Below are 55,808 nucleotides of genomic sequence, written 5' to 3'. Positions count from 1 at the left end.
CCGCCGCTCAGCGCGCGCACCGGGGTCTCCGCCCGCTCCGCGAGGCCGAGCGTCTCCAGCACCCGGTCGACGGTGTCGAGCACGGTTCTGGCCGCCGTGCCCGGAGCCATCCGCAGCCCCGCCGCGTACACCAGGGTGCGGCGCAGCGGCAGTTCGCGGTGGATGATGTCCTCCTGCGGGACGAACCCGAAGTCCGGCCCGGGCGGCCCGGGAGGCGCCCCGTCGTGCAGCACGTCGCCGCCGCTCGGCGCGCTCAGCCCCGCCAGCGTCTGCAACAGCACGGTCTTGCCCGCACCGCTGCTCCCGGCGATCACCGTGAGCTGCCCGGGATCGACATCGACGGATACGCCGTTCAGTATCCGCCCACCCCCGCGGACCTCCCGGCTCACCCGACGCGCCCGGAGGCGCAGGCCGTTGACGCAGGGGGCGGGGGCCTCGACGGAGGGGTGCGGGCGCGGGTGCGGTGTCGACATGAGGGCAGCATGTCAGGCGGGCCCGGAATAGGATCCCCAACTTGGCCGAGTGCGGGCCGACTTCGACGGACGCGCGGGGCGTCGCCCACGAGGTCGCCTGCCGGGTGACCTTCTCGCAGGGCGGGCCCTTCGCCGTCGAACTGTGGGTCGCCCCGCTCGCCGTCCGGTACCTCGGCTCCACGGTCCTGCAGGCGTCGGGCCGGCACCGAGGCCGGCGGTGCTGGACGGTGACGGCCGGCCGGGCGTGTGCCTCGCGTGAGCGGGACCTTCCCGATCGGTCACCGGCCTGGTTCGGCCCGCATCGCCTGTGTGCCCACGACGGCCAGCAGCGCGAGCTTCTCGGCGGTGCCCGTCCCGGCGCGGGGGGTGAACCAGAGCAACCGCTGACGGCGGTCCTCGCTGAAGAGGCTGAGGCAGTTGAGGTCGAGCAGGCCGACGCTGGGGTGGACGATGCGCTTGCGCTCGTCTCTGCGGACCTCGACGTCCTGGTCGGCCCAGAGCGCCTGGAACTCCGGCGACCGCCGCAGCAGCTCGTCCACCAGTTCGGTCGCCTCGGCGTCGCCTGCGCTGCGTCGCCCGACCGCCGCGCGCAGGTCGGCGACGAACGAGCGTGACTGCGGGGCGAGGTCCTCCTGGGGGTAGATCTGCCGCGAGGCCGGGTCGGTGAACCATCGGTGGATGAAGCTCGCCGCGCGGCCCCGGTGCGCGGACAGGTCGCCGAGCATCGCGATCGCGAGCGGGTTCTGGACCAGAACGGTGTGCAGGTCGGTGCTCACCATCGCCGGGGTCCCGTCGATGCGTCCCAGCAGGTCGAGCATCGCCGGGTGGACGTGTGACGCCGTCCCGTCCTGGTGCGGGACCGGGCGGTTCGCCAAGCGGTACAGATGGTCGCGTTCGTCGCGGCTGAGGCGCAGGGCGCGGGCGAGCGCGGCGAGCATCTGGTCGGAGGGCTGCGAGCCGGCACCGCGCTCGAGCTCGGTGTAGTACTCCACCGAGGCGCCGGCCAGCACGGCGACCTCGTCGCGACGCAGACCGGGGACGCGGCGCCGCGGGCCGGGTGCGAGCCCGACCTCCTCGGGGCGGATCCGCTCGCGTCGCGAGCGCAGGAAGCCACCGAGTTCGGAGTACCTCGTGTTCGGCATGGGCACAGCCTCCCTGGGCGGCGCCGTTGATGCCAGGGGATGCCGTCCCCACCTTGGGAAGCAACTGCCGCGGACCCGCGCCGCGGCACAGAGTCGAGGCCATGAACACCTCACTCACCGACACACTCACCGGCTCCGGCTCTCCGTCGGCCGCTGGAAAGACGGTCCTGATCACCGGAGGCACGAGCGGGATCGGCGCCGCGACCGCCCGGCTCCTGCTCGGGCGTGGCCACCGGGTCGCCGTCACCGGGCGCGACCCCGGTCGGCTCAAGGCCTTCCTCGACGAGGCCGGCCACGCGGACCGCCTCCTGGGCCTGGTGGCAGATGCCTCCGACTGGGACGCCACGAACACGGCGGTCACCAGCGCGGTGGAGCGCTTCGGGTCGCTCGACGCGGCCGTCGCGAACGCGGGCGGCGCGTCTGCGGACCACTTCGGGGCGGGCGGTGCCGACGTCATGGACGGCGGCGATCCTCAGCTGTGGGCACCGATGGTGCTCGCCAACGTGCTCGGCCCGGCTCTGCTGGCCAAGGCGGCCCTGCCCCACCTCGAGCGGTCCCGCGGCCGGCTGGTGCTCATCGGCAGCGTGGCCGGGATCAAGAACAGCCCGGGCAACCTCTACTCCGCCACGAAGTGGGCAGTGGTCGGCTTCGCCGAGAACCTCCGCCTGCACGCCACGGCCCGGGGCATCGGGGTCACGGTCGTGAACCCGGGCCTGATCGACACCGCGTTCTGGCACGGTCAGGTTCCGCCCATCGCGATGAGCCCGGATTCGGTGGCCGAGGCGATCGGCTTCGCGCTCGACCAGCCGGCCGGCGTCGACCTCAACACGATGACGGTCCGTCCGGTCGGCCAGCCCGTCTGACCCCAGGTCCACGAGCACGGCCCCGGCAGGTCCCCGGCCGATCTGCGCCGTCTGGAGCCCCGGGCGTCGGTATCGGCGGACCGGGGGTGCGGCCTACCGGGAGGGGCTTGGCGCGGAGCTGTCCACCGGCCGGGCTCGGATCCTGAGGAGCAGCGCCGGGCCGGCGCCGAGGGCGAGCAGTCCGGCGGCCAGCAGGAGCCACGGGTTGAGCAGGCCCTCGGTGCAACTGCTGCCGCCGGCCGAGGTGGTGCAGTAGGTGCCGGGGCCGTGCCGGTTGAGGTAGGCGAGCAGGAACAGCGGCAGGCTCGCCCCCGACAGCAGGCCGGGCAGGCCCAGGCGGGTGTCCCGGCGCGTGGCCAGCGCGAGGGTGCCGGCGACGGGGATCGGCAGGATGAAGATCCCGATCGACAGCACGGTGACGAGGGCCAGCAAGTAGCAGGCTCCCGTCAGAAACCATCCGGTGAAGAGCAGCCAGGCGCGTCTGGTGCCGGTCATGCCGTCTTCTCTCGTTCGAAGATGTCCGGGAGGGAGGCGCTTTTCCCAGTGTTTGAGCGGTCGCTCAAAAAATAGGAGTCACCGCCGGCCCCGGGCAAGAGACCAAAACCAGCCAGTGATCGACACCCGTCGAGCCGTCGCGCCGTCGAGCTGTCGAGCCATCGCGCCGGCGATCCGTCGAGCCGTCGATCCGGCGGCTCCGTCCGGGCGCAGGGGTGTCTCTGCCAGACTCGTCGTGGGCCGACTGCGGGGGAGGCGTGGATGGGGTCGACACGGCCGTCGATGCAGGAGCTGATCGGGCGGCGCCGGAGGGCCGGGTTCGTCGGGCGGGCCGAGGAGCGGGCCGCGTTCCGGCGCAACCTCTCGCTGCCGCCCGAGGACGAGCGGCACCGGTTCCTGTTCCACGTGCACGGCGACGCGGGCGTCGGGAAGACCCGGCTGGTACGGGAGCTGGAGCAGATCGCCCGGGAGGCCGGGGCGCTGACCGCGTACGTCGACGAGGGGGTGGCCGGCGTGGCCGAGGCGCTTGCGGTGATGGCCCGGCAGTTCGCGGCCCAGGGGCGGCGGTTCAAGGAGCTGGAGCGGCTGCTCGCCGCGCACCGGGAGCGCCTGCACGAGGCGGAGACCGCCCTGGCGACGGTCGGGCCGGAGGAGCGGGAGGGACCGTCGGCGGGGAGCCTCGCGGTGGCGCGGGCGGCCCAGGTGGGACTGGGGATGGTGCCGGTGGCCGGTGCCTTCGCCGCCGCCCTGGACACCGACCGTCTGGCCCAGGGTGCCGACCGGCTCCGGGCCCGCTTCCGCAGCCAGGAGGACGCCCAGCTGGTGCTGTCACCCGAGCGGGTCCTCACCCCCGTCCTGCTGACGGAACTGGCCGCCGCGGCCGACGGCGTGCCCTGGATCGTCCTGCTCCTCGACACCTATGAGCGCACCGGCCCGTTCCTCGACCCCTGGCTGCACGACGTGATGACCACCGACCGCCATGGCGCGCTGCCCGCCAACGTCGTCGTGGTCACCTCCGGCCAGCACCCGTTCGACACGGCCCGCTGGGGCAGCTTCGCGGACTTCAGGACGGACCTGCCGCTCGGGCCGTTCACGGAGGAGGAGGCCCGCGGGCTGCTCGCCGACAAGGGGGTGCGGGACGAACCGGTGGTCGCCGAGGTGCTGCGGCTGACCGGCGGCCTTCCGGTGCTGGTCTCCACCCTGGCCGAGTCCGGGCCCGTCGGCACCGGGAACGTCGGCGACCCGAGCGCCACGGCCGTCGACCGGTTCCTGAAGTGGGAGCGGGACCCGGTGCGCAGGGCGGCGGCGCTGGCGGGCGCGCTGCCCCGGCGGCTCGACGAGGACGTCTTCCGCTCCGCCGTGGACTGCCCGGAGGAGCAGGCGGACGCGCTCTTCGCCTGGCTGCGGGGCATGCCGTTCGTCAGCGAGCGCGGCGGGCTGCTGCAGTACCACGACGTCGTACGGGCGCCGATGCTCCGGCTCCAGCGACTGCGCTCGCCCCAGGGCTGGACCGAGCGGCACACCCGGCTCGCCGAGGCGTACGGCAGGCGGCGCAGCGAGGCCGGGACCGGCCTGCGGCCCGACGAACTGTGGGCGGACGCCGGGTGGCGGGACCTGCGGCTCGGCGAGTCGTACCACCTGCTGTGCGCGCGGCCCCGCGCCGCGCTCGCCGGGGCCCTGGCCGATGTGGTCACCGCCTGCGGCTACGGCGACGACGCCGTACGGCCCTGGGTGCGGCTGCTGGCCGAGGCGGGCGAGGACTCGGCCGCCGCGGCCGTACGGGCCTGGGGCGACGATCTCTCCGGGGCGCTCGCCGGCGGCGGGCTCGCCGGACTGCTCGGGCTGCTGCTCGGCCGCGCCCGGGGCGACGAGCCGTGGCGGGCCACGGCCTGGGCGCTGCGGGCCGACGCGCTCGCCCGCGACGGCGAGCCCGAGCGGGCCCTTGAGGAGTACGAGCACGCGCTCGCCCTGGACCCCGCCCTGGTCCGGGCCCACCGCGGCCGGGCCGTCACCCGGGGCGGGACCGGCGACTACGAGGGCGCGCTCGCCGACCTCGACCGGGTGCTCGAACTGGAGCCGGACAACCCGTGGAACGTCATCCTGCGCGGCGAGCACCACCGGCTGGCCCGCCACCACGACGAAGCGGTCGCCGACCTGACCGAGGGCATCCGGCGCGACCCCACCAGCGAGTTCGCCTGGGCCTCCCGCGGTGCCGCCCACGAACGTCACGGCGACCTCGACACGGCCCTCGCCGACTTCGAGCACGCGCTGGGACTCAAGCCGGACTACGCCTGGGCCCTCGCCCGCCGCTCCCGCGTCTGGCGCGGCCTGGGCGACCCGGCCCGCCGCCTCGCCGACCTGGACCGCGCCCTCGCCCTGCAGCCCGACTGGGCGTGGGGCCGCTGCGAACGCGGCGACGCGCTGCGCGTCGCCGGCCGCGACGAGGAGGCCGTGGCCGACTACGACCGCGCCCTCGAACTCGACCCCGGGTACGCGTACGCCTACGCCAGCCGAGGCGTCTCCCTGTCCAACCTGGGCCGCCACGAAGAGGGCCTCGCCGACCTGGACCGGGCCCTCGCCCTGCAACCCGACTACCCCTGGGCCCTGGAACACCGGGCCGCGATCCGGCAGCGCATCACCCTGTGAACGCGGTCAAGCGCGCCGCCGTCCCGGTCATCGGCCGATGCCGTGTGCAAGGAGACTCTCGGCGGTCTCGGCGATGGTGTCCTCGATCGGACGGGCCCGCCATCCCAGGAGCCGCTCGGCCTTGGCGCTCGTGGCGTCGAGATCGCGGCCGAGCTGGTGCCTGAGCAGTCGCAGTTCCGGGTTCACGACACTCAGCGCGCGGGTGAGCCGGACGGGCAGTTCGCGGGTCGGGGCCTTCGCTGCGCGCTCACCCAGGCGGTCACGCAGGATGCGGGCTATCTCGACGACGCGCAGGCTGTGCCCGGCGACGGCGAGGAAGCGCTCGCCGGCGGCCGCCGGATCGGTCATCGCGCGCACGTGCAGGTCGGCGACGTCGCGCACATCCACGTAGCCCATTCCGAAGGGCGGGCACGCCGGCATCCGTCCTTCGAGCATTCTGCGCACCAGACGCAGGGACGGCGGGTCGTCCGGGCCGAGCAGGGGGCCGAAGACGCCCACGGGATGCACCGCCGTCATCTCCAGACCGTCACCTTCCTCTTCGACGAACTGCCAGGCGGCACGCTCGGCCAGCGTCTTGGAGCGCTGGTAGGGCGGGATGTCGCTGTCGAGGTCGGTCCAGTCCTCCTCGGTGAACGGGGTCGAGCGAGGAGGGTGCCCGATCCCGATGGCGCCGAAGGCACTGGTGAGGACGACCCGGCGGACTTTGGCGTCACGGGCGGCGCGCAGCACTCGTACGACGCCCTCCCGTGCCGGGACGACCAGGTCGTCGTCGTTCGCCGGGGTGTGACGCAGGGTCGGGGAGGCGACGTGCAGGACGTAGTCGCAGCCGGCGACGGCGTCGTCCCAGTCCTCGGGGTGTTCGAGGTCGGCGCGTACGACCGTGAGGCGGTCGTCGTCGAACGGACCGGCCGCGTGGAGCCAGGAGCGCAGTGCCGGTTCACGCCGCAGGTCGCGGACCGTGGTGCGTACGGTGTGCCCGGCTTCGAGCAGGGTCAGGACGCACCAGCTGCCGATGAATCCTGTTCCTCCGGTGACCAGTACCTGTGACATCTGGGTCTCCTCAGCGCGCGATGTGCGCATCGAAAGGGGGCAGCTGGCGCGTCGCGTGGCGACGTGGGGCGGAAGCGGCCAGGCCGCTTCCGAGGAGGGCGTGGCCGATCATGATCGGGTAGATCACGGCACGTTCGAACATGCCGACGTTCCACATCCAGCCGGTGAGGACGTCGGCCATGAAGAGCGGGAACGCGATCAGTCCGAAGGTGCCGAGTACGACGCTCGCGACCGACCGGCCCCTGCCGAGACCTGCGCGGGCTCCGTTGGCTCCGACGACGATCGCCATGGTGTTGCCGGCGAGCATGACGGTCTGCGCGCCGAGGGTGTGGAACGCGATGAGGCCGTTGTGGACGTTGGCGTTGGAGCCCTGGACGGTGCCGACGAGTGCGACTCCGATGCCGGCGAGGACGGCGAGGGCCAGGACGACGACCGGGCGGGTGCCCCTGCGCGGGTCGAACACGAGGAACGAGCCGACGATCAGGAGGACGCCGTAGAGGACCCAGCCGGTGTCCATGACGGCTCCGAGGGGGGAGTTCGCGACCTGCCCGAACGCGGTCTGGGCCGGACCGGTCAGGCCGAGGTGGCTGACCCAGTTGTAGAGGGGTGAGTACGGCGGGTCCTGCCAGGCGGCGGCGGTGACGAACTCGGCGAGCCAGGACACGAGCGGGCCGAGCAGGATGAGGAGGCCTCCGGCGTGGGCGGCGGCGCCGGATCGGACGATGGGCGTCGTGGCCTTCGTGGCCTTCGTGCCCTTCGTAGCCTTCAAGCGTTTCGTGGCCTTCATGGCCTTCATGACAGGGCCATTCCGGGGACGCGCCGGCGGATGGCCTCCATCTCGGCTTCGTCCGAGACACCCTGCCAGTCGTACCGCGGCGTGTACGGAGCCTCCAGGGCGCGCACCTCGTCGTCGGTGAGCCCGACGTCCAGGGAGGCCACGGCCTCGTCGATCTGCCGGATCGAGCCGGCGCCGACCAGCGGTGCGGTGACGACCGGCTGACGTCGCAGCCAGGCGAGTGCGACCTGCGCACGGGTGACGCCGCGCGCGTCCGCGACCTGCCCGACCGCGTCGACGATCGCCTTGTTGGACGCCTCCTGCTCGGGCGAGTAGAGGAGGTCCGCGTACGCTCCGTCCGTCTCCGCGCGCGCTGTGGCGCGGGCGTCGTCCCACCCGCGGGCCAGGCGTCCGCGCGCCAGGGGCGACCAGATGACCGTGCCGACACCCTCGTCCAGGCACAGCGGGATCATTTCGCGCTCCTCCTCGCGGGCGAGGAGGTTGTAGTGGTTCTGCATCGACACGAAGCGCGCCCAGCCGTTCTGCTTCTGCAGGTGCAGGGCCTTGGCGAACTCCCATGCGTGCATGGACGAGGCGCCGAGGTAGCGGACCTTGCCGGCCTTCACGAGGTCGTTGAGCGCTTCGAGCGTCTCCTCCCAGGGGGTGGAGCGGTCGTTGCGGTGGATCTGGTAGAGGTCGATGTAGTCGGTTCCCAGGCGGCGCAGGGAGTGGTCGACCTCCGTCATGATCGCCTTGCGGGACAGTCCCCGCCCGTTCGGCCCGAGGCGCATCGGGTGGCGCAGCTTCGTGGCGATGACCACGGCGTCGCGGTCGGCGTAGTCCTTCAGCGCGCGGCCGAGGATCTCCTCGCTGGAACCGTTGGAGTACATGTTCGCGGTGTCGAAGAAGTTGATCCCCGCCTCCACCGCGTGCCGGACGAGCGGCCTGGCCTCCTGCTCGCCCTTCGACCAGACGGGGTGTCCGCGGTCGGGCTCGCCGTAGGTCATCGCGCCGATCGCGATCGGTGACACGTCCAGGCCTGTGGTGCCGAGCTTGATGTAGTGCATGACGCCCCTCTAAAGTAAGTGGAGAGCTCTCCGAATAACGTAGTGGAGAGTTCTCCACTTAGCAAGGTGAGGTCCCGTGGTCCGTTCAGACGCTCGCGAGAACCGGGCACGCATCCTCGCGGCCGCCCGCGAGGCGTTCGGCGAGGACGGCAACGCCTCGATGAACCAGGTGGCCCAGCGCGCCGGGGTCGGGGCGGGCACGCTGTACCGCAACTTCCCCACCCGCGAGGCCCTGGTGCTGGCCGTCTACCAGGACGAGGTGGCACGCATCACCGGCACCGTGCCGGACCTGCTGGCCGAGATGCCGCCCCTGGAAGCACTGCGCCACTGGACGACCGACCTGGTCGAGGCCATGCGCAAGAAGCACGGCCTGGGTGACGCCCTCAGCGCCGGGGCGCACCAGGCGATCGCCGAGGAGAGCTACGGCCCCGTCATCGCCGCCCTCACCCAGCTCCTGGACGCCGGCAAGAAGGACGGCACCGTCCGCCAGGACGCCGACCCCGGCGATTTCCTCCAACTCACCGGAGCGCTCTGGCGCGCCGCGTCCACCCCTGAAGACCGGGCCCCCCGCATGCTCGGGCTCATCCTCGACGGCCTGAGCACGCACCGGTAGACACGTGAGCGCGCTGACGCGGCGCGACGGACCGCCGTTTTGCCGGACCGGCAACAGAAGTGGCAGACCGGGACCCCGCCGGGCGACGGTGGGCCCGTGGCCGACAACGACATCGCAGCAGAATCACCCGCGTCCGGCATCCCCGGGCCTGCCGACGGATACCTCGGGGACCCCGCGGTGCGGGCGGAATGGGACAACCGGTACTCCGAACGACAGCAGTTGTGGAGCGGCCGGCCCAACGGTGCGCTCGTGACCGAGGTCGCCGGACTCACCCCCGGCCGGGTCCTCGACGTGGGCTGCGGCGAGGGCGCGGACGCCATCTGGCTCGCGCGGCACGGCTGGGACGTGACCGCGCTGGAGGTCTCCGGGGTGGCACTGGAGCGGGCGGCAGGACACGCGCGGGACGCCGGCCTCGCCATCGACTGGGTGCACGCCACGCTGGCCGACGCGATGCTCCCGCCGGCCTCCTACGACCTGGTGTCAGCGCAGTACCCGGCCCTGCTGCGCACCCCCGACGCTGCGGCGGAGCGAGCGCTGCTCGCCGCCGTCGCGCCCGGCGGCGTCCTGCTGGTCGTGCACCACGCCGGGATGGAGACCCGGCAGGCGCACGACAGCGACTTCGACCCGGCGGACTACGTGTGGCCCTCGACGGTCGTCGGCCTCCTCGACGACGACTGGGAGGTGCAGGTGCACGAACAGCGCCCCCGCGAGGCCCCCGACGGCGGCGCCGGCGCCCACCACACGGACGACCTGGTCCTGCGCGTACGCCGACTGCGCTGAGGGAGGGCCGGCTCACCACGGCCGGTCCGTGAGCCGCGAGAGGTCGCGACAGGCAGCGGTCACGGTGTCACCTCCGGCTCGGGCCGCGGCGATGCGGTCATGCCGCTCCCGCACCGCGGGCTCGTGGCTGCACCGGCAGGTGAACACCGCCTGCCCGGCGAACCCGCCCCTGAACGGCTCAGGAGGCGGACCCGATCTCCCCGGCGAAGACGATGACCTGGTCGATGAGGCTCCGGCGCAGGTGCACGACGTCCGTTCCGGCCAGGTGGGGGCCGCCGTCCGGGGTGGTGAAGACCCACCGGTACCGGGCCCACTCGTCGGGCATGTCCACCGCCGAGCAGCGCACCATCGTCCCGGTCCCCGCCGGATGGCGCCGGATGTCCAGCACGAACCGCTCGACCGCCTCGATCCCCTCACTGCGGCCGAGCGGCCCCCAGAAGACCACGTCCGAGGTCAGGGCCTGGGAGAGCAGGGCGGTCACATAACTGTCGTCCGAGGCGTTGAAGGCGGAGATGAACGTGTCGATCGCGGACTGTGCGGTCTCTTCCTGCATGCACCAGTCATACCAGCCGCTCCGCGGACGGCGCTCAACGCCGGGCGAACGCCAGGAAGTCGACCCACGAGGCGTCGGTGAAGGTGAGCCGTGCGCCGTCCTTGTCCTTGGAATCGCGGACGTGGACGGTGGTGGCGGTTGCGGGGGATATGGCGACCTCGACGCACTCGGGGCCGTCGTTGCTGCTGTAGCTGCTCTTGAACCACTCAAGGGCGGTCATGCCTTTTCTCCCAGCGCTTTGTCGATGAAGGCCAGCGACTCCCGAGGCGTGAGAGCCTGCGCTCGGATCATTCCATAGCGCATTTCCAGGATCTGTACCTCTCTGGGATCGCTGATCATGCGGCTGTGCAACTGGGCCTCCGAGTGACCGAGTGTCTTGCCGTCTCGGAGCTTCACCAGCTGGAGCGAGCCGCCCATACCCGCGTGGTCCTCGCGGTCCGTGGGCATCACCTGAATGGTCACGTGCCTCAACTTGCCGACCTCCAATAGGTGATCGAGCTGTTGCCGCAGCACCAGTCTCCCCCCGATGGGCCGTCGCAGCGTCACCTCTTCAAGGACGAAGGTGAGTTCCGGCAGGGGTGCACGTTCGAAGACGCTCTGCCGTGCCATGCGAGCGGCGACCTGGCGCTCGATCTCGTCCTCCGGGTAAGCAGGCCGACGCATGGCGAACAACGACCGCGCGTACTCCGGTGTCTGGAGCAGGCCGTGCATGTTGTGGTTGGCGTAGGCCCCCAGTTCGACCGCCTCACCCTCCAACTTCGCCAGATCCCGAACCTTCTTCGGATACCGAGCCCGCTCCACGTCCTCCTTCATGAACGCGAGCTTCCCGCCCGCCCCCAGCACCTCGTCGGCCTTCTCCAGGAAGTCCGGCTTGGGGATGCGCCGGCCCCGCTCCACGGCCGACACCATCTCCTCGCTGTAGCCGATGGCGGCGCCGAGTTCGGCCTGCCGCAGCCCGGCGGCCTCCCGCCACGCCTTGATCTGCCGCCCGACCGCCCTGAGTACGGCCTCGGCCTCCTCGTCCTCCACACCCGCCCCTTCCGACGTACGACCCGTACGACCCCGCTCGGCACCCGGACAGTGACGCTCTGTGCCGGGAACATTGCTGTTCAGGGTAGGGACGGGCGACCACGCTGGGTGACATGACCCAGAAATCCGTCCCGCAAATCACCGTTCCGGCGCGCCACTTCGCGGTTCAGTTGTCCGCTACCCGAAGAGGTGCTCGACTCGCGAGACTGTTCACGGAACGCCAACTCGACGAGTGGGGACTGCCGTTCGCGGAGTCGGCCACGCAGGTCGTGGCCGAGCTGGCGTCGAACGCGGTGCTGCACGGGCGCGTGGCGGGACGGGACTTCCGGCTGGGGCTACGGCTGTACGCCGACCGCACGCTCCGTATCGAGGTGACCGACGCCCGGGGCGACCGCATCCCGCGCTTCCGCGATCCGGGGACCGGGGATGCCGAATCGGGGCGCGGCCTGCTGATCGTGACGGCGTACGCCGACCGTTGGGGTGTGGACGAGGCCCCGGCCGGTTGCAAGGTCGTGTGGGCGGAGCTGGGGGCACCGGGTCGTGGCGGCCCGTGACCCAGGCGTTCCCGACGCCAAAGACAGGGCGGTCATTCAGACCTGCGACGGCTGCGAGCGCGCGTTCCGCGCTCCGGAGCCGGGGCCGTGCCGCGACTGCCGCGCGGTCGGCGCGGTCGCCTGGAAAGGACGAGGCGCGAGCCGTGAGCTCGATGACGGGCGTCGCCAAGGCGCCACCCCGTCGGGTGTCCGGGTACCGTACGAGGACCGCGCCACCCGCACCGGAGGCCACCGTGAGTGCCCAGACCGACGGCCCGATCGAACCGCTGATCCCCATGCCCGAACTCACTCCGGATGCTCTGCGGGCCGCCGTCGCGCGGATCGCCCCGAGCCGGATCCCGGCCCTCACCCAGCACCTCTTCGAGGCCACGACGAACGCGCAGCAGACCCAGAGCCTTGCGCCGCTGCGAGCCTTCGTGCACTCGTGGGCGGTGTTCGTGGCGATCCAACGCCATCCGGAACGTGCCGCCCGCCTGCGTGAGCTGGAGCGGATCGTGGACGCGGGCGAGCAGGACCCGGCGGCCGCCATCAGGGAGATCCAGGCCATCCGGGAGACGGCTGAGGCGGAGGCCGGGCTGTGACGGACTGGGCCTGGGACTACAACCCGAGTGCCGAGTACGTCACGGATGGCCTGCCACCCGGAGTGCTGGCTGAGGTGGAGCGCCTTGCAGCCGAGCTGGCTGCGCTGGGACAGGACGCCGTGAAGGTCGGCAGGCCCCTCGACCGAGAGGGAGGGCTGCGTGAATTCGACATCCTGGGTGGTCGGGGGTTCATCAGTTTCCTGCCCGTGCCCCGCCACGAGTGCGTCTACGTCTGCAACGTCACCTGGTACGGCTGACCCCTCTCTCCCCGTCCGACCTGGCCGAAAGCCGACCACTCGGGACCACACAACCCACACTTCGCATGGCTAACTGCCCCCTGAACGGACCGTTCCCGGTCGATTACAGTGCTGAGCGCTCGTATGTACGGACGGTGCCCGTGAGGAGGTCATGGTGGTGAGTGCGACGTCGGGTGCCGTCTGGGGGCGTGCTGAGCAGCAGGACTTCCGGAGCCGGGTGCGGGGGACGCTGCTCGGCACCGCCGTGGGGGACGCGCTCGGCGGGCCGGTGGACGGGCTGACGCTGGAGGAGATACGGGCGGCCTACGGGCCCGAAGGGCTGGTCGATCTCGCGTTCGGGTACGGGCGGCGCGGGACCGTGACCCATCACACGCAGCTCACCCTCTTCACCGTGGACGGGTTGATAAGAGCCCAGGTGAGGAGGGACACCGGGGCCTGGCATCCGCCCACCGACCTGCACCGGGCCTACCTGCGGTGGGCGGCCACCCAGCGGGACTGGGGGCCGGACGAGCGGCGGAAGGAGGACGGGTGGCTCGCCAGGGAGGAGTGGCTGTACGCGCGCAGGGAGCCGACCCGGTCCCTGCTGCTCGGGCTCGGCGACGAGCGGATGGGGACGCTGGAGTCGCCGAAGAACCCCGATGACATGGGACCGGAGGCCGTCGCGCGGTCGGCGCCGTTCGGGCTGCTGGCCGGCTGGGAGCCGCAGCTCGTCGTACAGCTGGCCGTGGAGTGCTCGGCGCAGACGCACGGGCATCCGACCGCCTGCCTGTCGGCCGGCGCGTACGCGGTGATCGTGCACGGACTGGCGCGCGGCCAGTCCCTCGACGGGTCGGTCCAGCAGGCCCTCGCCCTGCTCGCCGCCCGGCCGGGACACCAGCCCGTCTCGGACGCGTTGCAGCACGCGCTCGGTGCCGTACGGCAGGGGATGCCCTCCCCGGGCCGGGTCGAGGAGCTGACCGGGGACGGGGCGGCGGACGGGATGCTCGCCGCGGCCGTGTACTGCGCGCTGGTGGGGGAGGACGTACGGCACGGGCTGAGCCTCGCCGTCAACCAGGCCGGGCCCTCCGCCGTCGCCGGCGCCCTCACCGGAGGCCTGCTCGGCGCCCTGCACGGCGAGACGGCCCTCCCGCCGGCCTGGGTGGCCGAACTGGAGGGCCGCCAGACCATCCTCGAACTCGCCGACGACTTCGCGATGGAGATGACTCAGGGCCCGGCGCTGCACAGCCCGGTCGGCGCGTCACCGGGGTGGCTCGCGCGGTATCCGCGCTAGGCCGGACCATCTCCCCGGGCACCGGAGTCACCGGCCCGCACCAGCCCTGTCTCGTAGGCGACGACGACGGCCTGGGCGCGGTCCCGGAGCCCCAGCTTGGCGAAGATCCGGGCCACGTGGGACTTCACCGTGGCCTCGCTCAGGGTGAGTTCGGCGGCCAGGTCCGTGTTGGACAGGCCACGGCCCAGCAGGGTCAGGACCTCCAGCTCACGGGGGGTCAGCGCGGCCAGGTCGGCGTGCACGGCGGGGGCACGGCCGGGCTCGGCGGCGAAGCGCTCCACCAGGCGCCTGGTGATCGACGGGGCGAGCAGGGCGTCGCCCGTGCCGACGAGCCGTACGGCCGCCGCCAGGTGTTCCGGTGTGACGTCCTTGAGGAGGAACCCGCTGGCCCCGGCCGCGAGGGCCGTGTACACGTAGCGGTCCAGGTCGAACGTGGTCAGGATCAGGACCCGGCACCGCGGGAGCTGCTCCAGGACGAGGCGGGTGGCCTCCAGGCCGTCCAGGTTCGGCATCCGGATGTCCATGAGGACGACGTCCGGCCTGAGCCTGCGGGCCGCCGCCACCGCCTCCGCGCCGTCCGCCGCCTCTCCCACGACCTCGATGCCGCGGGCGGTGAGGATCAGCCGGAAACCGGTGCGGATCAGGGTCTGGTCGTCGGCGATGAGGACCCGGGGGGACGGTCCGGAGCCGTCGGCCGCCGTCACGGGCGGTCCAGGGGGATGCGGGCCCGGACCCGGTAGCCGCCGCCGAGGCGCCGCCTGGCGTCCAGGTCCCCGCCGTACACCGCCACCCGCTCCCGCAGGCCGAGCAGTCCGCGGCCCGTGCCGGTGCCGGGGCCGCGCCGCGCCACCGTCCCCGCGGAGCCAGCCGGACCTGCGCCGGTCAGTACGCTCGGGCCGGTGTTCAGGACCTCCACGCGCAGCGCGTGGTCCGCGTAGCGCACGGTCACCTGGGCCGTGCCGCCGTCCTCGCCGTGCCGGAGCGCGTTGGTCAGCGCCTCCTGGACGATGCGGTAGGCGGTCACGTCGATGCCCTGGGGCAGCGGGCGCGGCTCGCCGGAGATCCGTACCTCCACGGGCAGCCCGGCGAACGAGATCCGGTCCACCAGCGGGCCGAGCCGGTCGAGGCCGGGCTGCGGCGCCGGTCCGGTGCCCTCGCTCCCCGGGAGTCCGACCAGGTTCTCGTAGTCCGCGTCCTCGCCGGCCTGGGACGGCGCCAGCAGCCCCAGCAGGTGCCGTAGATCGGTCATCGCCCCGCGTCCCGCGTCCTCCACGGCCCGCAGGGCCGCCGCGGCCTCGTCCGGCATCGTGCCGAGCACCTCCCGGGCGGCGCCCGCCTGCACCACCATGAGGCTCACGTTGTGGCTGACGATGTCGTGCAACTCCCGTGCGATGCGGTCGCGTTCGGCAGCCACGGCGGCGTCCGCGGCGCTCTGGCGCTCCCGTTCCAGCAGCCAGCCGCGCTCTCCCACGACGGCCTGCCACCGGCGCCGGGCACGCACCAGGGCCACGGTCAGCGGGCCGACGGCCGCGACCGCCACCGCCAGCGCCGTCACCAGCGCGCAAGTTCCCTGCTCGGACACGGGGTTCACTCTCGCAGACCGCCGCCGCGGCCGCATCGCCCGGTGGGACGGGCGCCCTGCATCTCCAGGATGAGAGGGCGGCCGGGTGCAACCCGGGGGCGGATGACCGCGCCTGCCCCTTCGGCCTAGCGTCCGGTGCATGGTCACTGATGACAGCGGGGACGAGGCCGTCGTACGACTCGACGGCGTGCGCAAGGAGTACGGCGGGACGACGGCCCTGGACGGGGTGTCGCTGCGGATCAGGGCGGGCGAGGCGGTCGCCGTGATGGGACCCTCGGGGTGCGGCAAGTCCACGCTGCTCAACATGGTTTCCGGCCTCGACCGGCCGACGGACGGCACGGTCGTCGTGCACGGTGAGGACGTGGGGAGGCTCAGCGAGAAGGGCCTTGCGCTGTACCGGCGGCGGCGTATCGGCATGATCTTCCAGTTCTTCAACCTGGTCGACGACCTGACCGCCCTGGACAACGTGGCGCTGGCCGCGCAGCTGACCGGGTCCCCGGCCCGGCAGGCCCGCCGCCGCGCACTCGAACTCCTCGAGGAACTGGGCATCGCCGACCGCCGCAACGCCTACCCCGCCGTGCTCAGCGGTGGGGAGCGGCAACGCGTCGCCGTGGCACGCGCGTTGATGAACCGCCCCGCCCTGCTGCTGGCCGACGAGCCGACCGGCGCCCTGGACAGCCGGGCCGGCGAGCAGGTGATGGACCTGCTGCTCGACCTCAACCAGATCGGCCAGACCCTGATCCTGGTGACCCACGACGAGCACCTCGCGCGGCGCTGCGCGAGCCGGCTGATCCTGCTCGCCGACGGCAGGGTGGCAGGCGAGCACACCCTGGAGCCGTCGGCATGAGGGCGGTGTGGGCGGCCGCCCGCGCGGCCGTACGCCGGCGCCGGCTGCAGACCCTCGTCATCTGGCTGGTGACGCTGACCTCGACCGGAGCGATCGTGGTCGCGCTGGGGCTGGTCGACTCGGCGTCCGCGCCGTTCGACCGGGCCTTCGCCAAGGAGCACGGCCCGCACGTCGTCGCCGCGTTCGACCCGGCGAAGGTGTCGGACGCGCAGGTGCGGCAGGCCGCCCGCGGGTCCGGGGTCGAGGCCGCCGCCGGGCCGTTCGCCCAGGCCTCCGTGGACCTGCCGCAGGACGCCAACCGGGAACTCACGGGCGCGGTCACCGTCGTGGGGCGGTCAGGCCCCGGGGGGCCGGTGGACCGGGTGGACCTGTGGGCGGGCCGGTGGGCCGCGCGGCCGGGTGAGGTGGTCCTGAACCGGCAGCCGGACTGGCGGACCGCGCTCGGCCAGCGGATCCGGCTGCCCTCGGGCACGGTCCTCACCGTCGTCGGCTACGGCTACGAGATGAGCCGGACCGCGGACGCCTGGGTCGCCCCGGCCCAGATGCCGGCGCTGCGGCCGACGGCCACCCAGATGCTGTTCCGCTTCACGGACGCGTCCTCGCAGAACCGGCTGCGCGCCGCGCTGTCGAAGGTCACCGCGGCCCTGCCCGAGGACGCGCTCACGGCCTCCCAGACGTACCTCACCCTCAAGCAGCAGGTCGGCGCCACGGCCCGGGCCTACGCCCAGTACCTGATGGCCTTCGGCGTCCTCGGCGTCGTCGTGGCCGTGCTCATCGTGGCCAACGTGGTGAGCGGTGCGGTGATCTCCGGCTTCCGGCACATCGGGATCCTGAAGGCCCTGGGGTTCACCCCCGGCCAGGTGGTCGCCGTCTACCTCACCATGGTCTCCGTGCCCGCGGTCGTCGGCTGTGCCCTCGGCACCCTGGCCGGGAACGTCCTCGCGCGGCCCCTCCTCCGGTTCGTGTTCACGGGACCCGACGCCGGGATGCTCCACCGCAGCGCCGGCATCGCGCCCTGGGTGAACGCGGTCGCCCTGCTCGGGATGCCGGCCGTCTGCGTGGCCGCCGCGCTCGTCCCCGCGGCGCGCGCCCACCGGCTGTCCGCGGCGCGGGCGATCAGTGCGGGCACCGCCCCGCGCGCCGGGCGGGCGCTGCGTCTCCAGCGCGCGCTGGCCGGCACCAGGCTGCCCCGGTCGGTGAGCCTCGGGACGGGCCTGCCGTTCGCTCGGCCGGGGCGCAGCGGTCTGACCCTGGCCGCCGTGGTCCTGGGGGTGGCCACCGTGACCTTCGCGACCGGCCTGGCCACGACGATGACCAGGTTCGGGGAGAGCGGCAGCGACTACGACGTGACGGTGTACGCGAGCCGGGTCAGTCACGGCAGGATCGTGGCGGCCGAGCACGGGGACCGCCGGCTCGACGCGATGCTGCGCGCGTTGCCGGGCGCGGGTCAGGTCACGGCGCGGGCGGACGCCGAGGCGCACATCGCCGGATCCGTGCAGCCGGTGATGTTCGAGGGCCGTCGCGGCGACCGGCCGCGGCTCGGCGACGTGCTCACCGCGGGGCGGTGGAACCACGGCCGTGGCGAGGCGGTGGCCTCCTCGGCGTTCCTGCGCCGGCACGGCCTGCGCGTCGGCGACCGGCTCGTGGTGATGAAGGGGGAGCGCCGGGAACGGGTGACCGTCGTCGGCGAGACCATGGAGACCGACGGCCGGCTGCTCGTCGGCGACTGGCCGACGTTCACGGCGCTCGCCCCGGGGGAGAGGCCCATCGCCTACCACGTGAAGCTCCGCGACGGCGCCGACCCGGCCGCCTACGCACGGGCGGCCCGCGCCCTGGACCCCGGCCTCGATCCGGAGGTGAGCGGCTCCAACAGCAGCGCCGAGACCGTCATCGGCTCCGCGACGCTCCTCACCGCCATGCTCGCCGTGGTCGCCGCGCTGGGCGTGTTCAACACGGTCGTCCTCGACACCCGGGACCGCCGCCGCGTCCTGGGCATGCTCAAGTCCATCGGCATGACGCCACGCCAGGTCACGGTGATGACGGTGACCTCGATGGGGATCCTGGGGGTGATCGGCTCCCTGGTCGGCGTCCCGCTGGGCATCGCGGGCTACGACCTGGTGGTGCCGCGCATGGCGAACGCCGTGGACATCGTCCTGCCTCCCTCCATGACGGACGTGTGGCGGGCCGGCGTCCTGGCTCTGACGGCCCTGTCCGGCCTCGCGATCGCGGTGCTGGGCGCGTACCTCCCGGCCCGGGGCGCGGCACGGCTCACGGTGGCGGAGGCGCTGCACAACGAGTGAGGCGGCCGGGGGAGCAGGGCCGCACACATGGCTGACTCGGCCCGCCACGGGGGGCGGGCCGAGTCGCGTGCTCGACGTGCCGGTGGCCGTCGGTCAGTCCGTGACCGGCGACTCCAGGGTGTCGCCGCCGCCGGCCGGGGCCTGTGCCGGGACCGGGACCGCCGCGGCCGTGCTGTCCCCGTCCGTGTTCACGCTCTCGATGATCGCGAGGCGTTCCGGGGTGTCCTCCGGCTTCAGGTAGCCGACGAGGACGTAGAGGACAAGGGAGACGGCCAGCGGCACCGAGACCTGGTACTGGAGCGGGACGCCGCCGTCGACGTTCCAGTTGATCGGGTAGTTGACCAGCCAGAAGGCGAACAGGCCCGCCGCCCAGCTGGTGAGCGCGGCCGTCGGTCCTGAGCGGCGGAAGGGGCGGAGCAGGCCCAGCATCATCGGGATCGCGATCGGGCCCATCAGACCGGCCACCCACTTGATGACCACGGTGATGATGTCCTTGAAGGTGGGGGAGTTGATCTGGGTGGCCACCGTCATGGACAGGCCGAGGAAGACGACCGTGGTGACGCGGGCCGCGATCAGGCCCGAGCGTTCGTTCCACGCCCGCGCCCGCTGCGAGACGACCGGGGCCACGTCACGGGTGAAGACGGCCGCGATCGCGTTGGCGTCGGAGGAGCACATCGCCATCGTGTGGGAGAAGAAGCCGACGATCACCAGGCCCAGCAGGCCGTGCGGGAGGAGCTGTTCGGTCATCAGGCCGTAGGAGTCGGAACCGTCCGGCTTCTGGGCGTGCACCAGGAGCGGCGACATCCACATCGGGAAGAACAGGACGACCGGCCAGACCAGCCAGAGGGCGGCGGACAGGCGGGCGCCGCGCTCGGCCTCCCTCGGGCCGGCCGTCGCCATGTAGCGCTGGGCCTGGTTGAGCATGCCGCCGTTGTACTCGAAGAGCTTGATGAAGAGGAAGGCGAGCAGGAAGACCGTGCCGTAGGGGCCGACCAGCGGCTTGCCGTGGCCGTGCAGGGCCGGCTGGTTCCAGGCGTCGAAGAAGCCGATGCCCTTGTCGTTCAGCTTCAGGACGACGGCGACGAACATCGAGACCCCGGCCAGGAGCTGGATGACGAACTGGCCGAGTTCGGTGAGCGCGTCCGCCCACAGGCCGCCGATCGTGCAGTAGACGGCGGTGATCGCGCCGGTGATCAGAATGCCCTGGTTCAGGGTCACCCCGGTGAACACGGACAGCAGGGTGGCGATCGCCGCCCACTTCGCCGCCACGTCCACGATCTTCAGCAGCATGCCGGACCAGGCCAGCGCCTGCTGGGTGGAGAGGTTGTACCGGTTCTTCAGGTACTCCAGCGGGGACGCCACGTGCAGGCGGGAGCGGAGGCGGTTGACGCGCGGGGCGAAGAGTTTCGAGCCGATCGCGATGCCGAGCGCGATCGGGAAGGACCAGGTGACGAAGGACGTCACGCCGTAGGTGTAGGCGATGCCCGCGTACCCGGTGAACATCACCGCGCTGTAGCCCGACATGTGGTGCGAGATGCCGGACAGCCACCAGGGCATCTTGCCGCCCGCGGTGAAGAAGTCGCTGACGTTGTCCACGCGTTTGTGCGACCAGACGCCGATCGCGACCATCACACCGAAGTAGCCGATGAGCACGGCCCAGTCGAGCCCGTTCATGCGCCCCCCTTCCAGGGTCCGCCTACTGAACTCCGCTCAGCTGGCTGGCACTTCGCATAAGCGGAGCGGGGACGGGGCAGGCCGCGAAGTGCCCGCTCATCGTGGGTTCCGTTGCGCGGGCACGACAAGCGGGCGTAGGGTCAAGGGGCAGTAAAATCGTTCGCCTTCCTGACCTTGGTTCATGAGTATGAACGACGGGATGACTCGTGGATCGCCCCTCAGTGCATCAGCTCCCCCGCGTTGACCAGCAGTGACTGGCCCGTGATGGCCCGCGCCCGGTCCGAGGCCAGGAACACCGCCGCGTCCGCCACGTCCCCGTCCGTCGCCAGCTCCGGCAGCGCCATCCGGGCGGTCAGCCGGCCCAGCACCTCGTCCTCCGGCACCCCCTCCGTGTGCGCGGTGAACTGGACGTACGCCTGCACCGGCGGACCCCACATCCAGCCCGGCAGCACGGTGTTGACCCGGATCCGGTGCGGCCCCAGCTCCCGGGCCAGCGAGTACATCGCGCTGGTCAGCGCGCCCTTGGAGGCGGCGTACGCGGCCTGCCTCACCTGGGAGGGCGCGGCGACGGCGGACTGGGTGCCGATGAAGACGACCGAGCCGCCCCCCGCGGCCTTCAGCGCCGGCAGGCACGCCCGGGTCATCCGCAGCGTCCCCAGCAGGTTGACGTCGATCACCGAGGCCCAGGTCGCGAAGTCGGCGTCCTCCACCCCGCCGAAGTAGGAGTCCCAGGCGGCGACATGGACCACCGCGTCGATCCCGCCGAACCGCTCCCGGGCCAGCGCGGCCAGCGCCTCGCACCGGCTCTCGTCGGTGATGTCGGTGGGCAGGTACGCGGTCCGGGTGCCCTCCGGATCGATCCCGGCCGCGCTCTTCGCGAGGTTCGCCTCGGTCCGCGCACCCAGCACCGCGTTCCCGCCGTCCCGTACGACGGCCGCGGCGATCTGGTGCCCGAGTCCGGCGCCGACTCCCGAGACGACGACGGTCTTGCCCGTGAGCAGCGACATCGATGACCTCCGTTCACTGACCTGTACCTGACGGACCGTCAGAGTAGGACCGGGCACGGGAGGGTGGAAGGGGGCCGGGGCGGCGGGGCCGTAACGGGCGACGGCCCCGCCCTGGAGGGGCGGAGCCGTCGGATGTCCGGGTGGCCTCGGGAGAGGCTCAGGACCTGCGGGTCCGGCGGGTGGCGAAGAGCGTGCCGGCGCCGAGCGCGATCACCAGGGCGGCGCCGCCGGCGATCAGGGGCGTCGAGGAACTGGCGCCGGTCTCGGCCAGCGGCGGGGTGCTGGTGCTGGGGGAGGGCGCCGGGGTGGTGGGCGGCGGCGTCTTCATCGGGGGCACGTGGGACGTGGTGGGCGGCGTGGAGGAGGTGGCCGGCGGGGTGGAGGACGCGGGGGTGGAGGGCGTCGGGGTGGCCGGTGCGGAGGTCTCCGGGGCGGGCGGCTGGCTCGCCGGTGTCGACGCGGAGGGCGTGGGGGAATCCGGCTGGTCGGGGGTGCACGGCTTGTCGCCGCCGTTCCAGGCGGCTATCAGGTGGTACGGGGTGACGACGTTGCCGGGCTCGTAGGGTGCGGGGCCGTGCCCGTCCCCCGACTTGCCGTCGTAGACGACGTCGTCGCCGTACAGGTCGATCTGCCCGTAGCAGTCGGGGCTCTTCACGGCCAGCTTCTGCCAGGTCCGCTTGGCGTCGTCGCCGCCCGCGACGTCGGCGGCGGTGAGGTACACCGTGGCGTGGTCGACGAGCGTCTGGTGGCCGGAGGTGTACCAGTTGGAGCCCTCGGTGGTGTACTCGGCCAGCGACACCGGGTACGTGCAGCCGGCGCCGACGTTCTGCCCGGGGGCGAGACGCACCTCGACCGTGCCGGGGGCGGAGTCCCACTGGTGGAAGCCGCCCTGGGAGGTCCAGTCGGCGCCGACCGGGTTTCCGTCGGCGTCGACGATGCGGTACTGCACGGTGGCCGTCTGGCAGTCACTCGCGGTGGTGGCGCTCGCGGTCGTGGCCCCGGCGAGGGGCGCGGCGGCGAGGAAGGCCGTCGCGGCGAGGGTGGCCGACGTTCTGGAGCGTGAGAAGCGCGTCACGGTGTGCCCTTGCGGAAACTAGGTGTGGGAGGTGGTCGTACGTGAGGGAGGTGCACAGGCCGACGGAAGACGGCGTGGCCCACCCCCGCGTCACTGCACTCGCTCTGGTCACAGCGAGGCGATCCGCATTCTCGCCAGCGCCGACAACGCGCGTCAATTTCTTGCCAGTTAAACAACATCTTCACACCGTCGACCGGCCCGGCCCCCGAGAGCTCATCGCAACTCCTCCACGTAACGGTCCGTCCCCGGCACCGTGGGGACGAACGGTGCGACGAACTGCACCTCGCCCAGGCCCGACGCCGTCACCGCCGTGTCCAGGTGCGCGAAGTGCGCGCGCCAGCCGTCTCGGGGGTCGCGGTCGAGGAACCACAGCAGGGTCAGCCGGGTTCCGACCCCCTCCACCTGCTTGACGTAGGTCATGCGGTCCAGGGGCAGGGGCGTCGGCGTGAAGAGGGTCACCATGGCCGCAGGGGAGCCCGCCAGCCGCTTCGGGAGGTGGTCGTCGCGCAGCCACGCGAGCAGTTCCCCGCGCTGCTCGGGGGAGCCGGCGTCGACGACCTGGACGACGAGACCGGCGTAGGGGTGGTCGAGGGCGTGGATGTCCCGAGGGCCCCGGTCGCCGTCGCGGTAGACCGTCGCCGCGTGGTCCTGGAAGGCGGTGAAGACATGCGTACGGTCCTGGAAGACGCGGTGGTCGCGGTTGAGGCGTCTGTTGATGCCGACGGTCCATCGCATGTGGTCGGCGTAGCGGCCGGCGGTCATCCAGTAGACGGATATGTAGCAGCCGGCCGTCACCGGCTGTGCCACGGCGGACTTCTCGGGGTAGCGCAGCAGTTGCAGGTCCCGCGTGGCGACCCAGCGGCGTCCCGCGTACATCCACGGCATGGCCATCGCGCCGGCGATGAAGTGGTCGTCCTCGTACCAGCGGTTGTACGCGCGCTCCCGACCGGGGTGCGGCTCGACCATGGTGATGAGCGCGTGCCCGAGGTCGGCTCCGTAGGGGCCGACGGCGGCCAGTTCGGCGTACAGGTCGCTGCGGGTCTCGTCTGCTTGCGTCGTGTCGTCTGCCATGGGTCCGGTTTAGCTGACGATGTGTCAGGTACGGAAGAGGAGGGACACGAACCGGCCGCCTCGCCGGCCGGGTCCGGGCCGCCGAGGTGGTAAAAGACCGAGGGTGGATCGACTCCGTGAGTCGATCCACCCTCGGTCATCCGTCATCCGCCGCTGATCACTTCAGCTCGTCGGGGCAGGGCGTGCCCCGTGGCAGCTGGTACGGCGACGCCAGCCGGTACGTCCCGGCCCGCGGGGCCAGCAGCATCGTCCACTTGTCCCCCTTGGCGTCCTCGGGCGTCTCCATCAGGCAGCCGTTGACGTTGGTGTACGTCTTCGGCTCGCCGTCGGCCCGGTGCTTGGAGGCCTCGGTCTCCTGCGGAGCCTTCAGGCTCTTGCCGTCCGCGTCGACGATGCTCAGCCACGGCGAGTAGGGGATCCGGATCAGGATCCGCCCGGCCTTGCGCACCTCGATGGTCAGCTCGCCCTGCTCCGCGCTGTCCACCGACGCGTTCGGCTCGGCGAGCGGCACCGGGTCGGTCACCCGGAACAGCTGCCAGTTGGCGTCGCCCCAGATCTGCTTCAGGTACGGCATCCCGCGCCGCACCAGCGCCAGCTCCCGCTCGCCGCCGTCCCCGTCCGGCTCGTCCTTCGGCACCACGACGAAGTGCACGGCCCAGCGCTGCAGCCACTCGTGGTAGCTCGCGGAGTTGAGGGTGTCGTCGTAGAAGAGCGGGTTGCGCTCCATGTCGGCCTGGCGGTTCCAGCCGCGGGCCAGGTTGACGTACGGCGCGAGCGCGGACGCCTCGCGGTGCGAGCGGGCCGGGATCACCTCGACACGGCCCTTCTCGGCGCCGACCTGCTGGAGCTGGTGGACGAGCGGGGCGAGCTCACGGGCCCAGGACGCGGCCGGGGTCGTGTGGAGGATGTCGTCGACCGACTTGAACCCGATCCAGCCGCAGAAGCCGAGGAAGGCGAGGACGACCGTGTAGTACTTGCGCGAGCGCGGGACGGTGTACGGCAGGGCCGCGATCAGCGTCGCGCCCGCGAACAGCATCGGCAGCCGCGAGATGTTCGAGCCGATCTGCGAGCTGACCAGCCACACCAGCACCACGCTGACGCTGTACACGGCCGCCGTCAGCCGGACCGTCCTCCACTCCTTCGGCACCAGGAAGAGGCAGAGCAGGCCGTACGCCAGCGGCATGATCACCGATCCGAAGCCCATCGGCTGGGTGCCGGAGAACGGGAACAGCCAGGCGGAGACCGCCACCACGGCCGCGGGCGCCAGGCCCAGCGCCCACGCGCCCGGCCGCCGCTTCTGCAGGAACAGCGCGACCGCGACCAGACCGACGAAGAGCCCGGCCACGGGCGAGGCCATGGTGGCGAGCGCGGCGAGCGGTGCGGCGACGAGCGCCTTCGCCCAGCGTTTGTACCGCCAGCGGTAGGGCCAGCAGAACACCGCGCCGACCGAGGCCAGCGCGAACATCGTGCCGAGCCCGAAGGTGACCCGCCCGGAGAGCGCGTTGCAGATCAGCGCGAACACCCCGGCGAGCGCGGCCCACAGGGGGTTCTTCACCGCACGGCTGCGGATGAGCAGGAGGGTCAGCAGACCGGCCGAGACGGTGCCGGCGAGCATCAGCGTCGTGCGGACGCCGATCAGCGACATCAGGTACGGCGAGACCACGCTGTACGACACCGGGTGCATGCCGCCGTACCAGGCGAGGTTGTACGCCGAGTCGGGGTGGCGGCCGACGAACTCGGCCCAGGCGTCCTGGGCCGCGAGGTCCCCGCCACTGTTCGCGAACGTGAAGAGCCAGATGACGTGCAGGATGCCGGCGAGGGCGGTGACCGACAGCACCGGGTGGCTCAGCAGCCGTCTGCGCAGCGGCTCGGCGGCCCGCAGCAGCCGGCCGACGGGCTTACGCTCCGTGTCGTCCGTGTCGTCCGCGGCTGCCGGCGGCACGGCTATTCGCGGGCCGGCTACCGGGCCCGGTTCGGCGTCGTCGGCACGTGTCGGCTCCGCTGTGGCCACCTGAAGGCACTCCCCGTGTCCCGTCTTCTGTTCTCGGCCGTGTTCCACGGTGTTGGCGGCCGCTTTCCGTCCAGTTCGCGGCCGTGTCCCGGCGACCGGCGACCTGCCCCGTTTCGTGACGCTAGCACGCACCCCGCCGCGGGGCCCTGGGGTGGGCCGCCATCAGCGGGGTGCGGTGACGGAATGCCGGTTATGGGTCAGCCGAGGTGCGTCAGCCTGCTCGTGAACCCGGGCTCGGCCAGATCCTTCTCCAGGGCGACCGGCACCTGGACGGCGGAGCCGGAGCCGTCACCCACGGTGAGAGTGCCCACCTTGGTGCCGGCCTTCGCGGTGTGCGGCACGTCGTCGGCGGCGAACGACAGCTTCACCTTCAGCCCCGACCAGCCGACGGCGGTGACGTCCTTCGTCGCCACGACCGGGGTACGGCCGCCGAGGCCGTCGTCCACGGAGCCGACGACGTCGCCCTTCTTGTAGATCGTCGCCGACTTCAGCGCGGCCTGGGCCGCCCGGATCAGCTTGTCGCCGGCGTTGAGGGCGGCGGTCAGGATGCTCTTGTCCGGGGCCGCGCTGGCCGGCTGCCGGATGACCGCGCCGATGATGGTGCGGGTCTCGCCGTTCACGTCCTTCTTCGCGGCGAAGACCAGGTTGCCGAGGGCGGAGGTGGTGGTGCCGGTCTTGATGCCGACGACGTTGTCCTGGCCGACCAGCTGGTTCCAGTTGCCGTGGTTGACGCCCTTGTAGTCGTCGTACGACATCATGGCGGCGACCTCGCGGAAGGACGGCTCGCTCGCCATCGCGGCCTTCGCCAGCTTCACCTGGTCCACGGCCGTGGACACCGTGGAGTTCGTGAGCCCCGACGGGTCCGTGTACGTCGTGTTGGTCATGCCGAGCTGCTTCGCGGTGGCGTTCATCTTCGCCACGAACGACTTCTCGGAGCCGGCGTCCCAGCGGGCCAGCAGGCGGGCCACGTTGTTGGCGGAGGCGATCAGGATGGACTCCAGGGCCTCGCGCTGCGTGATCGAGTCGCCGGCCGTCACGTCGACGGTCGACTCCTGGCCGGCGTTCGCCTGGTCCTGGGCCGCCTGGTCGATCTTTATCTTGGGGCCCGCGGCACCGCTCTTGAGGGGGTGGTCGCGCAGCACGATGTACGCGGTCATCACCTTGGCGACGCTCGCGATCGGCACCGGCTTCTGGTCGCCCGAGGAGCCGAACGTGCCGATGCCCTGGACGTCGAGGGCGGCCTGGCCGTCGGCCGGCCAGGGCATGTCGGTCCCGCTGCCGTCGAAGGTGTACGTGTCCTTCGCGGTGAGGTCGAGGGTGGGCTGCGGGAGCGGACGCAGAGTCTGTACGACCGCAAAGACGATCAGCAGGACGATGACGAGCGGCGTCCAGATCTTGACCCGGCGGAAGAGCGTGCGGACCGGGGTCTCCGGCGGCGGCGGGGTGTTGGTCAGCTCGGCGAGCAGGTCCAGCGGGGGCTTCGGGGGAAGCGGCTGCTGGGTGGTGCGCTCCGGGCCGACCTGGGGGAGGACGGTGGTGCGGGTGGTGGAGGCCGGCTCGGGCTTGGCGTCCGGCCTGGCGTCCGGCTTGGCGTCCGGCTTGGCCGCGGGCTTCGGGCCCTGCTTTATGTCCGACTTGAGGGCGACGAACTTGCTGGTGCGCTCGGCGTCGGTCGTGCCGCCGCCCAGCTTGAGGGTGGTGGTGGGCTGGTCGACCTGCGGGGGGCGGGGGGCCTTGAGCATGGTGGTGGGCTGGTCGACGGCGGGCTCGGCTTCGCCGTCGCCGCCGCCGGTCTTCCCACCCGCACCACCCGTGCGGCCATCGTCGCCGGGTGCGGGTGGCCCCTGCGGTCCGTCCTCGCCGTCGGCGTCCGCGGGTTCGGCGTCCGCCCCGGACCGCCCGGCGGGCGCGCCGTCTTCGGGTTCGGCGTCTTCGGGTTCGGCGTCCGCCTCCGGCTTGGCGGCGGGCGCGGCGTCTTCGGGTTCGGCGTCTGCCTCCGGCTTGCTGGCGGGTGCGGCGTCTTCGGGTTCGGTGGTCGCCTTGGGCTTGTCTTCCGCTGCGGCGTCCTCGGCGTCCTCGGCGTCCTCGGCGTCCTCGGCGTCCTCGGGGTCCGCGGCGGTCGCTGACTTGTCCTGGGGCTTGGCGTCCTCGGGCTCGTACGCCGCCTCCGGCTTGTCCTCGGGGGCGGAGTTCTCGGCGTCACCGGCAGTCGCCGACTCGCCCTGAGGCTTGGCGTCTTGGGGTTCCTCGGGGGTCGCCGACTCGCCCCGGAGGGCGGCGTCCTCGGCCTCGGTGGCCGTCGTCGGCTTGTCGGCGGGCTTGGTGGCCCCGGGCCTGGCCTCCGGGGCCTCGGCCGTTGCCGGCTTGCCCGCGGGGGTCGACTCGTGCCCGGGCGTGGCGTCTTGGGGCTCGGCGGCGTTCTCCGGGACGGCCGGGGTGTCCTCGGTCGTTGCCTCGGGCGCCGTAGTGGTCCTGGCGGCGCTCTCCGGGGGCTCCTGCGCCCTCTGCGCCCGTCCGGTGCCCGCGGGGGCCTCGGGGCCGTCCCCGGCCTCCGTGGCCGCCTCAGGGGCCGTCGCGTCCGCCGCGTCCTCCGCCGGCTCGCCCGTGCGGACCCATGCCGCCACCGCGTCGCGGAGCTTCGCGTCGTCCTTGCCGGTCTCGCCCGGTTCGCCGGTCTCGCCGGTCTCCTCGGCCGTCTTCAGGTCCCGCACCGAGAAGATCCGGGTCGCGGTGTCCACGCCGCCGGCGGTCTCCTTCCCGGCGGCCACCGCCAGTCGGGGGTCGCGTGCTTCGGGAACCGACTCCGCGCTCCCCGGCGTCGGTTCTGCCGACGACTCGCGCTGCTTCGACCTGTCGGGGGACTCGCCCGCCACCGATGCCTCCTCCACGCTCCGCACGTCGCCGTGCGCTGTCCGAACCATGTACCAGTGTCCTGTGTGCGGGCTTAGCCCCTGCGGTAGACGAGAACGACATACCTGCCGGTTCCCTTACGAACCGGTCACGCACCCTCGACAGACCAATGTGAGAGGGGTCACCCTGTCATTCATCCACGCGGGGAGGCATGGATGGGCAGGAGCCGCAGAACACTTCCGGAGGAGCTTCTGCTGCTGGCACTGGACCCGGCCACGGGTACCACTGCACAGCCGCAGTCGCTCGACCTCGGTCTGGCCGGAGCACAGCTAGTAGAGCTGGCGCTGGCCGGACGGATAGCCCCAGACGGGGATCGTATCGCCGTGGTGCAGCCACGGCCGACTGGAGATCCGACTTTGGACTGTGCGTTGGAGTTGCTGCGAAGGCGCGGTGCTCCCGTACGGGCTGTTCACTGGATCGGCGGGCCACGTCTCGGCCTTCGCCAGGTCTATCTCGCGCATCTGGAACGGTGCGGCATGGTCGCCGCCGTGGCGGGTCAGATGTGCGGGGTGCTGCCGACCACTCGCTACCAGGCGACGGACAACGCCGTCACCCGGGAGATCCGTGGCCGGCTGGATTCGGCGATCCGCACCGGCGTACCGCCGGACCCGCGGACCGCCGCGCTCGCCGCCCTGGCCCACGCGGTCGGTCTCGGCAAGCACCTGTATCCGGGCAACGAGGGACGGTCCTCTCGTTCCAGGCTGCGTGACCTGATCCGGCACGACCCGATGGGCGGGCTCGTGGCCCACGCCGTCATGGACGTGCAGAACGGCGCGGCCGCCCAGCCGCGCCGCGCCCCGGCCCAGGCCGGACCGGGCGTCAGGCCCGCCGCACCGGAACCCGCACGCGGTGTTCCGATGCAACCGCGCCGAGGTGCGGGCGCGATGGCGCGCGCCGTGGTGCACTGAGCCGCAGTTCCACGGCAGCAACAGCCGGCGACCGCCGGCGACACAGCACCCCTGAGACCCGGTTCGGGAGCCGCTGGTCCGAGCGGGGCGGCGGAGGCGTACGCAGTACGCGCCTCCGCCGCCCCCTCGGCATTTCCGTCCGGAGGTCCGGAGAATCCGGAACGTGCCCGAACTGACGCGTACGCGCCGCATATCCGCTGTTTCCCAGCGGTAGGAAGCACCTTGGTGGCAGTCTGCTCAACAGCAGATACGCAAAGTGGTAGTTACAGGCAGGCAGCCGGAGGTGCACGTCCCGTGGCGTCCAATGTCAATCCCACCGTCAGGCGGCGCCGGCTGGGCCAGGAGCTGCGCAGGCTCCGCGAGCTCAAGGGCATGACGGCGGAGGAAGTGGCGGAGCGGTTGCTCGTTTCGCAGTCGAAGATCAGCCGCCTGGAGAACGGGCGCCGGAGCATCAGCCAGCGCGATGTCCGCGACCTGTGCGGGGTGTACGAGGTCGAGGACCAGCGGGTCGTCGAGTCCCTGATGGAGATGGCCAGGGATTCGCGGCAGCAGGGCTGGTGGCACGCGTTCGGGGACATCCCGTACAGCGTCTACATCGGTCTGGAGACCGACGCCGAGTCGCTGCGGGTGTACGAACCCCAGCTGGTCACCGGGCTGTTGCAGACCCGGGCGTACGCCGAGGCCCTGGTGCAGGGCGCGTTGCCGGAGACCTCCGCCGCCGACATCGAGAAGCGGGTCCAGGTCCGGATGCGGCGACAGGAACGTATCACCGCGGAGCACAACCCGCTGCGCCTGTGGGTGGTGCTCGACGAGGCCGCGCTGCGCCGGCTCGTCGGCAGCAGGCTGGTGATGCGCGAGCAGCTGGAGTACCTGATCGAGATGTCCCAGCAGCCGCACATCACCGTCCAGGTGCTGCCCTTCGAGTGCGGCGCCCACCCGGGCCTCAACGGCCAGTACGCGATCCTGGAGTTCGCCGACGCGGCCGACTCCAGCGTCGTCTACCTGGAGGGCGTGACCAGCGACCTCTACCTGGAGAAGGCCCACGACGTGCAGAAGTACGCCGTGATGTACGAGCACCTGCGCGCCCAGTCGCTGAACGTCGAGCAGTCCCGGCAGTTCATCGCCGACGCGGCCAAGGAGTACGCCCGCTGAGGCAGTGGCGGACTGTACACCGGCGCCACGCTCCAGCGGAAGTCTCCAACGGAATATGCCACCCGGTCGAGTGAACGGGTACTCCAGGCGAGGAAGTTGGCTAGTAGCGTCGATCACGCCAGCCAGTCGGAAAGGTTGGCGTGAATCGCACTACAGCAAGCACCACAGCAACTCGCAACAGGAGTGGACATGGCACTGCTTCAGGGCGCCACGGAGACGTGGACGAAGTCCTCCTATTCCGCAGGGAACGGGGCGTGCGTCGAGGTCAAGTCGCCGACGACCGCGGGACTCGCCGTACGCGACTCCAAGGTCGAGGAGGGCCCGGTCCTCGCCTTCCCGGCCGGCGCGTGGAACGCCTTCGTGACCTCGGTCAAGGCGTAGGGGGCATTCGCTGACCCAGCGCTTCACGTTCCCGACAAACACAACTGCACGGCCACAACAGCACAAGCGTCACCCGGAGCCCTCTCGACCAGCCCGCCGTCCTTGCCGAGGGGGCTCGGCTTGTGCCCGCCCCGCCGGGCCGAGTCTCACCGCACGGGGAACGCGACGTCACACACCGGGTCCTGCGGTCCGGCCGCGTCCCAGTCCGCGAAGTAGACCTCCCGGCACGGGCCGTCGAACGCCAGGCCCGGCCGCCCGGCGATCCACCGCTCCACCGCCTCGAAGGCCGCCAGGATCTGCGGATGCGCCACCTGCGCCTTGCTGATCCGCGTGTACGCCAGCGTGCGCGCCGGCTCGACCCGCACCGCCGTCTCCCAGGTCCGCCCGTGCCGCTCGGCCCAGGCCCGGGCCGCCGCCTCGTCCGCCACCGGGACACAGGCTTCGGCCGGTCCGTCGCTCTCCATGGACACCTCGGCGTGGTAGACGACGAACGGCGCCCCGGTCACACCCCCGCACTCCCGGGCCGCCGCCTCCAGCCGGCCCAGCGAGGCGCCGATCCAGGCGGGCAGCTCGTCCGCCAGCGTGTGCCGCGTCTCGGTGATCACCACCTGGGCCGGCACCTCGCCCGTCTCCACCGTGAACGTCCCGTACATCTCCGTACTCCCTCCGGACAGCCGTCCACGGAGGTATGCGGCGAGCGTCCGCTGCCCGGCGACCCGCGCCTCGACGTCCGCCCAGTAGCCGGTCAGCAGCCGGGCGGCCGTGTCACCGTCCGCCGCCTGCGCCGCCTCGACCACCTCGGCGATCCGCACCAGCGGCATGTCCAGCTGGCGCAGCAGCGCCACCAGCCGCGCGCGCTCCACCTGGCCGGCGCGGTAGTACCGGTACCCGGTCGCCTCGTCGACGTGCGCCGGGGCCAGCAGCCCGAGCCGGTCGTAGAGGCGCAGGGCCTTCGCCGAGAGCCGGGAACGCGCGGCGAACGCGCCGATCGTGAGCAGCTCCTCGTCCACGACGTCCACCCTGTCCTCCACGGCCGCATCCTCCGTCACCGGGCGGATCCGTTCCGCCCGGCGATCAGGAGGCTCGCCCCTGCCCCAGGGACAAGGTCAACCCGTACTCAGCCGATGGCGCGCTCCACCGCCGCCACGACCTCCGCCGACTCCGGCTCGGTCTGCGGCGCGAACCGGGCGACGACCTGCCCGTCCCGGCCGACCAGGAACTTCTCGAAGTTCCAGCGGATGTCCCCGGTGTGCCCCTCGCCGTCCGCGAACCCGACCAGACGCTGGTAGAGCGGGTGCCGGCCCTCCCCGTTCACCTCGACCTTCTCGGTCATCGGGAAGGTCACCCCGTACGTCGCCGAGCAGAACTCGGCGATCTCCTCGGCGCTGCCGGGCTCCTGGCCCATGAACTGGTTGCAGGGCACCCCGAGCACGGTGAAGCCCTGCGCCGCGTACCGCTCCTGGAGCTTCTCCAGGCCGTTGTACTGCGGGGTCAGGCCGCACTTGGAGGCCACGTTGACAATGAGCACGGCCTTGCCGCCGTAGCCCGGCAGACCGGCCGAGCCGCCCTGCAGCGCACCGATCTCCACGTCGAGCACGGACCCGTTGTTCTCAGAAGTCGTCATACGCGGATGCTAACTCCGCCGGGTGACCGTCCGGGTTCCGGCCTCGACCAGCACGTCCCCGGCCGCCGTCCGCCCGTACAGCACCGTCCGCCCGCCCCGACGCCGCTCCACCGGCCCCGCATCGAGCAGCACCCGCAGATGCCGCCCGCCGGAACCGAGGCCCTGAGCTGCCCGCACACGGGTAGACAAGAGCGCAGCGGTCCGGCCCCTCGTAGGAGACCCAGCCGCTCGTCGGCATGACCGGGACGAGGAGGAGATCGGCGCCGCCCGCCCGCCCGGGCAGGGCGTCGCCCCCACGCCGGCGGGCTCGGTGGCCCAACTCACCTCGCCCGCCGCCGCGATGACGCTCACAGCGCTCGCGTCACTGACCGTGACGTCGGCGCCGGCTACGGCCGCTCGACGGGAGCGGACGGCTCCGCTGCCGGTTCCGTCGGCGCGGTGAGCTCGCCGGCCGGTCCGAACTTGTCGGCGACGGACGCGATCTGCTCGATCCCGGCCTTGAGCGCGGCCGCCCCGTCCGGCCCGTCCAGTTCGCGTTCGTTCTTCTCGACCTCCTGGTCGAGCCGCTTGGTCGCCCGCTCGAAGTAGCGCAGCAGCTCCACCGGGAACGGCATCACGAGCGTGGAGTTCTTCTCGGCGGCGACCTCGACGACGGTCTGCAGGAGGCGCAGCTGCATCGCCTCCGGGGTCTCCGACATGATCCGGGAGGCGTTGGCGAGCTGCTGCGCGGCCTGGAACTCGCCGTCGGCCGTGATGACCCGGGCCCGCCGCTCCCGCTCCGCCTCGGCCTGCCGGGACATGGACCGCTTCAGCGACTCCGGCAGCTGTACGTCCTTGATCTCGACGCGGTCGATGTGGATGCCCCACTCGGCGGCCGGGCTGTCGATCATCAGGGCGAGCCCCTCGTGCAGCCGCTCCCGGTCGGTCAGCAGGTCGTCCAGGTCGCTCTTGCCGATGATGGAGCGGAGCGAGGACTGGGCGACCTGGCCGACGGCGAACACGTAGTCCTGCACCTCGATGGCCGCGCGGACCGGGTCGGTGACCCGGAAGTAGACGACGGCGTCGACCTTCACCGAGACGTTGTCCTTGGTGATGCCCTCCTGCGTGGGCACCGGCATGGTGACCACCTGCACGTTCACCTTGCGCATCCGGTCGGCGAAGGGGATGAGGAAGGTGATCCCCGGCCGCCGGAAGTCCGGCAGCGCCTTGCCCCAGCGGAACACGACCCCACGTTCGACCTGGTTGACCACCCGCATCCCGCTGCGCAGCACGAGCAGGGCCGCCACGACCACCAGTACGACCCCTACAACGGCGCCGTCCATGGGCACACACTCCATTCTCGACGTGATCCGGACAGGAATCCGGACAAGGAAGAGGACACGTCCGGGTCCTGCCGGGATGCGGGTGCCGGCGTCAGGAGTGCGTAAAGAAAAACGGTCCGACGAGGGGAGCGTCGCGCTGTGGCAGGCCCAGGCCGGAGCCCACGCGCCGGACGGCGACGACCCGGCCCACGCGGCGGACGCCCCGGCGTACCGACTTCGTGGCCACCGCCGTGGCCATCGGCTACGACCTGCACCCGGACCTCGAAATCCCCGGTACCGGGCCCGCACTTCGCGGAACACCTGGAGATCATCGTCGCCGCGACCGCCCCGCCCTCCGCCACCGGCTCCACCGCCCCCGCACGTGCCGCCCGCGGGCCGCGGCCCGAACCCGGCACGACCCTCCCCAACCGGCCCGTACCGGAGACCACCGCCGAGCAGGTCCAGGAGCCCGAGCGGCTCCTGGTCGAGGTCACCGCCGCCGACCACGAACCCGAGTCCGCCTCCGCGTTCTTCAGGGCGGCGGTCGCGGTCTGCTGGCGGACCGTCACCGCCGCCCGGCCCGCGGCCGGCCCGGACGGGCGGCCGGGCACCCGCCGCGCCTACTACCTGGACCGCTTCGGCGCCCGTCCTCACCCACATGGGCTATGATCAATCCAGAGCTGGTCGGCCCGGTACGGTCCGTCCGGTACTGCGTTGGTGGTCCAAGGAAAGACGCCCCGCTTCCTGCGGGGAAATGCAGGTGCAAGGCCTGCCCGGCGCTCCATCCCGAGGCCCGTCCACACCGGACGGGCCTCGTGCGTTGCCCGGTACCGTCACGTCTCCGGCCCCCACCACTCCGGCCCGCCGCCCCGCCAGTCGATCCACGGCGCCCGCGCCACATCCGCCGGGTCCACCTCCAGTCCGGCCCGGCGGAGGAACTCGGCGACGTCGGTCAGGTTGTGCGCCAGCCCGAGGATCTCGCCGTCCACGCGCACGCGCCGGCCACCCGTCGGCGACGGTGGATGCACGATCACCCGTATCGGTCCGGACATGCCTTCAGGATCATCCGGGACGTACGGTCCCGCACTCCAGCCCGCCATCCGAGCCCCCTCAGCTTCCCAGGTCCCGCAACTCCCGCCATGCGGCGGGGCTCGGCCGCCGCTGCCGCCAGTAGGGATGGAAGTACACCTCCGCCGACAGCCGGTACAGCCGCCGCCGCAACTCGGTACGCCCGGGCCGCGCGGCGAGCTGCCGGTAGGTGGCGCTCCATTCCTGCTGCGCCCGGGCCAGGTCCACGGGAAACGATCGCATGACCGAATTCAAGCACGTGTTCGATTTTTGAGTCCATCGCGGTCTCGGCGGCTCCGCGGAAGCCGCTCACCGGATGCCCAGCCGCTCAGTCACCCGGGCCGGCTCCGTGTCGGTGGGCCTCGGCAGGCCGGCGGTGCTGTCGGTGATCCGTAGGCGATCTGTCGGGGGCCGCTGGAACCGTGGGTGGCGAGCCGCCCGGCCGGGTGGCCGCAGCCGCCTGTGACAGCGAGGGAGCCCCGCCGCCATGTCGTCCACGCTTTCCACCCCGCCCTGGGACGTCCGACGGCTCCCGCGTGCCGACGGCAGCGTCTTCCTGGTCACCGGCGGCAACGCCGGCATCGGGTACTTCGTCGCGGAGCAGTTGTCCACGACCGGGGCCACCGTCGTCCTGGGCAGCCGGAACCCCGCGAAGGCCGAAGCCGCCACCGCCTCGATCCGCTCGCGGGTCCCCGGCGCGCGGGTACGGGCGGTACGGCTGGACCTCGCCGACCTCCCGTCGCTCGGCACGGTCGCGGAAGCACTGGGGGTGGGACACCTCGACGCGGTGGTCCACAACGCCGGCGTCGCGCTCGACGACCCGCCGCGACTGGAGACCGGGGACGGTCACGAGGTCATGTTCGGCACCAACCACCTGGGGCACTTCGCACTGACCCACTGGCTGATGCCCCTGCTGTCGGCCGCACCGGCGGCCCGCGTGGTGACCATGGGCAGCTTCGCCGCCAGGTCCGAGCGGCTCGACCTCGCCGACCTGCAGTCCCGCAGGGACTACCGGCCCAAGCGCACCTACGGACGTTCCAAGCTGGCGCAGATGTACTTCGGCCTCGAACTCGACCGGCGCCTGCGCGCGGCCGGCAGCCCGGTGGCCGGCGTGGTGGTCCATCCCGGGGGCGCGCTGGACTCCCTGACCCCGGCACGACCGCCGGTCCAGGTGCGCACCGCCGCCGCGCGCCTGCGCGGCGCACCGGCCGCCCTCCTCGTCCAGGGCAAGCACGCCGGCGCCTGGCCCGCGGTCCGGGCCGTGCTCGACCCCGGCGTGCGCGGCGGACAGGTGTGGGGACCCCGTGTCCTCGGCCTGCGGGGCCGCCCGCGAAACGAACGGGTGTGGCCCCACCTCACCGACGCCTCCGTCGCGGCACGGCTGTGGGACATCAGCCGCGACCTGACGGGCGTCGACCCCAGCACCCCATAAAAGACGCGAGGACCTTCGCACCCAGCCACGACGGCTGCAAGGGGCGCGGGGAACTGCGCGCCCAGCCACGACGGCGCCGCAGCCGACCGCCGGCCTGCTGCGGCTGTGGACCCCAGCCGCGACCTGACCGACGTCGATCCCAGCCCCGCAAAGGGGCGCGGGGAACTGCGCGCCCAGCCACGACGGCGCCGCAGCCGACCGCCGGCCTGTTGCGGCTGTGGACCCCAGCCGCGACCTGACCGACGTCGATCCCAGCCCCGCAAAGGGGCGCGGGGAACTGCGCGCCCAGCCACGACGGCGCCGCAGCCGGCCGGTGGCCCACTGCGGCGCTTCCGCGGAGCGGTCAGCGCTCAGTCGACGTCCACCGGACCGTCGTCAGACTTCCGTCCCTTCCCGGTCGGCAGCTGAAGCAGGCTGCTGCTGTTGCCCTCGCCCTCCCCGGAGCGGCGGCCCTCGGCCCGCTGACCGTCAGGCCGCTGTCCGTCGGAGTCCTGGCCGCCCAGGTTCTGCCGGACCGAGTCGAGGATGGTCAGGCCCTGGGACACCAGGCCGGCCGCGATCTCGCCGAGGCCGTCCGCGCCGTTGAGGACGTTGACGTTGGCACCGGCGAGGCCGCCCGCGGCCTCCTTGACGATCTGCGGGAGCTGGTCGATCAGCATCCGGTCCAGGGCCACCCGGTCGTACGACGCGGCCGCCTCCGCCTGGATCTTCATCCGCTGCGCCTCGGCGGCCGCCAGGATCCTGACCCGCTCCGCCTCCGCCTCGGCGGGCCTGACGACCTCGGCGACCAGCTGTTCCTGCCGCAGCTTGGCCTGGCGCTGGGCCAGCTCCGTCTGGGCGGCCAGCACCTCCTGCTGGGCGTGCGCCTGCGCCAGCGGCCCGGCCTGGCCGGCCTGCGCCTGGGCGCGGTCCACCTCGGCCGAGTACTCGGCCTTGACGATGGCGGTCTGCCGGGCGTACTCGGCCTGCTTGCGGGCCGCCGCCTGCTCCGCCTCGACGGCGGCCTGGGTGGCCTGTGCCTGCGCGATCTGCGCCTGCCGCTGGATGGCGGCCTTGTGCGGCGCGGACATCGCGTCGATGTACCCGGTGTCGCCGTCGTCGATGGACTGGATCTGCAGCGAGTCGACGATCAGACCGATCTTCGCCATCTCCGTCTTCGAGGTGTCCAGCACCTCCGCGGCGAGCTTCTGCCGCTCGGTGACGATCTCCTCGACCGTCATCGAGCCGATGATGGCCCGCAGGTGACCGGCGAAGATCCGGCCGGTCAGCACCGACATCTGCTCCTGGTCGGAGAGGAACCGCTGGCCCGCGTTGATGATGCTCTCGTGGTCGTTGCCGACCTTGAAGGCGATGACCGCGCGGACATGCAGCGAGATGCCCTGCCTGGTCACACAGGTCTCGGTGACCTCGGACTCACACATGGACAGGGTGAGGAAACGGACCTTCCGTACGACCGGCAGCACGAACTTGCCGTGCCCCGTGACCACTCGGAACGGCGCGCCCCCCAGTCCCCGCCTGCCCCCCGAGATCAACATCGCCTCGTCGGGAGCGGGTACGCGGTATCCGAACATTCCTGTCTCTCCTCAGCCGGCCTCGGCGCTGTCGCCGAGCGCGTCCAATGGATCCACCCACTCGATGACGCACACCTCGCGGCATCCCCGTGATTCGATCACGAGCACCGTCGCGCCGACCGGGAGGGGATCCTCCGACCAGGCGAGAAAGGTCTCCGAGCCGCCCCTGACCTGTACCAGGACCTCGCCTGGCCCGGTGGCACCGCGGGTTCCGATGAGCACCTTCCCCGTGCAGCCGATCACGGCCTCGTCCTGCGGCATCACCGGCCGTCCTCCTCCTCCTGGCCCCATGATTCCGACGATAGACCCGATCGGTGCGGGACCCAACGGTCGGAAGGGACCGTCCTGCTCGGAACCGGATCGGAAGCGGTTGGAGGGTGCCGGCGGAAGCGGCCGGGGTGGTGTCGTTAACGGCGGTGAGGCCGGGCGCACCGGTGCGAGGCGCGGACGGCGGACGATGCCGCGAAGGGGGAACGGACAGATGCGGAGCAGCCCGCCGGCCCGGGGGACACGTCCGGGCCGGCGCCCGGTCTCACCTTCGGCGTCAGTCGGCCGCCCGCAGGCCGAGCACCAGGTCCTCGAAGCGCCGCTCCACCGGGGCCAGATCGGTGCGGGCCAGCTCCTGGGGCAGGATGACGATCCGGAGTTCGGGGGTGAGGGCCGGGTAGCGGCGGCAGGCCTCGATGAACGAGTCCACGATCAGCGCGGCCAGCTGGCCCCGGTCCAGATCGGTGACCCGGGCCAGGCCGGAGCCGATCAGCGGGACGGCGACCGGCTTGAACAGGCCGTTGATAGCGACCGAGGCCCACAGGTTCGCCAGACTCAGCCGCAGGTCGGCGTGGTTGGACCTGGCCACCAGGTCGTTGCCGAGCCGCGAGTAGGCCGTGGCGAACACCCGGCGGCCCTCGACCGGCACCACCACGGTCGTGCCCACCGGATAACGGACCCTGCGGCCCAGCGGCTTGGCCCGTACGGTCTCGGTGCCCACCGGCTTCACCGAGCGCAGCCCCGCCCGCAGCCGGTCGTCCAGCAGGCGCCGCTTCCCGGCGAACAGCCGGTCGACGAGCTGGCTCTGCAGGCTCTCCCGGCTGATCACGAGGTCCTCGGCGGTCTCCGTGTCGAAGGTGTCGGAGAACCCGATCACCAGGTTGCAGTCCGTCTGGTCGAACAGGTCGCCGCGCACCAGCACCACGTCGGCACGCTGGCCCTCCAACGGCACCCGGTGCCGCAGCAGTTCGGCCCCGTGCCGGGCGCGCAGCTCCGCGCGCAGGGCGTCCACGGTGCGCGCGGCCTCGACGTCGTCGGGATGCTCGTGGGTGATCAGTTCGGCCACCGGCAGGGCGAGTTCGGGCCGCCCCAGGTCGGTCTGCACGCGGACCAGCTCCCGGCGGGCCGCGTCCTGAAGGGCGGTCAGGCGGCGGACGAAGGGCACCGCGAACCCCTCGCCGTTCACCTCGGCCAGCGGCCGGCCGCGCACCAGGGACAGCGCCTCGGACAGCCGGTGCGCGGCGGTGGCCGGGGGCGCGAGCAGGGCGTCGTTCACGATCGCGGTGAACCGCGCGCTGTCGAGTTCCTCGGGCCGCAGCACCAGGCGGTAGGCGGTCTCCGGGCCCTGCACGGTGACCTGCTGCTCGGTGCGCAGGACCGCCGTACCCGCGCTGTCCTGGCCCAGGGCGCCGGGGGCCAGCGCCCGCCGCAGCTCCAGGACCCTCTTCTGCACCTCGTTGCGGTTGCGCTGGTCCAGGTGGCGCGGCTCGTCCGCGAGTCCCCACACGTCGCGCCGCAGTTGCCGTACCGGCACCGCCTCGCCGCCGGCCGCCACCAGGCGCACCAGCAGCCGTACGGTCAGCGGTGTCAGCCGAACCGGAACCCGGTCGACCTCAAGCTGGACCGGGCCCAGTACCTTCACCCGGATATGTGCTCGCGCACCGGCCATCCGCGTCGCCCCCCGGCGGTTCAGCGTCACTCTGCGTCAGCCATAGTGACTGAAAGATTATCATGATGCCTTGGGGAAACCATGAGTTCGGGTGATTCCGCCGGACTGGCCCCGATGGACCCGATACGACCCCGGAACCCCTTCCGGCGTGGTACAAGGCGCGCCCGGCAGGTCTTCCTGCGCGACACGATGGTGGCGTTCGGCGGGCTGTCCGCCGTGTCCCAGGTCGTCGGCCCGTTCGTGCCGCACGGCGCGCCCGGCGCGGTCGTCGGGCTGTCGGTGGGAGCCTGCCTGGGCTGGGGGCTGCTGCGGTCCCGCCCGGCGGCCCGGGTGCGGCAGGTGTTCCGGCGGCCCGACATGACGGTAATCGTCGAGACGGGCGACCTGTTCGACCAGCCGGCCCACCTGGTCGTCGGCTTCTGCGACACCTTCGACACCCTGTCGGCCGGCGGCCGCCTCATCAACGGCGACAGCGTGCAGGCCCAGCTCCTCGACCGCCGCTACGGCGGCGCCGCGGACCGCCTGGACGCGGAGCTGGACGCGGCGCTCGCCGCGGCCGCGCCGGTCGCGCGGGAGGAGCGGGCGGACAAGCCGCTCGGCAAGCTCGACCGCTACCCGGTCGGCACGGTGGCGGTGCTGGGCACCCGCCCGCGGCTGGTGTTCGGCGTGGCCTACAGCAGGATCGGCAACGACTACGTGGCCGCCTCCGGCGTCGAGGACCTGTGGCGGGGCCTGGCCGGGCTGTGGGACGCACTGCGCGCGCACGCCCAACTGGAGCGGGTGGCCATGCCGTTGACCGGGTCCGGGCTGGCCCGCCTCGGCCACCTCGATCGGGACAGCCTGCTCCGGCTGATCCTGATGTCCTTCGTGGCCCGCTCCCGGGAGGCCCCGATCTGCCGCGAACTGCGCGTCGTCGTGCGCCCCGAGGAACTGGCGGGCATCGACATGCGCGAGCTGGCCGCGTTCCTGGCCGCCCTGGCGTCGGGTCCGGAGCGGTAGCGCACGGGAAGGGGGGCGGGAAGGCCCACGGCCCCCCGCCCCCCGCCACGCGCCCGTCAGGCCAGCCGGCGATAGGCCGCCAGGTTCTCGAAGTACGAGGTGTCACGCCAGTCCGGCCGGGTGTCGTCGAGGTCGCACCCGGCGCCCTTGAGCCGTTGGACGATCTTCGAGACGGCGGTCTCGGAGCCGTCGAAGCGGATCACGTTGCGGCCCCCGAGATCCGCGGCGGGCCGTACCTGGCCGACCTCCACGATGATCGTCCGCTCCGGGTACGCCATCAGCGCCATGCCGAGCTCGATCAGCACGTTCTGGCGGGCCTGGCCGGTCAACCGGGTCTCGTAGGAAGGCTCGTTGTCGCCCAGCAGGTGCGGGTGGAGCTTGGCGACGTCGTCCGGGGTGAGCAGCACCAGCGCCGCCTGCGCCTGGGAGAGCGCCTTCTCGATGACCTCGCCGAGGAACGGCGCGGTGCCCCCGGTGCTCCGCACCAGCCGCTCCCACTCCAGCGGGCGCAGGTCCAGCCGGCGCAGCAGCCCGAACATGGCCGTACGCACCTCCTCGTCGCGGCCGTGCACGACGAAGACGCTGCGGCTGCGGCCGTGGTCCGCGCGGGCCTGGGCCGCGCGCGCCGCCTCCTGCTCGGCCGACGCCCGGTCCTCCTGCGGCGTGTTGTACACGTTGTACCCGAAGCCGCTCTGCCGGCCGCCGAAGAAGTTCTGGCTGCTGTCGCCGCCGGTGTTTCCCTGGCTCATGGTCACGACCCCGCTTTTCCTGACGAACCGCCGCTCGACGGCTGGTAGTTGTACCCGAAGTTGTCCTGCCGGCCGCCGAAGAAGTTCTGGCTGTTGTCGCCCAGCAGGATGTTGGTCTGCGCCCGGTCGTGCTCGGCGAGGTCCACGTCGTGCTCGTCGAGGAAGGCGCGGATGTTCTCCAGCAGCCGGCGTTCGACGATCTGCATGTACTTCACCGCGTCGGACTGCTGGAAGAAGTGGTGGTACGTCTCGCTGGTGGCCAGCTCCCGGACGCTCGCCAGGGCACCGCAGTTGAGCCAGCGGTTGACGTACCGGCCCAGCCGGAACTCGCTGCTGTCCTCCACCCGGTCCGACAGCAGCAGCGCGGCCGCGGCCCGCCTGGCCCGCCTGACCCGCCAGGGCCGGGTCCAGTGGGCCAGCCACGCCGGCAGGAACCCCTCCGGGACCAGCAGCAGCGGCCACATCCACAGCGTCACCCACCAGCGCACCAGGGCCGTGAACATGTCCCACGCGACCCGCACCGCAAGCCGCCCGTCGACGGCGGCGGGCAGCTGGTCCACCAGGTGGTAGTCCTCCACGAGCGGTCCGAGGACGTAGGTGTAGAACTCGGTGTGCAGCGTGTTGCCCTTGAGGTCGAACCCGACGAAGACCGAGGTCACCAGCTCCTCGTTCCAGGACCCGACGCGCACGCACAGGTACTCGCGGGCCGCGTCGTAGTCCTCCCGCCAGTGGATGTCGGGCAGGTCCTCCACCCCGCTGGGCAGCTTGGACCAGCCGGCGCCCCTGGAGCGGTCGTTGGTGCGGATCGCGGTGGTGAAGCGGCGCTGCTCGACGGTCAGCCCGTCGATCCGCTCCTCGGGGCGGGTCTCGTCCCGCAGGTCGGCGGCGAGCCGGGCGGCGACCTGGCTGGTGATCTCGTGCACGTCGAACGGCACGACCTGCCTGCGTTCGACGGTGTCGAGGTCGGGCGGTGCACCGTCCGCGGTCTTGCGCGCCGTGATCCGGGTCCTCGGGGCGCCGAGCAGCAACTGCGCGTTGGACCAGTCGCGCAGCGGCAGACCCGCGCCGACGAAGGGCCGGTAGCCGCCGTAGAAGACCAGTCCGCTGCGGCCGGCCTGCTCGTGGTCGATCTTGCGGGCGAGGGCGTCGGTCAGCCTGGCGTGCGACGGGCAGGCGCCGTCGAAGCCGCCGTCCGGGCCGTTCTCCCGCACCCGGGTCATCAGGACGTGCAGGGTGACGATCCGGCGCAGGTAGGCCGCCGCCCACGGCACCCAGCACAGCAGGACCACGCCGAGGAACGCGTTGAGCACCCCGTTGGCGAGCAGCAGGAACACCGCGAAGTCCACGCCGGCCGCGACTCCCCACTGGATGCGGCGCAGCCGGCGCGCGGCCAGGGCGTGGGCGAGGACCGAGACGGCGTCGTAGCCGTAGGAGGGCGCGACGACCCGGAAACGTCTGTGCAGCAGCTCCCGGATGACGGCGCGCCGGTAGCCGGGATCGAGGTAGGTACCCGCGGACAGCAGCCGGGTGGCCCTGGTGCGCGCGTAGGCGCGGTGCTGCGACGGCTCCTGTGGTGCAGGGCCGGGCGGACGGGGGTCGAGTGTCTGTGTGGCCATGGTGGTTCAGCGCTCCGCTCGTGCGGGCGCACCGCTGCGGGCACGCCCCGGGTGGGTGTCAGCCGGTCTGGGTGGCCGTGCCGCTGGTGATCACGCCGTCCCGGACGGTGTAGGTGGCGTCGTACGACTTCGTCGTGCCGTCCGTCTGCAGCGCCTCGATGGTCACCTGCACCTGGTCGCCCGCCACGGACTCGACGGTGACGGTGTCCTGCTCGGTGGTGGCGTAGCCCGAGACGAAGCTGTCGTAGCTCGGGTCGAGGTTCTTGCCGCCGAGGGCCCAGGCGGTTTCGTAGTCGTGGGAGCTGATCGCCGCGAAGTAGGCGGTGACGACGTCGCCGGGCGCGGTCGGGCTCGCGCTCGGGGCGGCGGTGGCGGTGTCCGTCGGGTCGCCGTAGGAGCCGTCGGTCGCGGTCGCCCCGGAGGTGGTGGTGTCGCCGTACGGCCATGCGGACGCCGTCGTCGGGTCGGTGTAGGCCGGCTGGTCGTCCGTCCCCGCCGTACCGCCGCCGTCCGAGCCTGACGTGTCCGAGCCCGAGGTGCCCGAGCCCGAGGTGTCCGAACCTGAGGTGCCCGACCCGAAGAGGCCCGAGTCGTAGCCGGTGCCGGACGTTCCGGACGAGGACCCGGACGACCCCCCGGCCAGGCCGCCGATCAGGGCCAGGAGCAGGGCGAGCAGCAGGGGCGTGGCGATGACCGCGAGCCCCCAGGTGCGGGCGGGCCCGCCGGGCGGTATCAGCCCCGGGGCCTGGTAGGAGGGCGGCGCGCGATGGGCGGAGAGCGGGTCGGGACGCCCGGCGGGCGGCGTCGGCTCAGCTTGGGTCATGGGGTTCTCCAGCGGTGACGGCAGTGCACCGCGCCCCGCCCCGGCCGCCCCCCGGAGCGGGCGGTGAACAGTGGGGCGCGACAAGGCGGTTGACGCCTACGAGGTGACCAGCGCCGCCGCTTCCGTGGCCAGAACCGAGCCGCTTCCGATCCGCTTCCGGCCCGCTCCCGAGCCCTTCGGGTCACCGACGCCGTCCCGGTGACACCCCCGTGCCCCGCCCGCCGCGCGGCAGGCGCGGGATCCGGCCACCGGCTCCCGTGCGGTGTCGCACGGTGACGCGGCAGAGCCGGGCGCCGCGGGTGCCGTACCCGTGCCGCCCGGCTCTGCCGGCGAGGTTTTGCCGGTGGGTGTCAGCCCAGCGGTCCGGACTGCCGGGTGCCCTCCTGACCGGTCTCCTCGTGGGCGAGGTAGAGGTCGAAGCCGTCCTGCCCGGTGCTGTTCAGCCGGACCGGGGCGGCCACCGGCGGGTAGCCGGAGGCGACCACCGTGTACTCGGTGCCGGGCAGGTCCGCGAACGCGTACTCGCCGTCCTCGCCGGTGGTGCGGGAGGCGACCACGTTGCCGGCGGAGTCCAGCAGGGCGACCCGGGCGTCGGTCAGGGGCGAGCCGTTCCTGCCCCGGACGGTGCCGCGGACCGCGGCGGCCGGAGCGAGGAGGATGTCCTGGGCGGCCCCGGCGTCCCCGACGGTCACCGCGACGGCGGTGGGCCGGTGACCCTCGGCGCTCACGGTCAGGACGTACTCCCCGGCGACCAGTTCGCCGAGCCGGTAGCCGCCGTCGGCGCCGGTGACCGTGGAGTCGGCCACCTCGCCGAACAGGTCGGTCGCGACCACCAGGGCTCCGGTCACCGCAAGGCCCTCCGAGCGGACGCTGCCGGTCAGACCGGTGGTGCCGGTCAGCACCAGGTTGTACTCGACCGGGGAGCCGCCCACCGTGAGGGTGGCCACCTGCGGCTGGCGTCCGGCGGCCGAGCCGACCAGGACGTAGGAGCCCGCGGCCGGGACGGCGACCGCGTAGCGGCCCGCGGGGTCGGCGACGGCGTGGCCGAGCTGACGCCCCGTCGGGTCGATCAGCGTGACCACGGCGCCCGGTGCCGGCACACCGTCGCCGGCCGCGAGGACCCGGCCGCTCACCGTCAGGGCGGCCGGATCCGGCAGAACCGCGGTGGCCTCGGTCCGGGGCTGGACCAGGGTCACGGGCTCCGCCGGGCCGGTCTCCTCGAGGGCGGCGCGGGGGGCGGTCTCCACGGCCTGGGCCTGGGCCGTCGGGCTGCCCTTGCGGTAGAGCACCGCCGCGAGGACGGCCGCCACGACGAAGAAGCCGGCCGCCCACCAGTAGGCAGTGGCGTAGCTGTGCAGCGCGGCGTTGGCCTTCACCAGCGGGGTCACCGGGTGGTGGTCCTTGACGTAGTCGGTGGCCGAGGTCGCCGCCAGGGTGGAGAACAGCGCGGTGCCGATGGAGCCGCCGACCTGCTGCATGGTGTTGGTGGTCGCCGAGGCGACGCCCTGGTCCTGCGGCGCGACGCCGAGGGTGGCCAGGCTCATCGCGGGCGGCATCACCATGCCGATACCGGCGCCCATGATCAGCAGCGGTGCCAGCACGTCCGAGGTGTAGGCCGAGTGCAGGTCGAGCCTGGTGAGCCAGACCATGCCGGCGGCCGCGAGCAGCGCGCCGACCGGGACGATCGGCTTGGCGCCCACCCGGGGCACCACGACGATGGTGGCCAGCTGCGCGAACACCATCAGCGCCCCGATCATCGGGAGGAAGGCCAGACCGGTCTTGACCGGCGAGTAGTGCAGCGTCTCCTGCAGGTAGTAGGTCAGGAACAGGAAGATCCCGAACATGCCCGCGCCGGTGACGAACACCGAGAGGTAGGCGGCCGCGCGGTTGCGGTCGGCCAGCACCCGCAGCGGGAGCAGCGGATGGCTGGTCCGGGTCTCCCAGAACGTGAAGAGAGCCAGCAGTACGCCACCGGCGGCCAGGAAGGCCCAGACCATCCAGTTGCCCCACGGGTGGGTCTCGGCGTTGGCGAAGCCGTACACCAGCGAGAACATGCCGCCCGCGGCGAGGATCGTGCCCAGCGTGTCCAGCCGGGGACGCGGGGCCTTCGCGGGCCGGCGGACGAACACCACGGTGCCGATCACCGCGACGACCGCGATCGGCAGGTTGACGTAGAGGGTGTACCGCCAGTTCAGGTGCTCCGTCAGCAGGCCGCCCAGCAGCAGGCCGATGGCGCCGCCGCTGCCGGCGATCGCACCGTAGACGCCGAACGCCTTGGCGCGTTCCTTGGCGTCGGTGAAGGTCGTGGTCAGCAGGGACAGCGCGGCGGGCGCGAGCAGCGCGCCGAACACGCCCTGGACCGCCCGGCCGACGATCAGCATCGTCAGGTTCTGCGAGGCGCCGGCCATCGCGGAGGCGCCGGCGAACCCGATCAGGCCGATCAGCAGGGTGGTCTTGCGGCCGAAGAAGTCCGCGAGCCGGCCGCCGAGCAGCAGCAGCGAACCGAACGCCAGCGAGTAGGCGGTGACCACCCACTGCCGGCCGTCGTTGGAGAAGCCCAGGTCGCGCTGGGCGGACGGCAGGGCGATGTTCACGATCGTCGAGTCGAGCACCACCATCAGCTGGGCGAGGCCGATCACGGCCAGCACCATCCACCGGTGCGGTGCCTGGTGTCTGGCGCCGCGGACCGACGAGGACTGGGCCGGTGCGACGCCGGCGTGCGCGTCGACGGAGTCGACAGAAGTGGATGACATGAGGGGGGCTCTCCGGAAGCGAGGGGATCAGGTACTGGTGAGCACCGGAAGAATCACGGTGTCCAGGAAGTGCGTGAGGTAGTCCGCGTCGGCCTCGCGCCGTTCCACGAGGGGCCGGGCGAGGGCCGCGCCGATCAGCAGGTGCGGGAGGCGGGCGGCGGTGGGGGAGTCCGGTGGGATCTCGCCACGGGCCACGGCCCGCTCGACGATCTCCCGCAGCGTTCTCAGCTCCGGTTCGACGACGGCCTCGTGCATCGCCTCGGCCAGGTCGGGGTTCCTGTGCAGCGCGGGGGAGATGATCCGGGCGAGTTCGACGTCCCTGCGTGCCCCGGTGAAGCGCCGGGCCAGTTCGTGGAGGTCGCCCGTCAGCGAACCGGTGTCCGGCCCGCCGGGGTCGAAGGGCCGGCAGTGCCGGAGGGCCGCGGCGACCAGTCGCGGCTTGCCCTGCCACTGCCGGTAGAGCGTCGCCTTGCTGCAGTGCGAGCGGGCGGCGACATTGTTCATGGTCAGGGCGTCGTAGCCGGACTCGCGCAGCCCGTCCAGGACGGCGTCGTAGAACTCGCCCTCGCGTTCGGGAGTGAGCCTGCGCCGGCGGGGCGCCGCCCCGGTTTCCGCGGCTGCCTGCGGAGCCCCCATCCGACGACACCTCGTTCCTGGGACTCGGGGCCGTCGGCCCACTAACTGATCGAAACCGTTTCGTACACTTTGAGGCTAGGCATTCCGCGAGCGAAATGCAAAGCATTTGGCGGACGTCACATTCGAGGCTGATCAGCGCGGTGACGCACCGGGGCGGCACTTTGCTATGGCTTTGCTCTCCGCTTGCTGCTCGGGGAGGAAGGGGTCCGCCAGCCGGTTGCGGACGGACGGGCCCACCGCGGTCAGCACACGGTGGGCCCGTCCAGGTCGTATCCGGCGCCGAACTGCACCCCCGCCCGGACGCCGAGGGCGCCTTCGGCGACCTCGGCGTGCGACGCGTCGACGCCGGCTTCCTCGGTCAGGACGGCGGCTCGAGGACCGCGTCGATGACGTAGATGGTGGCGTTCGCCGCCTTGATGTTGCCGCAGACGATGTTCGCCTCGCCGTTGACCTTGAAGTCGGTGCCCGAGCCGGACGTGGTCAGCTTGCTGCCCTCCACCGTCCTGAAGGAGCCGTGCGAGAGTTCGTCCGGGGTGATCTGCCGGTCCACGACGTGGTAGGTCAGCAGCTTCTTCAACTGCCCCTGGTCGGCCAGGATCGAGGCGAACTGCGCCACGGTCGCCGCCTGGAAGGCCTGGTCGTTCGGTGCGAAGACGGTGATGCCGGGCTTCTCGTCGAGGGCGCCGTTCAGATGCGCCCTGACCGCGGCGGAGACCAGATGGCTGAGTTGCGGATACGCGGCCGCGGCCTCCACGACCTTGTCCCTGGCCGTGCCGACCTTCTGCGCGAGCCCCGCGCAGCCGGAACCGAACGTGCCCGACGGGCTGGGGGACGCGTCCTGCGCGTGACCCTGCGGCGCCGTACCTGCCAGCGCCAGCGGGACGGCCATCACGACCGCCGCCGTGGCGTTTGCCGTGCGCATGCGCTTGCGAGTGCACCTCATCGCAACCTTCCTCCCGTGGAGGCGTGAACACTGCAGAGGTCTGGACTACTGCGGAATTCGTCGGTTCCGGGGCGGGACGGAGCGGCTGCCACACCATGGCCTCGGGGCAGCGTCACCCGGCCGCCCAGCGAGCGTATCCAGCAGCGGCCGACGACCGCATCTCGAGAGTTGCCATCGCATGATGCCGGGGGCACTGTGGATACTGCCTGCGACGAGAGAGCAGAGACCACCATGCACACCTGGGGCAGGCGCAGTACTCGCCGATTCACCAGTGCCCGCCTGGACGCGTCCGCCGCGGTGGGCGTGCTGGACCGGGACGGCTGCGTCACCCACTGGAGCAGTGGTGCGCAGGAACTGCTCGGATACGCGCCCGCCGACATCGTCGGCAGGCCGGTGGAGAACCTGCTGACGGCCGAGGGAGCGCCGCGGCACCGCGACGGCCTCCCCCTGCGCGCGCGGCTGTACCTGTGTCCGCTGCAGGACACCGATCGGGACTGCGGCTTCCTGCTGCTGCTGACGGCCGTGCCCGAGGCCGCGACGGGCCCACCCCGGGACGCCCTGCTCCCGCAGTGGACGTTCGAGCAGCAGCCGCTCGCCATGGCGATCTGCGACCTCGACGCGTGCCTGTTGCGCGGGAACCGGCCGATGCTGGGTGCGGGGGGCTTCACCGAGGAGGAGGCCCGCGGCCGGCGCCTGACCGAGATCCTCCAGGGCAACGCGATCGAGGAGGTGGAGCGGCGGGTCCTCCGCGTGGCCCGGACCGGCAGAGCGGAAGCGGCGGAGCCCATCGTCAGGCTCCCCGGGGAGGCCAAGGCACACGCCTGGGCCATGGACGTCTTCCCGCTCAGGGACGCGGACGGCTCGGTGCGCGCGGTGGGCGTCGCGGCGTCCGACTACTCCCAGCAGTACGACTCAAGGGAGCGCATCGCCCTGATCAGCGAGGCCAGGACCCGCGTGGGTACGAGCCTGGACATCGTGGGTACCGCACGGGAATTCGCGGAACTCGCTGTCCCCCGCTTCGCCGACTTCGTCAGCGTGGACCTTCTGGAGCCCGTCTTCCAGGGCGAGCTGCCCGCGCCCCTCCTGTCCCGGGGCGCCACCGTCCTGCGCAGGGCGGCCCACCGGTGGGCCGCCGGGCACGGACCCGACGCGGCGACCGGCGCCGCGGAAGTGCACACCCACCCGCGATCGTCGCCGGTCGCGCGGTGTCTGGCCGAGGGCCGAGCCGTTCGCCGGAGCACCGGCGATGCCGAGATCAGCGGCTGGCTGGCCGAGGACCCCGTCCAGGCGTCGCTCGCGGAGACGTTCGGCCCCCACTCGCTCATCGCCGTGCCGATCCGTGCTCAGGGCGTCTCCCTCGGGGCAGTCCTGTTCGTCAGGTACGCGGCCTCGCACGAGGAGGCCTTCGGGCCGGACTGCACGGCGATCAGCGAGGACCTCGTCGACCGGCTCGCGATCTGTCTGGACAACGCTCGCCGGTTCACACGGGAGCGCGGCATCGCGCTCGCGCTGCAGCGCGCCCTGCTTCCCCGGGAGTCCGCCGTGCACCCCGGGGTGGAGACGGCCGCCCGCTACCTGCCCGCGGGTGGCGGCGCCCAGGTGGGCGGTGACTGGTTCGACGTGGTTCCGCTGCCGGGGGCACGAGTCGGCCTGGTGGTGGGCGACGTCGTGGGCCACGGCATCAACGCCTCGGCGACCATGGGCCGCCTGCGGACCGCTGTGCGCACCCTCGCCGACATCGACCTGCCGCCCGAGGAACTCCTCACCCACCTCGACGACATCATCACCCACACCGCGGGTGAGCAGGGTGGCGAGCCCACCGAGGAGATCCCCGGCGACATCGGCGCCACCTGTCTGTACGCCGTCTACGACCCGGTCTCCGGCACCTGCTCCCTGGCCCGCGCAGGACACCCGGCCCCCGTGCTGATCCACCCGGACGGCACCAGCAGTGTCGTCGACATGCCCTGTGGCCCCCCGCTGGGTCTCGGCAGTCTGCCGTTCGAGGCGGCGGACGTCATCGTGCCCGCGGGGAGCCTGCTGGCACTGTTCACGGACGGTCTCCTCACCGCCCGGAACCGCGACCTCGACGAAGGGCTCGCCGACCTGTGCGGCGCCCTCGCCGCCCCGGCCACCACGCTGGACGCTCTGTGCGACACCGTCCTGGACACCCTGTGCTGCGAACCGCAGGCCGACGACGTCACCCTGCTCCTGGCCCGCCCCCGCGTCTTCGACGAGGACCGCCTCGCCAGCTGGGACCTGCCCGGCAATCCCTCGGTCGTCGCCGACGCCCGTCGCCTCGTGGCGGAACAGCTCGCCCTGTGGGGAATGGCGGAGGCCGCGTTCGTCACGCAGCTGGTGGTGAGCGAGCTGGTCACCAACGCGATGCGGCACGCGGGAGGGCCGATCCGGCTGCGGCTCATCAAGGGCGAGACGCTGATCTGCGAGGTCAGCGACGGAAGCAGTGTCAGTCCCCATCTGCGCCGGGCCCGGGTCTTCGACGAAGGCGGCCGCGGCCTGTTCATGGTCGCCCAGTTCACGCAGCGCTGGGGCACCCGCTACACCCGCACCGGCAAGACCATCTGGGGCGAGCAGGCGGTGCCCATGCCGTAGCCCACCGAGCGATGAGTTCCGGGCCGGAGAGAGGTCATCTCGGGCGGACGTGCTCGTGAGGCGCCGGCACAGGCGCCGGGCCGGCTGACCGGTGAGGAGGATCCAGGGTGAGCGACGTGGTGGTCCAGAAGATCGTCCGGCCTGAGCGCGCGGTATCGGGCCCGTGGCTGGAGGTGATCGCCTCGAATCTCGACTACCACCGAGCGACCTTCCTGTGGAAGTGCGAGGGCCTCTCGGACGAACAACTGCGGCTACGTCCCCTCCGGTCGTCGGCCTTGACCCTCCTGGGGCTCATGCGCCATCTGCAGGGGGTCGAGCGCGCCTGGTTCCAGCGGACGCTGGCCGGCACGACGCCTCGCTTCTTCCCCTACCGGACCTACGTCACGGCTGACGGTGGCGAGTGGTACGACGAGTCGGACGCCACGCCGGCCAGGGACGTCCACGACGACTACCTCAAGGCGTGCGAGGAGTCACGGCAGGTGTTCGCGGAGGTGACGGTCGACCTCGCGCGCATCGTGCCGAACCCGGAATTCGGTGACACCGACGTGCGGTTCGTCCTCGAGCACGTGATCGAGGAGTACGCCCGCCATGTCGGCCACGCGGATCTCCTCCGCGAGGCCATCGACGGTGCCACCGGCGAATAGCCGCCCGCTGCACCCCTCGAAGCCCGCCGGCCCCCTCGCACCGGTCCTGTCCGGCTACGGAGTCAGCCCTGCCTTCGCGCAAGCGGCCCGCAGCCGCGGTGTGCAGATCTGGGCGACGGTGTACACACCGTCCTCGACGAGGGTCTGCTTGATGGTGGCGGTCGTCACGGCTACCGGGGGGAGCAGCACGGACGGGATGTGGCGGGTGGTGGGGCTGTCGGTCGTCGTCGTGGCGATGGTGTTCAGCCTCTCCCCGCGGCCCAGGGCGAGGGCCATGGCGACGGCTGCTCCGGCCTCCGCGCGGAAGGACTTGTACACCGTCATGGACTGCTCGCCGTCGACGATGCGCTGCACCGCTTCGAGGTCGGCGTCCTGGCCGGTGACCGGTGGGAGGCGCCTGACATGGGCGCTCCTGAGCGCCGAGATGACGCCTGCGGCTATGGCGTCGTTGGCGGCCAGGACGCCGTCGATCCGCCCCGGGCCCAGGGCCGAGACGGCGGCGGACATGTTGGCATGCGCGTTGTCCGTGCTCCAGCCCGGGGTGTCGTAGGAACGGCCGATCCGCACCTTGCCCCGCAGGACGGACAGCGCACCCCTCTTGTACGACGCGGCGTTGGCGCTGGTCGGGTCGCCGTTCATCATGACGATGGTGGTCCCGCCCCCGGCCGGGGCGTGCATGGCCTTGAGGAGAGACCGGCCCTGCAGCGCGCCGACCTGGACGCCGTCGAAGCTGACGTAGCCCGAGACGGGGCCGTCGGCGAGCCTGTCGTAGGCGACGACGGGGACGCCCGCGTTGTGCGCCTCCTGGACGGTGGAGCGCAGCGCCCGGTTGTCGGTGGCGCCGAGGATGAGGACCCTGACGCCCTTGGTGATCATGGCGATCGTCTGCTGCCGCTGGGCCATCGGGTCGTCGTCGGCGTTGGCGTAGGCGACGGTGCAGTGCGGGCAGAGCTGTTTCACCCGTTGCTCGATCAGCGGCTTGTCGGCGTTCTCCCAGCGGGGCACCACCCGGCTCGGCAGCAGCAGGCCGACGGTGAAGCTGTCCGTGGTGGCCGCTCCGTCTCCGGTACAGGCGGCCGAGGACATGGTCAGCAGGCCCGCGACGAGCGCGCTCACGACATACCGCGTACGAGACGATGCGCACGGCCTCCGGCACGTCATGATCGGTCACCGTCCTCGGCGCCCGGTCCTGCGCCCACGGAAGCCGGTTCACGACCCGGTACCGCTATCTCGCTGCACACCTGCTTGCCGCCGGCCACCGGCACCGTGCCGAAGGACTCCGACACCGCCTCGACCAGGAGCAGCCCCCGGCCGCCGGTCGACTCCCAGTCCACGATGACGGGCTTGGCGGGCGCCCGCGGAGAGGAGTCGTTCACGCAGACACGCACCCGGTCCCCGCGGAGCACCAGTTCGAGACGGACCGGGCCCTGGGTGTGCACCAGCGCGTTGGTGACGAGTTCGGACACCACCAGCAGCACCGCATCGGTGGCTTCTTCGACCTTCCAGCGGCGCAGCGTGCGTGCGGTGAAGCGGCGGGCGTGCATGACGGCGTCGGGCAGCCGCCACACCACCCAGCCCGACCGGACCGGCCGGGTCCTCATGCCGTCGTAGCGCAGCAGCAACAGCGCCACGTCGTCCTCGCGACGGCCGTGGTCGCCCAGCAGGTCGTCGGCCACCCGCCCGGGATCCGCCGGGTCGGCCGTGGCGAGAATGGCGCGTGCGCGGCGCATGCCCTCGTCCAGGGAGAGATCGGCGGCCTCGACCAGCCCGTCGGTGACCAGGGCGAGCATCATTCCGGGCGCCAGTGCGACGGCGGTCATCGGGAAGTCCGCGTCCATGGAGATGCCCAGCGGAAGGCCGCCCTCGACCTGGACCTCCTCGGCGCTGCCGTCGGGATGGCGCAGCAGCGGTGCGACGTGCCCGGCCCGGACGAACAGGACGTCGCCCTCGTCCATGTCCAGTTCGGCGTAGCAGCAGGTGGCGAACAGATCCGTCTCCATGCCGACGAGGAGGCGGTTGGCGTGCGAGACGACCACGTCGGGGGGATGGCCCTCCACCGCGTACGCCCTGACCGCGGTACGCATCTGTCCCATGATCGTCGCGGCTGCGGCGCTGTGGCCCTGCACGTCGCCGATGACCAGCGCCACCCGGTCCTCGGAGAGGGCGATCACGTCGTACCAGTCGCCGCCCACCTGCAGTCCTCGCCGTGCGGGCAGGTAGCGGGCGACGACGGTTCCGCCGGGAAGCCCGGGCAGGCGGCGCGGCAGCAGGCTGCGCTGCAGCATCGTGGCGAGTTCCTGTTCGGCGTCATGGGCGTGGGCGCGGGTGAGGGCCTGACCGGCCAGTGCGGCGGTGGCGGTCAGCAGCGCACGTTCCCTGGGGGCGAACTCGTGCGGCCGGTCCCAGCCGATCAGGCATGCACCGGCGGCCTCGCCCTTGGCGGGCAGCGGCAGGACGGCAAGGCCTCCGGGGCCGATGCCGTCGAGCCCCGGTTCGAAGGCGGTGCCGGCCGGCCACAGGCCCATCCGGCCGTCTCGCAGAGCTCTCCGCAGGGTGGGCAGGGCGCTGAGGGGTGCGTCGGGCCACTCCGAACGCCACTGCGGACGCCATGTCCGCGGCCAGGCAGCGCGCTGCGGCGGGTCGAGCAGGGTGACCTGGAGCCGTTCGTGCTGCAACTCGGCGACCGCCACCCGGTCGGCCGCCAGAAATTCGTGCAGGGCGGTGACCATCACCTGGCTGACGTCGCGCACGGTGGCGGCCTCGTCGAGCATGGCGGTCAGCCACTGGATCCGGGAGACGTCGTCGTCGCCCCGCTGCAGGGCCGTCACCACGCCCAGCACCTGCTCCGGCCGGTCGCCGGCACCCGCCGCCACGCGGCAGTTCAGGCTCAGCCAGCGCATCTCACCGGTGGGGCACCGGACGCGGAAGTCCAGTCTCCGTCGGCCGGACGCGCCGGAGGACGGCTCCAGCACCGACATCAGTGCGGGCAGGTCCTCCGGCAGGGCGCGCGCGAGCACGGAGTCCGCCGTGCCGTCGAAGTCGTCCGGCTCCATGCCGAACAGTTCGCGCAGTGTCTCGTCCGCGTCGAGCATGCCGGTCTCCGGCACCAGGACGAAGGAGCCGACGCGCATGCGGCGCAGCGCCGAACTCAGGTGGGCCGGCCGTGGCCCTCCTCCGGTTCCGGCCTCGCCCGCCAGCACGTCGGCGACCGTGTCCGCGTAGCGCTCCAGGAAGTGCTGCTGCTCGGCTTCGAAGCCGTTCTCGCCGGCGCCCACGACGAGGCAGCCGAGCCGTCTGCCCTCGGTGCCCAGGGGCAACGCACCGAGCGAGGTCCGGGCTCGCGGCGGCGCCGGAGATCCCTCGGGGCAGCAGCCGAGTGCCGCGGGGGTCAGCCACAGCGGGCGGCAGGCGCGGAAGGCGCGGGCCGCGGGCGAGCCGCCGGACAGGGCCACGCGCTCCAGCAGCCCGTACTCGGCGGGGGCGCGTCCGGCCGTGTCCACCGACCGAAGGTCGTCAGAATCCGCGTCGGGCACGTAGAGCACTGCCGACGCCGCTCCGGCGAACGTCAGGGCGCGGACATTCACGGGGGTCTCCGGCTCCGGTGGTGCGCCGGTGTCCGAGACGCCGGCCCCGGCCGCCTCCGGCTGCGGGAGTCCGGCCCCGGCACTGCCGTCGTGAGGCATGTCCGCATCTACCTCCCGTCCGTGCCGGGGTGCCGACACGGCTACCGCTGGTGACTCCCCTTACCAGAGTGGCATAGCAGGACGAACCGGACAGGCTGACGTCCTGTCGGCCCCCCCGGCAGCGGGTTCGCGGGTCACCGTGGCCGGTGCCACACTGGCGAGGTGGTCGTTGTGCGGCTTTCGCCTGCTCCGGGCGTGTGCCGGCCGGAACCTCGCCCCGCCCCGGCCGGCCACGCCGCCGCGGGGGGGGGGGGGGCGGGGGGGTTCGGGGGGGGGGGGGGGGGTGTGGCCGGGAGAACGCGTTTTGGAACACAACCCCGCCTTGTTCGGGGTGCGGGGAGACGCGTCCTCCCC

General features: G+C 72.4%; 51 protein-coding genes and 1 pseudogene (1 of these 52 only partly in view). 18 read left to right on the top strand and 34 right to left on the bottom strand.

Annotated features, from left to right (window positions below; genetic code table 11):
* Positions 1 to 473, bottom strand: partial view of an ATP-binding cassette domain-containing protein gene (locus ACZ63F_RS08150; protein WP_469709684.1) — the 5' portion only. 1,234 nt of this gene lie to the left of the window's left edge; 473 of the gene's 1,707 nt are visible here — the first part of the coding sequence; the start codon lies at positions 471 to 473; the stop codon falls past the left edge of the window.
* A gap of 278 nt (positions 474 to 751) precedes the next feature.
* A complete protein-coding gene (locus tag ACZ63F_RS08145; protein WP_469709683.1) occupies positions 752 to 1,615 on the bottom strand; it encodes an MmyB family transcriptional regulator in 864 nt (287 codons plus the stop codon).
* A gap of 101 nt (positions 1,616 to 1,716) precedes the next feature.
* Here ACZ63F_RS08145 and ACZ63F_RS08140 point away from each other — a divergent pair, with 101 nt between their 5' ends.
* Positions 1,717 to 2,478, top strand: a complete 762-nt coding sequence (locus tag ACZ63F_RS08140; RefSeq protein ID WP_469709682.1) for an SDR family oxidoreductase — start codon at positions 1,717 to 1,719, stop codon at positions 2,476 to 2,478.
* 93 nt (positions 2,479 to 2,571) lie between these two features.
* On the opposite strand, the gene ACZ63F_RS08135 is transcribed toward ACZ63F_RS08140, so the two are convergent.
* Positions 2,572 to 2,973, bottom strand: coding sequence for a hypothetical protein (locus tag ACZ63F_RS08135; protein ID WP_469709681.1), 402 nt, complete (start codon positions 2,971 to 2,973; stop codon positions 2,572 to 2,574).
* 261 nt (positions 2,974 to 3,234) lie between these two features.
* Between ACZ63F_RS08135 and ACZ63F_RS08130 the strand changes: the two genes are divergently transcribed.
* Entirely contained in the window at positions 3,235 to 5,619 is a 2,385-nt protein-coding gene (locus ACZ63F_RS08130; protein ID WP_469709680.1) for a tetratricopeptide repeat protein, read from the top strand.
* Between the two features lie 27 nt (positions 5,620 to 5,646).
* On the opposite strand, the gene ACZ63F_RS08125 is transcribed toward ACZ63F_RS08130, so the two are convergent.
* Genes ACZ63F_RS08125 through ACZ63F_RS08115 form a run of 3 tightly spaced genes read right to left on the bottom strand, consistent with a single transcriptional unit; the run spans position 5,647 to position 8,511 of the window.
* Positions 5,647 to 6,669 carry an SDR family oxidoreductase gene (locus tag ACZ63F_RS08125; protein ID WP_469709679.1) on the bottom strand — a complete coding sequence of 341 codons (1,023 nt, stop codon included), beginning with the start codon at positions 6,667 to 6,669 and terminating at the stop codon, positions 5,647 to 5,649.
* Between the two features lie 10 nt (positions 6,670 to 6,679).
* Positions 6,680 to 7,438, bottom strand: a complete 759-nt coding sequence (locus ACZ63F_RS08120) for a DUF998 domain-containing protein (RefSeq protein WP_469709678.1) — start codon at positions 7,436 to 7,438, stop codon at positions 6,680 to 6,682.
* Positions 7,439 to 7,461: 23 nt separating this feature from the next.
* On the bottom strand, positions 7,462 to 8,511 hold the full coding sequence (locus tag ACZ63F_RS08115; protein WP_469709677.1) for an aldo/keto reductase: 1,050 nt from the start codon (positions 8,509 to 8,511) through the stop codon (positions 7,462 to 7,464).
* Positions 8,512 to 8,587: 76 nt separating this feature from the next.
* On the opposite strand from ACZ63F_RS08115, the gene ACZ63F_RS08110 reads away from it, so the two are divergent.
* Both ACZ63F_RS08110 and ACZ63F_RS08105 read left to right on the top strand, forming a co-directional pair.
* The gene (locus tag ACZ63F_RS08110; RefSeq protein ID WP_469709676.1) at positions 8,588 to 9,124 is read left to right on the top strand and encodes a TetR/AcrR family transcriptional regulator; all 537 of its coding nucleotides are present in this window, start codon (positions 8,588 to 8,590) and stop codon (positions 9,122 to 9,124) included.
* 96 nt (positions 9,125 to 9,220) lie between these two features.
* Positions 9,221 to 9,904 (top strand): class I SAM-dependent methyltransferase, encoded by a 684-nt coding sequence (locus ACZ63F_RS08105; RefSeq protein WP_469709675.1) that lies wholly within the window; start codon positions 9,221 to 9,223, stop codon positions 9,902 to 9,904.
* Positions 9,905 to 10,082: 178 nt separating this feature from the next.
* Here ACZ63F_RS08105 and ACZ63F_RS08100 read toward each other — a convergent pair whose 3' ends face one another.
* The 3 genes from ACZ63F_RS08100 to ACZ63F_RS08090 are packed head-to-tail and all read right to left on the bottom strand — an operon-like array spanning position 10,083 to position 11,486.
* Complete coding sequence (locus tag ACZ63F_RS08100; protein ID WP_093501711.1) at positions 10,083 to 10,457, bottom strand: nuclear transport factor 2 family protein; 375 nt, start codon at positions 10,455 to 10,457, stop codon at positions 10,083 to 10,085.
* Between the two features lie 34 nt (positions 10,458 to 10,491).
* Positions 10,492 to 10,677, bottom strand: coding sequence for a DUF397 domain-containing protein (locus tag ACZ63F_RS08095; protein ID WP_352093562.1), 186 nt, complete (start codon positions 10,675 to 10,677; stop codon positions 10,492 to 10,494).
* On the bottom strand, positions 10,674 to 11,486 hold the full coding sequence (locus ACZ63F_RS08090) for a helix-turn-helix domain-containing protein (protein WP_469709674.1): 813 nt from the start codon (positions 11,484 to 11,486) through the stop codon (positions 10,674 to 10,676). Before ACZ63F_RS08090 ends, ACZ63F_RS08095 begins: the two co-directional genes overlap by 4 nt.
* A 113-nt stretch (positions 11,487 to 11,599) precedes the next feature.
* On the opposite strand from ACZ63F_RS08090, the gene ACZ63F_RS08085 reads away from it, so the two are divergent.
* The 4 genes from ACZ63F_RS08085 (at position 11,600) to ACZ63F_RS08070 (ending at position 14,148) form a co-directional block, all read left to right on the top strand.
* On the top strand, positions 11,600 to 12,040 hold the full coding sequence (locus tag ACZ63F_RS08085) for an ATP-binding protein (protein WP_469709673.1): 441 nt from the start codon (positions 11,600 to 11,602) through the stop codon (positions 12,038 to 12,040).
* Positions 12,041 to 12,273: 233 nt separating this feature from the next.
* Entirely contained in the window at positions 12,274 to 12,621 is a 348-nt protein-coding gene (locus tag ACZ63F_RS08080; protein ID WP_469709672.1) for a DUF6247 family protein, read from the top strand.
* Positions 12,618 to 12,878 (top strand): hypothetical protein, encoded by a 261-nt coding sequence (locus ACZ63F_RS08075; protein ID WP_469709671.1) that lies wholly within the window; start codon positions 12,618 to 12,620, stop codon positions 12,876 to 12,878. Before ACZ63F_RS08080 ends, ACZ63F_RS08075 begins: the two co-directional genes overlap by 4 nt.
* A 157-nt stretch (positions 12,879 to 13,035) precedes the next feature.
* Positions 13,036 to 14,148, top strand: a complete 1,113-nt coding sequence (locus ACZ63F_RS08070; RefSeq protein ID WP_469709670.1) for an ADP-ribosylglycohydrolase family protein — start codon at positions 13,036 to 13,038, stop codon at positions 14,146 to 14,148.
* On the opposite strand, the gene ACZ63F_RS08065 is transcribed toward ACZ63F_RS08070, so the two are convergent.
* Positions 14,145 to 14,852, bottom strand: a complete 708-nt coding sequence (locus ACZ63F_RS08065; RefSeq protein WP_469709669.1) for a response regulator — start codon at positions 14,850 to 14,852, stop codon at positions 14,145 to 14,147. The genes ACZ63F_RS08070 and ACZ63F_RS08065 overlap by 4 nt on opposite strands.
* Positions 14,849 to 15,730 (bottom strand): sensor histidine kinase, encoded by an 882-nt coding sequence (locus ACZ63F_RS08060; RefSeq protein ID WP_469709668.1) that lies wholly within the window; start codon positions 15,728 to 15,730, stop codon positions 14,849 to 14,851. Before ACZ63F_RS08060 ends, ACZ63F_RS08065 begins: the two co-directional genes overlap by 4 nt.
* A 139-nt stretch (positions 15,731 to 15,869) precedes the next feature.
* Here ACZ63F_RS08060 and ACZ63F_RS08055 point away from each other — a divergent pair, with 139 nt between their 5' ends.
* Positions 15,870 to 16,577, top strand: a complete 708-nt coding sequence (locus ACZ63F_RS08055; protein ID WP_469709667.1) for an ABC transporter ATP-binding protein — start codon at positions 15,870 to 15,872, stop codon at positions 16,575 to 16,577.
* Positions 16,574 to 18,877 carry an FtsX-like permease family protein gene (locus tag ACZ63F_RS08050; protein ID WP_469709666.1) on the top strand — a complete coding sequence of 768 codons (2,304 nt, stop codon included), beginning with the start codon at positions 16,574 to 16,576 and terminating at the stop codon, positions 18,875 to 18,877. The genes ACZ63F_RS08055 and ACZ63F_RS08050 overlap by 4 nt, the downstream gene beginning before the upstream one ends.
* 93 nt (positions 18,878 to 18,970) lie before the next feature.
* Here the strand turns inward: ACZ63F_RS08050 and ACZ63F_RS08045 are convergent, their stop codons facing one another.
* From ACZ63F_RS08045 to ACZ63F_RS08020, 6 genes are all read right to left on the bottom strand, one after another.
* Entirely contained in the window at positions 18,971 to 20,551 is a 1,581-nt protein-coding gene (locus ACZ63F_RS08045; protein WP_469709665.1) for a sodium:solute symporter family protein, read from the bottom strand.
* 218 nt (positions 20,552 to 20,769) lie between these two features.
* Complete coding sequence (locus ACZ63F_RS08040; RefSeq protein ID WP_469709664.1) at positions 20,770 to 21,558, bottom strand: SDR family oxidoreductase; 789 nt, start codon at positions 21,556 to 21,558, stop codon at positions 20,770 to 20,772.
* 157 nt (positions 21,559 to 21,715) lie between these two features.
* Positions 21,716 to 22,633, bottom strand: coding sequence for an LAETG motif-containing sortase-dependent surface protein (locus ACZ63F_RS08035; protein ID WP_469709663.1), 918 nt, complete (start codon positions 22,631 to 22,633; stop codon positions 21,716 to 21,718).
* A gap of 213 nt (positions 22,634 to 22,846) precedes the next feature.
* Entirely contained in the window at positions 22,847 to 23,704 is an 858-nt protein-coding gene (locus ACZ63F_RS08030) for a hypothetical protein (protein WP_469709662.1), read from the bottom strand.
* A 157-nt stretch (positions 23,705 to 23,861) separates the two neighbouring features.
* A complete protein-coding gene (locus ACZ63F_RS08025; protein WP_469709661.1) occupies positions 23,862 to 25,715 on the bottom strand; it encodes an MFS transporter in 1,854 nt (617 codons plus the stop codon).
* A gap of 197 nt (positions 25,716 to 25,912) precedes the next feature.
* Positions 25,913 to 28,636 (bottom strand): serine hydrolase, encoded by a 2,724-nt coding sequence (locus ACZ63F_RS08020; protein WP_469709660.1) that lies wholly within the window; start codon positions 28,634 to 28,636, stop codon positions 25,913 to 25,915.
* A gap of 144 nt (positions 28,637 to 28,780) precedes the next feature.
* Between ACZ63F_RS08020 and ACZ63F_RS08015 the strand changes: the two genes are divergently transcribed.
* The 3 genes from ACZ63F_RS08015 (at position 28,781) to ACZ63F_RS08005 (ending at position 31,066) form a co-directional block, all read left to right on the top strand.
* Positions 28,781 to 29,533 (top strand): GOLPH3/VPS74 family protein, encoded by a 753-nt coding sequence (locus tag ACZ63F_RS08015; RefSeq protein ID WP_351957165.1) that lies wholly within the window; start codon positions 28,781 to 28,783, stop codon positions 29,531 to 29,533.
* Between the two features lie 294 nt (positions 29,534 to 29,827).
* Entirely contained in the window at positions 29,828 to 30,685 is an 858-nt protein-coding gene (locus ACZ63F_RS08010; RefSeq protein WP_093501737.1) for a helix-turn-helix domain-containing protein, read from the top strand.
* 189 nt (positions 30,686 to 30,874) lie between these two features.
* The gene (locus tag ACZ63F_RS08005; RefSeq protein WP_089102095.1) at positions 30,875 to 31,066 is read left to right on the top strand and encodes a DUF397 domain-containing protein; all 192 of its coding nucleotides are present in this window, start codon (positions 30,875 to 30,877) and stop codon (positions 31,064 to 31,066) included.
* Positions 31,067 to 31,212: 146 nt separating this feature from the next.
* Here the strand turns inward: ACZ63F_RS08005 and ACZ63F_RS08000 are convergent, their stop codons facing one another.
* From ACZ63F_RS08000 to ACZ63F_RS07985, 4 genes and pseudogenes are all read right to left on the bottom strand, one after another.
* Positions 31,213 to 32,115 (bottom strand): MerR family transcriptional regulator, encoded by a 903-nt coding sequence (locus tag ACZ63F_RS08000; protein WP_469709659.1) that lies wholly within the window; start codon positions 32,113 to 32,115, stop codon positions 31,213 to 31,215.
* A gap of 68 nt (positions 32,116 to 32,183) precedes the next feature.
* Complete coding sequence (locus ACZ63F_RS07995; RefSeq protein WP_352356920.1) at positions 32,184 to 32,690, bottom strand: glutathione peroxidase; 507 nt, start codon at positions 32,688 to 32,690, stop codon at positions 32,184 to 32,186.
* A gap of 9 nt (positions 32,691 to 32,699) precedes the next feature.
* A pseudogene (locus ACZ63F_RS07990) lies at positions 32,700 to 32,970 on the bottom strand (winged helix-turn-helix domain-containing protein); the annotation flags it as partial.
* 106 nt (positions 32,971 to 33,076) lie between these two features.
* Positions 33,077 to 34,012 (bottom strand): slipin family protein, encoded by a 936-nt coding sequence (locus ACZ63F_RS07985; RefSeq protein WP_469709658.1) that lies wholly within the window; start codon positions 34,010 to 34,012, stop codon positions 33,077 to 33,079.
* 138 nt (positions 34,013 to 34,150) lie between these two features.
* On the opposite strand from ACZ63F_RS07985, the gene ACZ63F_RS07980 reads away from it, so the two are divergent.
* Positions 34,151 to 34,660: a hypothetical protein gene (locus ACZ63F_RS07980; protein WP_469709657.1), complete on the top strand. Its 510-nt coding sequence runs from the start codon at positions 34,151 to 34,153 to the stop codon at positions 34,658 to 34,660.
* 164 nt (positions 34,661 to 34,824) lie between these two features.
* On the opposite strand, the gene ACZ63F_RS07975 is transcribed toward ACZ63F_RS07980, so the two are convergent.
* Positions 34,825 to 35,043 (bottom strand): hypothetical protein, encoded by a 219-nt coding sequence (locus ACZ63F_RS07975; RefSeq protein ID WP_351957174.1) that lies wholly within the window; start codon positions 35,041 to 35,043, stop codon positions 34,825 to 34,827.
* Positions 35,044 to 35,101: 58 nt separating this feature from the next.
* Positions 35,102 to 35,302 (bottom strand): hypothetical protein, encoded by a 201-nt coding sequence (locus tag ACZ63F_RS07970; RefSeq protein ID WP_352356904.1) that lies wholly within the window; start codon positions 35,300 to 35,302, stop codon positions 35,102 to 35,104.
* A 244-nt stretch (positions 35,303 to 35,546) separates the two neighbouring features.
* On the opposite strand from ACZ63F_RS07970, the gene ACZ63F_RS07965 reads away from it, so the two are divergent.
* A complete protein-coding gene (locus ACZ63F_RS07965) occupies positions 35,547 to 36,491 on the top strand; it encodes an SDR family NAD(P)-dependent oxidoreductase (RefSeq protein ID WP_469709656.1) in 945 nt (314 codons plus the stop codon).
* Positions 36,492 to 36,841: 350 nt separating this feature from the next.
* On the opposite strand, the gene ACZ63F_RS07960 is transcribed toward ACZ63F_RS07965, so the two are convergent.
* The 3 genes from ACZ63F_RS07960 to ACZ63F_RS07950 all read right to left on the bottom strand — a co-directional run bounded on the left by ACZ63F_RS07960 (position 36,842) and on the right by ACZ63F_RS07950 (position 39,971).
* Positions 36,842 to 38,062 (bottom strand): flotillin family protein, encoded by a 1,221-nt coding sequence (locus ACZ63F_RS07960; RefSeq protein ID WP_469709655.1) that lies wholly within the window; start codon positions 38,060 to 38,062, stop codon positions 36,842 to 36,844.
* Between the two features lie 12 nt (positions 38,063 to 38,074).
* A complete protein-coding gene (locus ACZ63F_RS07955) occupies positions 38,075 to 38,323 on the bottom strand; it encodes a hypothetical protein (protein WP_469709654.1) in 249 nt (82 codons plus the stop codon).
* Positions 38,324 to 38,606: 283 nt separating this feature from the next.
* On the bottom strand, positions 38,607 to 39,971 hold the full coding sequence (locus tag ACZ63F_RS07950) for a macro domain-containing protein (RefSeq protein WP_469709653.1): 1,365 nt from the start codon (positions 39,969 to 39,971) through the stop codon (positions 38,607 to 38,609).
* 141 nt (positions 39,972 to 40,112) lie between these two features.
* On the opposite strand from ACZ63F_RS07950, the gene ACZ63F_RS07945 reads away from it, so the two are divergent.
* Positions 40,113 to 40,997, top strand: coding sequence for a macro domain-containing protein (locus tag ACZ63F_RS07945; protein WP_469709652.1), 885 nt, complete (start codon positions 40,113 to 40,115; stop codon positions 40,995 to 40,997).
* A 56-nt stretch (positions 40,998 to 41,053) separates the two neighbouring features.
* On the opposite strand, the gene ACZ63F_RS07940 is transcribed toward ACZ63F_RS07945, so the two are convergent.
* The 6 genes from ACZ63F_RS07940 to ACZ63F_RS07915 form a co-directional block, all read right to left on the bottom strand.
* Positions 41,054 to 41,746, bottom strand: a complete 693-nt coding sequence (locus tag ACZ63F_RS07940) for a TIR domain-containing protein (protein ID WP_469709952.1) — start codon at positions 41,744 to 41,746, stop codon at positions 41,054 to 41,056.
* 2 nt (positions 41,747 to 41,748) lie between these two features.
* On the bottom strand, positions 41,749 to 43,362 hold the full coding sequence (locus ACZ63F_RS07935; protein ID WP_469709651.1) for a hypothetical protein: 1,614 nt from the start codon (positions 43,360 to 43,362) through the stop codon (positions 41,749 to 41,751).
* Positions 43,363 to 43,420: 58 nt separating this feature from the next.
* Positions 43,421 to 44,185: a hypothetical protein gene (locus ACZ63F_RS07930; protein WP_469709650.1), complete on the bottom strand. Its 765-nt coding sequence runs from the start codon at positions 44,183 to 44,185 to the stop codon at positions 43,421 to 43,423.
* Positions 44,186 to 44,535: 350 nt separating this feature from the next.
* Complete coding sequence (locus ACZ63F_RS07925; protein WP_469709649.1) at positions 44,536 to 46,938, bottom strand: MFS transporter; 2,403 nt, start codon at positions 46,936 to 46,938, stop codon at positions 44,536 to 44,538.
* A gap of 27 nt (positions 46,939 to 46,965) precedes the next feature.
* On the bottom strand, positions 46,966 to 47,574 hold the full coding sequence (locus ACZ63F_RS07920) for a TetR/AcrR family transcriptional regulator (RefSeq protein ID WP_469709648.1): 609 nt from the start codon (positions 47,572 to 47,574) through the stop codon (positions 46,966 to 46,968).
* 358 nt (positions 47,575 to 47,932) lie between these two features.
* Positions 47,933 to 48,496 carry a fasciclin domain-containing protein gene (locus ACZ63F_RS07915; RefSeq protein WP_469709647.1) on the bottom strand — a complete coding sequence of 188 codons (564 nt, stop codon included), beginning with the start codon at positions 48,494 to 48,496 and terminating at the stop codon, positions 47,933 to 47,935.
* Between the two features lie 252 nt (positions 48,497 to 48,748).
* On the opposite strand from ACZ63F_RS07915, the gene ACZ63F_RS07910 reads away from it, so the two are divergent.
* Both ACZ63F_RS07910 and ACZ63F_RS07905 read left to right on the top strand, forming a co-directional pair.
* Positions 48,749 to 51,127 (top strand): ATP-binding SpoIIE family protein phosphatase, encoded by a 2,379-nt coding sequence (locus ACZ63F_RS07910; protein ID WP_469709646.1) that lies wholly within the window; start codon positions 48,749 to 48,751, stop codon positions 51,125 to 51,127.
* Between the two features lie 107 nt (positions 51,128 to 51,234).
* The gene (locus ACZ63F_RS07905; protein ID WP_469709645.1) at positions 51,235 to 51,771 is read left to right on the top strand and encodes a DinB family protein; all 537 of its coding nucleotides are present in this window, start codon (positions 51,235 to 51,237) and stop codon (positions 51,769 to 51,771) included.
* Positions 51,772 to 51,825: 54 nt separating this feature from the next.
* Here the strand turns inward: ACZ63F_RS07905 and ACZ63F_RS07900 are convergent, their stop codons facing one another.
* Both ACZ63F_RS07900 and ACZ63F_RS07895 read right to left on the bottom strand, forming a co-directional pair.
* The gene (locus tag ACZ63F_RS07900; RefSeq protein WP_469709644.1) at positions 51,826 to 52,932 is read right to left on the bottom strand and encodes a sugar ABC transporter substrate-binding protein; all 1,107 of its coding nucleotides are present in this window, start codon (positions 52,930 to 52,932) and stop codon (positions 51,826 to 51,828) included.
* On the bottom strand, positions 52,929 to 55,454 hold the full coding sequence (locus ACZ63F_RS07895; RefSeq protein ID WP_469709643.1) for a SpoIIE family protein phosphatase: 2,526 nt from the start codon (positions 55,452 to 55,454) through the stop codon (positions 52,929 to 52,931). Before ACZ63F_RS07895 ends, ACZ63F_RS07900 begins: the two co-directional genes overlap by 4 nt.
* Positions 55,455 to 55,808 lie beyond the last annotated feature (354 nt).

It is taken from the genome of Streptomyces sp. NPDC104761 (assembly GCF_055583445.1).
This window is presented reverse-complemented; position numbering and strand designations above follow the sequence as displayed.

Excerpts from the sequence above, each read along its gene's own strand:
- ACZ63F_RS07970 (WP_352356904.1), bottom strand. The coding sequence starts at position 35,302 with ATGCGATCGTTTCCCGTGGACCTGGCCCGGGCGCAGCAGGAATGGAGC.
- ACZ63F_RS08020 (WP_469709660.1), bottom strand. The coding sequence starts at position 28,636 with ATGGTTCGGACAGCGCACGGCGACGTGCGGAGCGTGGAGGAGGCATCG.
- ACZ63F_RS08005 (WP_089102095.1), top strand. The coding sequence starts at position 30,875 with ATGGCACTGCTTCAGGGCGCCACGGAGACGTGGACGAAGTCCTCCTAT.
- ACZ63F_RS07925 (WP_469709649.1), bottom strand. The coding sequence starts at position 46,938 with ATGTCATCCACTTCTGTCGACTCCGTCGACGCGCACGCCGGCGTCGCA.
- ACZ63F_RS08130 (WP_469709680.1), top strand. The coding sequence starts at position 3,235 with ATGGGGTCGACACGGCCGTCGATGCAGGAGCTGATCGGGCGGCGCCGG.
- ACZ63F_RS07920 (WP_469709648.1), bottom strand. The coding sequence starts at position 47,574 with ATGGGGGCTCCGCAGGCAGCCGCGGAAACCGGGGCGGCGCCCCGCCGG.
- ACZ63F_RS07960 (WP_469709655.1), bottom strand. The coding sequence starts at position 38,062 with ATGTTCGGATACCGCGTACCCGCTCCCGACGAGGCGATGTTGATCTCG.
- ACZ63F_RS08050 (WP_469709666.1), top strand. The coding sequence starts at position 16,574 with ATGAGGGCGGTGTGGGCGGCCGCCCGCGCGGCCGTACGCCGGCGCCGG.
- ACZ63F_RS08115 (WP_469709677.1), bottom strand. The coding sequence starts at position 8,511 with ATGCACTACATCAAGCTCGGCACCACAGGCCTGGACGTGTCACCGATC.
- ACZ63F_RS07915 (WP_469709647.1), bottom strand. The coding sequence starts at position 48,496 with ATGCGCACGGCAAACGCCACGGCGGCGGTCGTGATGGCCGTCCCGCTG.
- ACZ63F_RS08085 (WP_469709673.1), top strand. The coding sequence starts at position 11,600 with ATGACCCAGAAATCCGTCCCGCAAATCACCGTTCCGGCGCGCCACTTC.
- ACZ63F_RS08135 (WP_469709681.1), bottom strand. The coding sequence starts at position 2,973 with ATGACCGGCACCAGACGCGCCTGGCTGCTCTTCACCGGATGGTTTCTG.
- ACZ63F_RS07965 (WP_469709656.1), top strand. The coding sequence starts at position 35,547 with ATGTCGTCCACGCTTTCCACCCCGCCCTGGGACGTCCGACGGCTCCCG.
- ACZ63F_RS08100 (WP_093501711.1), bottom strand. The coding sequence starts at position 10,457 with ATGCAGGAAGAGACCGCACAGTCCGCGATCGACACGTTCATCTCCGCC.
- ACZ63F_RS07985 (WP_469709658.1), bottom strand. The coding sequence starts at position 34,012 with ATGGACGGCGCCGTTGTAGGGGTCGTACTGGTGGTCGTGGCGGCCCTG.
- ACZ63F_RS07910 (WP_469709646.1), top strand. The coding sequence starts at position 48,749 with ATGCACACCTGGGGCAGGCGCAGTACTCGCCGATTCACCAGTGCCCGC.
- ACZ63F_RS08125 (WP_469709679.1), bottom strand. The coding sequence starts at position 6,669 with ATGTCACAGGTACTGGTCACCGGAGGAACAGGATTCATCGGCAGCTGG.
- ACZ63F_RS08015 (WP_351957165.1), top strand. The coding sequence starts at position 28,781 with ATGGGCAGGAGCCGCAGAACACTTCCGGAGGAGCTTCTGCTGCTGGCA.
- ACZ63F_RS08040 (WP_469709664.1), bottom strand. The coding sequence starts at position 21,558 with ATGTCGCTGCTCACGGGCAAGACCGTCGTCGTCTCGGGAGTCGGCGCC.
- ACZ63F_RS08030 (WP_469709662.1), bottom strand. The coding sequence starts at position 23,704 with ATGGCAGACGACACGACGCAAGCAGACGAGACCCGCAGCGACCTGTAC.
- ACZ63F_RS07955 (WP_469709654.1), bottom strand. The coding sequence starts at position 38,323 with ATGCCGCAGGACGAGGCCGTGATCGGCTGCACGGGGAAGGTGCTCATC.
- ACZ63F_RS07895 (WP_469709643.1), bottom strand. The coding sequence starts at position 55,454 with ATGCCTCACGACGGCAGTGCCGGGGCCGGACTCCCGCAGCCGGAGGCG.
- ACZ63F_RS07975 (WP_351957174.1), bottom strand. The coding sequence starts at position 35,043 with ATGTCCGGACCGATACGGGTGATCGTGCATCCACCGTCGCCGACGGGT.
- ACZ63F_RS08145 (WP_469709683.1), bottom strand. The coding sequence starts at position 1,615 with ATGCCGAACACGAGGTACTCCGAACTCGGTGGCTTCCTGCGCTCGCGA.
- ACZ63F_RS08045 (WP_469709665.1), bottom strand. The coding sequence starts at position 20,551 with ATGAACGGGCTCGACTGGGCCGTGCTCATCGGCTACTTCGGTGTGATG.
- ACZ63F_RS08095 (WP_352093562.1), bottom strand. The coding sequence starts at position 10,677 with ATGACCGCCCTTGAGTGGTTCAAGAGCAGCTACAGCAGCAACGACGGC.
- ACZ63F_RS08140 (WP_469709682.1), top strand. The coding sequence starts at position 1,717 with ATGAACACCTCACTCACCGACACACTCACCGGCTCCGGCTCTCCGTCG.
- ACZ63F_RS07945 (WP_469709652.1), top strand. The coding sequence starts at position 40,113 with ATGGACCCGATACGACCCCGGAACCCCTTCCGGCGTGGTACAAGGCGC.
- ACZ63F_RS07900 (WP_469709644.1), bottom strand. The coding sequence starts at position 52,932 with ATGACGTGCCGGAGGCCGTGCGCATCGTCTCGTACGCGGTATGTCGTG.
- ACZ63F_RS08055 (WP_469709667.1), top strand. The coding sequence starts at position 15,870 with ATGGTCACTGATGACAGCGGGGACGAGGCCGTCGTACGACTCGACGGC.
- ACZ63F_RS07940 (WP_469709952.1), bottom strand. The coding sequence starts at position 41,746 with ATGAGCCAGGGAAACACCGGCGGCGACAGCAGCCAGAACTTCTTCGGC.
- ACZ63F_RS07935 (WP_469709651.1), bottom strand. The coding sequence starts at position 43,362 with ATGGCCACACAGACACTCGACCCCCGTCCGCCCGGCCCTGCACCACAG.
- ACZ63F_RS07995 (WP_352356920.1), bottom strand. The coding sequence starts at position 32,690 with ATGACGACTTCTGAGAACAACGGGTCCGTGCTCGACGTGGAGATCGGT.
- ACZ63F_RS07930 (WP_469709650.1), bottom strand. The coding sequence starts at position 44,185 with ATGACCCAAGCTGAGCCGACGCCGCCCGCCGGGCGTCCCGACCCGCTC.